The organism is Deinococcus grandis, assembly GCF_001485435.1.
In the GTDB taxonomy this organism is placed as follows: domain Bacteria; phylum Deinococcota; class Deinococci; order Deinococcales; family Deinococcaceae; genus Deinococcus; species Deinococcus grandis.
This window is the reverse complement of sequence record NZ_BCMS01000001.1, coordinates 1,530,096-1,585,511: the sequence shown is the minus strand read 5'-3', so window position 1 is coordinate 1,585,511 and position 55,416 is coordinate 1,530,096. Positions and strand designations below refer to the sequence as shown.

Sequence of the window (55,416 nt, the reverse complement as noted above, 5' to 3'; positions counted from 1 at the left end):
TCGTGGGGCTGCCGCAGGGGCAGCTGCTCGACTGGGGGAACGCGCAGGGCGGGAACCTGGGGTACACGCTGGTGTTCGGGATCGCGGCGGCGTTCTTCCTGCTGGGCGTGATCCTGGTGCGGAACGTGCCGGACACGCGGAAAGCTGCGGCCTGACCGGGAACAGCAGCGGCCCCCACCCTCTGCGGAAGGTGGGGGCCGTTGTTTGCCGGGTTCAGCCGACGTCGGTGATGATCGGGGAGCGGAAATTCCGGTCGTCGGTGTACACCCAGCGGCGGCGGCTGAGCAGCGCGACGATCAGACTGATCAGCGCGACGACGCCCATGCGGCCCATGAAGGTCCAGTACTGCCCCTCGAACGCGCCGAACATCGCGTGGCGCAGCGCGTTGATGACGTCCGTGACGGGGATGACGTTGTGCAGCGTCTGGAAGAACGGGTTGCTGAGTTCCACCGGGTAGCTGCCGCCGCTCGCGGCGAGCTGCACGATCAGCAGCACCAGGGCCAGGATGCGCCCGGCGGGGCCGATCAGGAGGTTCAGGGCCAGGATGACCAGCAGGAACGTCACGCTGCCCGCCAGGGTGGTCAGGATGACCTGTCCGGGGGTAGCGAACTGCACGCCCATCAGGCGCACGCCGATCACGACGATGATCGCCTGCCCCAGCACGATCAGCAGCGGCTGCGTGAGCTTGCGGGCCACGCGGGCGGCCTGCCGGGTCTGGCGGCCACTTTCAGGCAGCAGCAGGTACGGGAAGATGAAGGTGGTCATGGTGGCGCCCACCCACAGGGCCAGCGCGATGAAGTACGGCGCGAAGGCGTTGCCGTTGTTGGGGACGTCCGCGAAGTTGGTGGTGCGGACCTGCACACTCTCGGCGAGGCCGGTGGGGTCGCCGCCCAGTTGCTCGATGCTGGCGGGGACCTTGTCGTGCAGTTCGTTCAGCCCGTCGGTGAGTTTCTGCGCGCCGTCCAGCAGGTCCCCGGTGCCGTTCTTGAGGGTGCGGGTGCCGCTTTCGAGGCTGCTGGCGCCGTCGGCGAGCTGGCGGGCGCTGCTGGCGAGGGTCTTGCCGCCACTGTTCAGGCTGTTGAGGTCCTTCTGAGCGGGGAGTTTCGTGGTGATCTGCCCCAGCGCGCCCTTGATCTTCTCGTTGCCGTCCGCGAGTTTGTTCACGCCCGCCTGGAAGTCTTTCGCCCCACTCGCGAGGGTCTGGGCACCTTGCGCGGCCTTGCGGGTGTTGTCCGCGAGGCTCCTGGCGCCGCTCTGAAGGCTCTGCGCGCCGCTCTGGACCTGCTTGCTGCCCTGCGCGAGCTGCTGCGCGCCGGTCACGGCCTTCTGCGCCCCGGCCTGGGCGCTGGCGGCGCCCTGCGCGAGTTTCTGCGCGCCGCTCTGCACCTGCGCGGCGCCGTCCTGCAGGCTCTTGCTGCCGCTGGTCAGGCCCGACTGTAACTTGTCGGCACCCGCCTGAAGCTGGTTCGCGCCGGTCTGGAGGTCTCCCAGGCCGCTGACGAGGCCCGGCAGCTGCGTGGCGAGCTGCTGCGCGCCGCTGCTGGCGGTCTGCGCAGCCGTCTGCGCCTGCCCCAGGCCGCCCGCGAGTTGCGTGGCGCCGCTCTGGAGGTTGGTCGCGCCGGTGGCGGCGGGCGTGCCTTTCAGGGCGGTGCTCAGCTGCCCGGCGCCGCCCGCGAGGGTCTGCGCGCCGGTCTGCAGCTGCCCGAGGCTGCTGCTCAGTTTCGGCAGTCCGGCGGCGAGTTGCCCGGCGCCGTCGGCGGCCTTCTGCGCTCCGCCTTTTGCTTGACCGAGGCCCGCGCCGAGCTTCTGGGCTCCGGCCTGGAGTTGCACGGCGCCGTCCACGGCGGGTTTCAGACCGCTGGCGACGCCGCTGCGCAGCTGGGCGGCCCCGCCGCTGAGCTGCTGTGCTCCCTTGTTCAGGTCGCCCAGGCCACCGGCCAGTTGCGGCAGTTGCGTGGCGAGCTGGGCGTTGCCGCCCGCGACCTGGGTGGCCCCGGCGTTCAGTTTCGCGGCGCCCGCGGCGAGCTGGTCGCCCCCGGCGGCGAGTTTGGTCAGGCCGCCGCTCAGGCTGGTCGCTCCGGCGGTGAGTTTCGCGGCGCCGTCGCGCAGGGGTTGCAGTTGCTGCCTGCCGGGGGCGGCCTGTTCCAGCTGGCGCAGGCCGCTGCCCAGCTGGGTGACGCCGCCGGTCAGGCGGGTGACGCCGCCGCTGAGGGTCCCGGCGCCGTCGGCCAGTTTGTCGGCGCCGCCTGCGAGTTTGCCCGCGCCGGTCTGGAGGTCGCCCGCACCATTGTTCAGTTTTCGGGTGCCGTCGGTGAGCGTCTGGGCGCCGTCGGCGAGTGTGCGGGTGGCGTCGCGGATGTCCGCGAAGCCGTCCTGCACGTCTTTCAGGCTGGTCTGCACGACGTCCCAGCGGTTCTCGCCGAGTGTGGCGTTCAGGTTGGTGGCGATGGTGTCGGCCACGCGGTCGGCGACGGTGCTGGCGTAGTAGTTCAGGCCCGGCGCGCGGTACAGCTGGAGCAGGCCGTGCTGGGCGCTGCTGCCCGCCACGGCCTTCTGGCTGAAGTCGGCGGGGATGGTCAGGGCGAAGTAGACCTCGCCGTCGCGGACGGCCTGCTGGGCGGCGGCCACGCTGGGGTAGCTGCGGAAGTTCACCGGGGGGTCGTCCCGGAGTTCCTTGACGAGGTCCTGGCCGACGTTGATCTTCTCGCCGCGGGAGACGGTGCCCCGGTCGAGGTTCACGAGGGCGGCGGGCAGCTGGTTCAGGTTCCCGGCGGGATCCCAGACGCTCATGAGGTACACGGCGACGTAGGTGATGGGGATGAACAGGAAGGCCGCGGCGGCGGCCCACATGATCGGGTAGCGCCACAGGCCGCGTTCGGCCGGGGTGAGGGCGCGGTAGCTGTCGTGCAGGGAGGGGCGGGGGGGTGGGGGCTGGGTCATGGGCACCTCGGTGAGAATTCCGGCTTCTGACGTTCCGTCAACTGGTTGTAGTGTGCGCCGCAATCTACACTCTGTCAAGTGACAAATTGTCAGCAACCTGCTAGACTGGGGGCATGAGTGCCCCCGCCTCCCCCACGCCCCGGCGACGCCTGCCCTCCGCCGACCGGCGCCAGCAGATCCTGGGCGGCAGCGAGCGCCTGTTCACCACCCAGGGGTTCGAGGCGGTCAGCATGGGCGACATCGCCGCGCACCTGAACATCTCCCGCCCCACCGTGTACGCCTACTTCACCTCGACCGCCGACATCCTGGGCGAACTGCTCGACCTGCGCCTGACCGAATTCGAGGAGCGGCTGGCGCCCCTGCTGCGCGACCTGAACGCCCAGCCCCGCCCGTTCGCCACGATCCTCTCGCAGCTCATCGAGGAGCGGCCACTGCTGACCCTTCTCCAGAGCGGCAGCGGCCCGGCCTTCACCGAACGCCGACTGGCGGTCTTCCACGACCTCGAAACGCGACTCCAGCATCACGTCACCCCCCCGGGAGGCCGCGGTCGCACCCCGTACCTGCTGACCTGCCTGACCCTGCTGCTGCAGGCGACCGCCACGCACGCCATCACCGCGAACCTCGGCCCGGCGCAGGTCGCGGCGCTCGCCGACACCCTGGACCGCTTCGTGCAGGCCGGACTTCAGGGTACGGCGCCCGGGCAAACATGAAGACCGAGCGTGAAGAAGTGCTCTACCCGGGTGTGACACTCCTGTGAGTCCCGGCGGCGTACCATGACGTCACCAGCGCACAAGTGAATACGCGGGCCGAGTGAAGTCCGCAGCGCGAGAGGCCGGACTCAGCAGAGCGCGGCCTCTCTTCCCGTGGTCCCGCCGCGCGGCCCACCGGCTTCCCGCCCGCGCGCTTCTGTCGCCGGGCTCGCCGTCGCGGACGAGGCGCAGCCTCTATCCTGGGCGCATGACGACCAGCATGCATGGCCGCCGCGTCCTGATCACCGGGGCGACCGGCGGGATCGGCCTGATCACCGCCCGCGAACTCGTGACGCGCGGCGCGCACGTGACCATCGTGGGCCGCAACCCGGACAAGACCGCGCAGGTCGCCCGCGACATCGGCGCGCAGGCGACGCTGCTCGCGGACCTGAGCGAACTGGCCCAGGTCCGCCGGGCCGCGCAGGAGTTCACGGCGCGCGGGGAAGGCCTGGACGTCCTGATCAACAACGCCGGGGCGTTCTTCACCACGCGGCAGGAGACCCGCGAGGGCACCGAGCAGACCTGGGCGCTGAACCACCTCTCGCCGTTCCTGCTGACCCGCGAGCTGCTGCCGCTGCTGCGCGCCGGAAACGCCCCCAGGGTCGTGACGGTCGCGTCCGCCGCGCACATCACGGGCCGCGTCCGCCTGGACGACCCGGAATTCCGCCGGGGCTACGGCGGGTGGGCGGCGTACGCGCAGAGCAAGCTGGCGAACATCCTGTTCGCGCGGGAACTCGCGCGGCGCGAGCCGGGCATCCAGAGCAACAGCCTGCACCCCGGCATGGTCGCCACGGGCTTCGCGCACAACAACGGCGGGTGGGTCAGCCGCGCGTACCGCCTCGTGGACCGCTTCGCGATCACGCCCGAGCAGGGCGCGCAGACGACCATCCACCTCGCGGCGGACCCGGTGAACGTGACCGGCCGGTACTTCAGCGACTCGCGCGAGACCACGCCCGCCCCGCAGGCGCAGGACGACGGGACGGCCCTGCGCCTGTGGGAGCTGAGCGAGGCGACGGTGAACGCGCACCTGAACTGATCCGCAGCCCGTCTTTTTGCACCGGGTTCAGTTTTGCGGGGGCCGCGCCTCCGACCCCACTACGCTGAACACCTGATGACCACACTAGCCTTCCTTGGCCTGGGCGCCATGGGCGACCCGATGGCCGCGCACCTCGCCACGCACGCCCGCGCGCACGGGCACCGCGCCCTGGTCTGGAACCGCACCGCCGCGAAAGCCGGGGCGCACGCCGCCGCGCACGGCACGCACCCCGCCACGCTGGCGGAAGCCGCCACGGCCGACGTGATCTTCACGTGCCTGCCCACCAGCGCCGAGGTGGACGAGGTCATGAACCAGATGCGCCCCCACCTGCGCCCCGGCGCGACCTGGGTGGACTGCACCAGCGGCCACCCGGACGCCGCCACCCGGCAGGCCGCCGAACTGGCCGCGCAGGGCGTCACGTTCCTGGACGCCCCGGTCAGCGGCGGCACGGCCGGCGCGCGGCAGGGCCGCCTGACCGTCATGGTCGGCGGGGACGCCGCCGCGCTGGACGCCGCGCGGCCCCACCTGGCCTTCGCGGGCAAGGTCGTGCACGTCGGCGGGACCGGCTCGGGCTTCGCCGTGAAGGCCGTGAACAACGCCCTGCTGGGCGTGACCCTCTGGGCGACCGGCGAGGGCCTGGCCGTGCTGGGGCGCGCCGGGGTGAACCTGGGCGCCGCGCTGGACGTCATCAACGCCAGCAGCGGCCGCAGCAACGCCAGCGAGAACCTCATCCCGCAGCGCGTCCTGACCCGCGAATTCCCCGCCACGTTCGCGCTGGGCCTGCTCGCCAAGGACGCCGGGATCGCCGTGGACCTCACACAGGGCGTGCAGGGCAGCGCCCCGGTCATCGCGCAGGTCGCCGCACTCCTGCGCGCCGCGCAGCACGCCGTCGGCCCCGCCGAGGACCACACCGCCGCCCTGAAACTGATCGAGGCGATGAACGCCCAGGAGATCCGATGACCACCACCCCCCGCTTCGGCGTCGTCACCGACGGCGGCCTCGACGTCTACCCCACCCTGCATGGCGAGGTGCCGGTCGCGCCGTTCGCCGTGAACTTCGGCAGCACCACCTACCGCATGACCGAGATCACCCGCGAGGACCTGTACCGGCAGCTCCAGACCAACCCCACCCACCCCACCAGCGCCCAGCCCACCCCGCAGGACTGGATGACCGCCATGCAGGCCCCCGGCACGCCCGAGGTGCTGGCCGTGACCACCAGCGCCGCCCTGAGCGGCAGCCACAACTCCGCCGATCAGGCCCGGCAGCTCCTGGAGGGTGGGCCGCAGGTGACGCTGCACGACAGCGGCACGCTGAGCGCCGCCCTGGCCTTCCAGGTCCACGCCGCCGTCACCGCCGCGCAGCGCGGCCTGAGCGTCGCCGAGGCCCGCGAGTGGCTGCGCGCCGTACACGCCGAGACGGAACTGTACTTCACCATCGAGACGCTGGAGTACCTGCGCCGCGGCGGCCGGATAGGGCGCGTGCAGGCGGCCGTGGGCGGCCTGCTGAACCTCAAACCCGTCGTGACCGTGGACAAGGCCGCCGGGACGTACACGAACGCCGCGCGGGCCCGTTCGTACCGCGGCGCGATCCAGGCGCTGACCGAACAGGTCACCCGCCGCTTCGGCGAGGGCACCCCGCTGCGCGTGGGCCTGCTGTTCGGCGATCACCCCGAGGACGCCGACACGGCCCTGACGCAGCTCGCGGCGCGCCACCCCATCGTGTGGTCCGACCGGACCGGCGTGAACCCGGTCCTGAGTGTCCACGTCGGCCCGCGCGCCCTGGGCCTGGCCGCCGCGCCCGGCGCGTGGCCCTGGGACCGCTGACCGCCCGGCGTCGAGGACGCGGGGCAGCGCCCGCCGGGAATCGAGTCCTGGCGGGCGCTGCCCCGCGCTGCGAAACAGGATGACCGTGACCTGCTTCCGACACGAGTGAGTCCCGTTCTCCCCTCTCCCTGCATGGGACTCGCATTTGTGTGGGTCGCGACGGCAGGGTGAGGGGTCCCCCCGCGTCATCCGGCCGCGCCGGTGCGCGTTCAGGCGTGGCAGACCTGGACGGTGAACACGGTGGGTTCCAGTGCCGGGCCGCTGCGCACCCGGGCGTCCGGGCCTGGGGCCTGCGGGCCGCTCCAGACGTTCAGGGTGGCGTCCACGCACGCGGCCCCGGCGTGGTCGGCCAGGGGACTGCGGGGCGTCACGAGGACCGGGGTGCTGCCGGGGTCCAGGGCGGCCGTCTGGCGCGGGTTGCTGCGGGTGACCTCGCTGCCGCGCCCGTCCAGCAGGCGCAGCGTGCCGGTGGCGACGGCCGGGCCGGGCAGGGTGGACTGGAAGGTCGCGCGGGCCTGGACCTCCGCCCCGTCACGCACGAGCTGCACGGTGACCGTGACCTGCCCGGCGATCTCGCCGCCGGGTGTGCGGGCGTCGCGGGTGACGGTGCGGGTGGCCAGCACGCTCCCGGGGGCGGGGGCAGCGGCGGCCGGGCCACTGGACGCCGTCTGATTTGACGGTGCCGGACTGGGCGTGGCGGACCCGGCGGTGGCCAGCACGCTCAGGGCGACGGCGGCCAGTCCGGCGCAGAGCAGCGCGGTCCGGCGGGCGGGCCGTGGGCGGTCCGGGCCGCTCATCAGTCGCCCGCCTGCGGCAGGGGCTCGCGGGTGGGGGCGGCGCCGGGCAGGCGCAGGCCCACGCGGGGCAGTTTGTTCCACTGGACGTTCCGGCGGCGCAGGAACGTCACGCAGGTCATGACGACGACCAGAGACACGAAGGGCCGCAGGAATAGCCGCTGGGTGGGGGTGATCAGCAGGGGCCGCAGGGACTGGCGGCCCAGCAGCAGGGCGGCGGCGGCCACGGCGACGTCCGCGCCGACGTTCAGCAGCAGGGGCAGCAGCGCGTCGTTCATGTGCTGCGTCAGCAGGGCCAGCGCGGCGAGGTCGAAGATGGGTCCTGCGCCACCCAGGGTCAGGCCGTAGACGAGCACGTACGGCAGCGTCAGCCAGCCCAGGCGGCCGCCCCTGGGGTTCATGATCAGGTGGCGGTACTTGCCCATGACCTGGAAGGTGCCGTACATCCAGCGCATCCGCTGGCGCCACAGGCTGCGTAGATCCACGGGCGGTTCGGTGTAGCTCAGGGCGCCGGGTTCGAAGCGCACCTCGTAGCCTTCGGCGGCGATGGCGACGGTCAGGTCCATGTCCTCGGTGATGGTGTCGTGGCTGTAGCGCAGGCGGCGGATCAGGTCGCTGCGGAACGCCCCGGCGGCGCCGGGCACGACACTGACGGCGCCGAGCATGTCCTGCGCGCGTTTTTCCATCTGCTGGCCGACGCTGTACTCCAGGTTCTGCATCTGCGTCAGGGACGTGACCGGCCCGGCGACGCGCACGTCCCCGGCGACCGCGCCCACGCGTGGGTCGTGGAAGTGCCGGGCCAGGGCGGCCAGCGTGCCGGGGGCCAGTGCGGAGTCGGCGTCCACGCTGACCGCGACCGGGTAGGTCAGGTGGTCCGCGGCGAGGTTCAGGGCGCTGGCCTTGCCGCCGTTGGGTTTGCGCAGCACCGTGACGCGCGGGTCGGTGCGGGCGAAGTCCTCGGCGATGGCGGCGGTGGCGTCGGTCGAGCCGTCGTCCACGACGAGCACCTGCAATGCCGGGCCCTGCTGGGCGAGCACGGAGCGCAGGGTGTCGGCGATGCCGACCTCCTCGTTGTACGCGGCGATCATGACGCTCACGCCGGGCAGCGGGGCGCCCTGGGCGCGGGCGCGTCGGCGGGCGGCGGTGCGGGCGTGCGCGAAGGCCAGCGTGACCGTCAGGACGGCCTTGAGGAGCAGCAGGGTGACGATGATCAGCAGCACCCAGCCCAGCAGTGTGGACGGCAAAGCGACAGGAATAGACATGGTGAGGCCTCCCTCGGGGCGGTCTCACCACTGGCTCCACTCGTCTCATGAGGTGACCGATTCGAAGACGAGTATCGTTGCCTCCCGGCATTGTGTGGGGTGGGTCGGGGTCCGGGGACCCTCGGCCATACCCTACGCACCACACGTTAATCGCCCGTTACTGACGGGCCATGAACATCACCTTTGGGGCACGCTGGGCCAGCGTTAAGCGGACCTACAGGCAGAGGGGGCCCGGACGGGGGCATCGGTGCAGCCCGTCCAGAACGCTGCCATCATGCGCGGTGCATGCCTGCCGTCACCCCAACCGCCTGCCGTCCGGCCAGACGCACACCGTTCCGCCCACGCGCCCTTCATGAGTGGATTCTGATCGCGGCCCTGACCGGCCTGCCGTCCGCGCACGCCGCGCCCCTCCCCTCCTGCGGGGTGTTCGGGCTGACGGTGGACAGCCCCGCCGTGCTGGACACCCTGGAACGCAAACTGGGGTGCCGCTTCGGCGCGGTCCGCTGGTTCCAGGACTGGAACACACCGTTCAACCAGGCCTACGCCCGCACCCTGAGTGCTCAGGGCCGCGAACTGGAACTGTCCTGGCAGCCCCGCGTGCGCGCCGCGTCCGGCGTGCGGGGCGTGCCGTACCGCGACATTGCCGCCGGACGGCACGACGCGTACCTGCGGCAGTTCGCGCGCGACATCCGGCGGGGCGGCGTGACGGTCCGCTTGACCTTCGCCCCGGAGATGAACGGCAACTGGGGCGCGTACCAGCTGACCCGCAGCAACACCCCCGCGGATTTCGTGCGGGCGTGGCGGCGGATCGTGAACGTGTTCCGCGCCGAGAAGGCCCCGGTGCGCTGGGTGTGGACACCGAACATCCTGTACCCCGACATGCCCAGCTCGTACCGGGCGCTGTACCCGGGCGGCGAGTGGGTGCACGAGGTCGGCCTGGACGGCTACAACTGGGGCACCACCAACCCCTGGAACCGCTGGCTGAGTTTCCGCGACACCTTCGCCGCGTCGTACCGGCAGCTGAAGCTCGTGGCGGGCGACAAACCCGTGCAGCTGGGCGAACTGGCCAGCGTGGAGCAGGGCGGCAGCAAGGCCGCGTGGATCCGGGACATGTGCGCGGCCCTGCCGGGCTTCGGGCAGATCCGCCGGGCGTTCTGGTTCCACCTGAAAGACGGCCGCGTGGACTGGCGCATCACGACCAGCGAGGCGTCCCTGGACGCGTTCCGCCGCTGCGTCTGCACGCGCCGCTGAAGAGCCCCGCACCAACCCGGCGGCGTACCCCCGGATGGGTGGAATGCCGTCCTGTCCAGCCAGGAGCGGCATTCATGTAAGAGGTTTGAAGGAGACTTCAGGAGACACTCACAGCGCAGTCGAGCATCCCGATGCTCAGGGCAAACCCGCCGCGAGGCGGGGACGCAAAGCCACGGAACCCACAGGGTCAGCCGGGCCACCAGAGGGAGACGCCACATGACCATCCACCGAACCGCCGCCGCCGCCCTGCTGGGCCTGTGGCTCACCGCGTGCAACGACCTGTCCACCCCGCAGGCCACCGGAACCACCCTGCGCCCCGCCGCCGCCACCTGGACCGAGACCTTCGACACGCTGGACAGCGCCCGCTGGATCCGCTCCAGCTGGCCCGGCTTCTGGCAGGCGCCCGGACTGACCGGCGGGTTCGACCCGGCGCTCGCCAGCGTGAAGGGCGGCCACCTGCTGCTCACCCTGAACGTGCAGGCCTGCGCGACCGGCCTGTGCGCCCGCGCCGCCGAGATCCAGAGCGCACAGACCTTCGGCTTCGGGCGGTACACCTACCGCTTCCGCGCCGCCAGCACCAGCGCCAACCCCTCCCGCAGCGGCAAGGTCCAGAGCGGGAACATCAGCGGCGCGTTCAGCTTCGTGAACGAGAGCGCCACCGAGATCGACCTGGAAATCGAAGGCAACCGCCCCAGAACCCTGAACGCGGCCGTGTGGAACACCGTGAACAACAAGAGTTACAGCGTGCTGCCCACCGGCGTCACCTTCGGGCAGAGCTTCCAGACCCTGACGTACGAGTGGCGCCCCGACCGCGTCACGTACTTCCTGAACGGCACGAAAGTCTGGGAGACCACGCAGAACGTCCCGCAGCAGGCCGCACACATCATGCTGAACGTGTGGCCCACCGACAGCGCCGCGTGGGGCGGCACCGCCACGACCGGCACCGTGCACATGCTGGTGGACGAAATCAGCTTCGAGGCGTTCTAATACGGGATTGAATTGACTTGCTTGCACCGTGATCGCGTTCCGTTGTCCCCTCTCCCCCTGTGGGAGAGGGAGGGAGGCGCGAAGCGACGGAAGGGTGAGGGGGCCACCGGGCGACTCCGAATGATGTGGAATCACTTGAATCCGGTATGACCTGCCCGCGCCAGGAGGGGTCCAGTGAGCGAACCGATCTGACTGGTGCCACATGCGGCATGCATGTTCGACCCCGATCTGACCTGTGGCTGCCCGGAGGCCTCGCCAGCGCCCTCCTATCCAGTCGGGTCAGGCCGGGAAGGGCAGCGTGCCGGCCGCCGCGAGGTTCCCGCCGAGCCAGCGCAGCGCGGCGCGGCGTGCTTCGGCCTGGAAGCCGTAGGTGAGCAGTGCGGGGGCGTTCACGTCCAGCGCGGCGTAGGGGTTGTACAGCGCGAGGTGCAGGTCCGGGCGGACCCCTCGCAGCGCGGCGTGCCGGTGGCGGGAGGTGGTGGCGAGGATCACCGGGAGGCCGTGGGCGCGCAGGGCGGCCCAGTCGAGTTCGGCCGGGTCGTCGAAGGCGTGCAGGTGCACGTCGTATACGCCGCGCAGGTCGTCGGCGAGGGTCTGGGCGTCCACGCTGGCCTCGCTGACGTTCTCGCGGGGAACTTTCGCCTGCGCGACCAGCAGGACGCGTGAACCGGAGGGCGGGGCGACCGGGTCGCGGTACGCGCTCAGGCCGCGCGCCCAGGCGCCCTCCAGCAGCGCCGCGTCCGCCTGCGGGTCCAGGGTGTCGTCGGCCTGCGCGGGGTAGCGGGCGGCCAGGGTCTCCAGTCGGCGCACGCTGGCCTGCATCTGCGCGGCGTCCAGCGTGCCGCGGTCGAGGGCGGCCTGGATGGCGTCCAGGGTCGCCTCCTGCGCCTCGCGGCGGCCGAGGGCCATGACCAGGTCCGCGCCTGCCAGGAGGGCCATCACCCCGGCCTCGCCGCGCCCGTAGTGGTCGTCAATGGCCTTCATGCCCATGGAGTCCGTGACGATCACCCCGTCATAGGCCCACGCCTCGCGCAGCAGGCCGGTCAGGACCGCGCGGGACAGCGTGGCGGGCCGCGCGGGGTCCAGCGCCGGGTAGATGATGTGCGCGGTCATCATGGCGGGCGTGACGGGCAGCAGGTCGCGGAACGGGGCGAACTCCCCGGCCTCCAGGTCGTTCCTGGGTTTGTCCACGCGGGGCAGCGCGAGGTGGCTGTCCAGGCTGGTGTCCCCGTGTCCGGGGAAGTGCTTCACGCACGCGGCGACGCCGGCCCGGTCGTGCCCTGCCAGTGCGGCGCGGCCCATGCGGGTGACCAGCTCCACGTTGGCGCCGAAGGCCCGCTCGCCGATCACGGGGTTGGCGGGGTTCACGTTCACGTCCAGCACGGGCGCGAAGTTCCAGTTGATGCCCACGCGCCGCAGCTGCCGCGCCAGGGCGGCATTCACGTCCGCCGTCAGCACCTCGTCGCCCGCGGCGCCCAGACTCATGGCAGCTGGCGCGAACGGCCAGAAGGTGGGGCGCAGGATCGCGCCGCCCTCGTGGTCCAGGGCGATCAGGGCGTGCTCGCCCATCACGGCGCGCAGGTCCGCGCACAGGGCCGCCAGTTGCGCCTCGGACTCCACGTTCTTGCGGAACAGGCACACGCTGCGGATGCCGTGACGGCGCAGGTACGCGGCGGTGTCGTCGTCCAGGGTGGGGCCGGGGATGTCCACCATCACCAGCGCGCCGCCGGACAGGGGGCCGTTCGGGGTTGGGCTCACGCCGCCCAGCCTACGCCAGCGCCTGCCCGGACGCGCGCGGAGGTGGCGCGCACCAGTTCGCCGCGCCGGTCCGCTACCCTGGGCGGCGTGAATGACGTGCTATCGCGCCTGCGGGGCGCCCTGATCGTGAGTGTGCAGGCGGACGACGGCAGCCCCATGCGGGACACGGGCATCATCGCGGCCATGAGCCGCGCGGCGCTGCTGGGCGGCGCCCGGGGTCTGCGGCTGCGCAGTCCGGAGGACATCCGGGCGGTGCGGGCCCTGACGGACGTGCCGCTGATCGGGCTGACGAAGCAGGCGCAGCCGGGCTCGCCGGTGTACATCACCGCGACGCCGCAGGAGGTGCGCGCGGTGGCCCAGGCGGGGGCAGACGTCGTGGCCTTCGACGGCACGGACCTGCCCCGCCCCTTCCCGGTGGCGGACCTGCTCGCCGAGGCGCACGCCTGCGGGGCGCTGGCAATGGCGGACGTGAGCACGCTGGCGGAGGCGCAGGCGGCGTACGCGGCAGGCGCGGACATCGTGGGCACCACCATGAGCGGGTACACACCCCACAGCCCGCAGCAGACCGGGCCGGACTTCACGCTGATGCGCGCCCTGTCCGGGGCGGGGCTACCGTTCATCGCGGAGGGACGACTGAACACGCCGGAACTGGCCGCGCAGGCGCTGGCGACCGGCGCGCACGCGGTGGTGGTGGGCAGCGCGATCACCCGCCCGGATCACGTGACGCGCTGGTTCGCGCAGGCACTCGGGGTGGCGGGCGACCGGTCAAGCTGACGACCCGGTGATACGGGTTCCGTTTGTTTCGTTGACAACCCGGGACAGCACCGGGTTGTCAACTCCACGCCCGGAACCCGTTTCGCTCCCACTCGCTCCGCTCGGATTGAACGGCTTTACAAGCCATTCAATCGGAGTCCGTATGAGAGGGGCACGCTCAGGTTCTCAGACGGGCCGGGCGGAAAACCGCTACATTCGGCGCACATCCTTCTCAAGTTCCCCCGCCGGAGTCCACCCAGCGCCGCCCGGCGCGCCGCACCCCAGGAGTTCAAGCATGAAATACCGCGCCCTCACCACCCTGATCACCGCCGCGATGCTCGGCGGGGCCGCCCACGCGCAGAAGACCCAGCTGGAATTCTGGACGATCAGCCTCGCGCCGCTGTTCAACGACGAGATGAACCGCCTGGTCGCGCAGTTCGAGAAGGAAAACCCCACCGTGGAACTCAAGTGGGTGGACGTGCCCGCCACCGCCATGGAGCAGAAACTGCTCGCGTCCGTGGCCGCAGGTCGCCCGCCGGCCGCCGTGAACCTCAGCAGCGACATGACCGTGAAACTGGTCCAGCAGGGCGCCATCGAGCAGCTCGACCTGAGCGCCGCGCAGAAGAAACTGTACTTCGCCAGCCCCCTGAACACCTTCACGTACGACGGGAAGGTCATGGGCGTGCCGTGGTACTGGTCGCCGAAGGTCGTGGCGTACAACACCGAGATCTTCCGCAAGGCCGGCCTGGACCCTGCCAACCCGCCCCGCACCATCCAGACGCTGATCGCCGCCGCGAAACAGATCAAGGACAAGACCGGCATGTACGGCTTCATGCCGAACATCAACGGGATCAACATGCTGTACATGTTCCAGGAGGCGGGGCTGCCCATCCTGGACAAGAGCGGCAGCAAGGCCGTGTTCAACAGCGCCGAGCACGTCAAGCTGCTGCAGACGTACGTGGACCTGTACAAGAAGGGCTACATCCCCGAGGACACCATGCGCCGCGGGTTCACGGCCGCCACCGAGCTGTACTCGGCCGGGAAGCTGGGCATGCTGATCACGGGTCCGCAGTTCATCCTGCGCGTGCAGAACGACAACAAGGCGATCTTCGATCAGACGCGCGTGGCGCCGTACCCGATCAACATCGCCGGGAACGTCATCCACACCGGCCTGATGGGCTTCATGGTGCCCAAGGGCGTGCGTGACAAGGCGCTGGCGCAGAAGCTCGCGCTGTTCCTGACGAACGACGTGAACCAGCTGCAGTTCAGCAAGGTCACGAAGACGACGTTCCCCAGCACCGTGAAGGCCAGCGGCGACAAGTTCTTCAAGCAGGGCGGCGCGGACGCCGTCAGCCAGGGCCGCCTCGTGGCGTCCACGGAACTCAAGCGCGCCAAGGACCTGACGCTGGTGTACCCGGACGCCAGCAAGCTGAACAAGGTGTTCAAGGACAACGTCGAGGCGGCGATGGCCGGACAGAAGAGCGCCAAGCAGGCGCTGGACGACATCGTGAAGGCCTGGAACGCCAGCCTGTAATCGAGGTGCAGGGAGCGGGAGGCGGCGCGCGGACTGGTGGCGCCCGCCTCCTTGCCCTTTCGGAGGACACATGAAGCAGCGAATGCTGGGCCTGGGGGCCCTGATGATCAGCCTGAGCCTGGGCGCGGCGGCGACGCCCGTGACCCTCACCCCGGCGGCGGAGGCGCGCGTGCAGACGCCCTTCGCGGCGCTCGTCCCGCAGCCGAAGGCGGCGACCTTCCCGAACGGCACGCTGCCCCTGGGCGGGCTGGGCGTGCGCGTGGTGGGGACGGCGCCGGAGCTGGGCTGGGCCGCGCGGGACCTGCGCGCCGAGTGGAAGACGCGGCTGGGCCTCACGCTGGCCGACGCCCCGACGGGCGGGAAGGGCATCGTGATCGGCACGCTGGCCGACGCCGATCTGGCCGCCCGCGCGAAGGCGGCGGGCCTGACGCCGGGCGGAGCGGAAGCCTACGCGCTGTGGGTGGATGACGGGGGCGCGTTCGTGGTGGGCGCGGACGCGCGCGGCGCGTACCTGGGCGCGCAGACCCTGCGGCAGCTCCTGACGCCCGCCGGGCTGCGCTACGCCCGCATCACCGACGCGTCTGCCCTGCGCCAGCGCGTGGCGATGATCTACCTCGACCAGTACAGCAGGGGCGTGAACGACGCCCTGATCCCCATGCTGGCCGCCCTGAAGTTCAACGCGGTGCTCGTCATGAGCAACTACGTGCAGTGGGACACGGCGAAGGCGGGGGGCTTCGCGCACCCCGGCGGGGCCAGCAAGGCCGAGGCGCGGCGCGTGGCGGACCTGGCCCGCAGCTACGGCCTGGAGGTCATCCCGCTGATCGAGACGCTGTCGCACGCCGGCTGGATGTTCTACGGCGGGAAGAACCTCGACCTGCGGCAGGACCCGGACAGCCAGAATCCCTGGGCGTACGACACGCTGAACCCCGCCACGTACGACCGCGTGATCCTCCCGATCCTGAAGGAGGCCGTGGAGGTCTTCGGGCCGAAGGTCGTTCACCTGGGGCACGACGAGGTGCGTAACCGCGACCGCTTCCCCGCCCGCGAGAACGGCAGGGCCCTGGGGTTCGAGACGCTGTTCGTGAACGATGTCGTGAAGCTGCACGGGTACCTGAAGGGGCTGGGCGTGGACAGCATGATCTGGCACGACACTGCCTTCGCGGACGCCGTGATCGGCACGCTGCCCGCCCGCCTGCCGAAAGATCTTCAGGTGGCCTACTGGAACTACGCGCCGGGGAACAGCTTCTCCATGCTGGGCACCATCCAGAAGCTGGGCTTCCCGACCTTCGGGGCCAGCTGGTCCGACCCGGGCAACGCCGAAGGGCACGCACAGGCCGCCGCGAGTCTCGGCGCGCAGGGCATGATCCAGACCCGCTGGACCGGGTACTTCGGGAACCCCAGCATCTGGGACGGGAACGCCGACCAGGGCACGCCGTTCGTCCGGGCCGCCAGTGCGTTCTGGAATCCGGCCGCGCCGCCCGTGAAGGACGCGGAACTCCGCTACCGCGACCTCTACCAGCCCACCCCGTACCGTGCGGAAGCGGGCGCGACGGTGGACCTCTCCCCTGTCGTGACGCGCGCCCTGGCGGACGACGACGGCAGCGGCTGGATCGGCAAGGGCCGGGACATCGACCTGCGCAACCTGCGGCCCGGCGTGCAGCGCTTAGGCGCGTACCTGTTCGACGTGCGGGGCGCCGTGATGCTGCGCGGCAGCCGCGCCAGCGTCAAGGCCCTGCCCGAGCGCGCCACGGTGGACCTGAACCGCAAGGCCCGCGCCATCGCGTTCCTGCACGCCACCGGCTGGCCCGCCGCCACGAACCGCGAGAAGGTCGGCCAGTACGAGATCGAGTACGCCGACGGCAGCCGGATCACGCAGCCGCTGGAGTACGGGCGGCACATCCGCGCCTGGACCGACACCGCGCCCACCAGCATGATCCCCGCCCCCGGCTGGAACGGCGTGACCGGCGAGGGCCTGAACGTCGCCGTGCCCGTCCTCGAATGGGTGAATCCCAAACCCGATCAGGCTATCCGCTCCGTCACGCTGGTCAGCGCGAGCGGCAACGCCAACCCCGCCCTGCTGGGCCTGACGGTCCTGGGCGACTGACGCTCACCCGTGACGCCCGCGGCCACCGGCCTCACCGGCAGTGATCGCGGGCGCCCTCCTCTGTCAGGGCAGGATGACGTGGCGATCGCTGGATTTCACGCGCGCGCGGTCCTTCCCGCCGTAGGTGTGGCAGCGGGTGAGGACGCTGAACGTCCACGACCCGTCGGGCAGGCGGAAGCGGATGCTGACGTCCACGTCGTCCCGCTGGGCGGTGACGTACCCGTCGACCTGCGTCGCGTCCTGGAATCCGGCGGCCAGGACGGCGTCCCGGATGGCGGCCAGCTGGTCTGCCCGGTCGCCCGGGGGTGAGGTCATGACGCCGCCGCCGCTGTAGCGGGATCCGATGCCGCCCGGGCAGGTGAACCAGCGGGCGTCGGCCTTCAGGTCGGCGCCCTGGACGGCGCGGGCGCTGGCGGTCATGGCGTCGCGCAGGGCGATGTCGGCGGCTGCCTGGGTGATGTCGGCAGAGCGGTCGTCGCGGCCCAGCGAGCAGGCGCCCAGCAGGGTGGCGAGGGTCAGAGCGGCGAGCGTCATGGCGGCCAGGGGCAACGGGCGAGGTCGGGGGACGGTGGTGGAGTTCACGGGGGGCACCTCCTGGTCACGCTGGATTGCCCGAGTGTAGGGCGGGCAGGGCGTGAGGGCGGTGAGGGCCGGGACAAGGCCAAAGGCAACACCCCCTCCGGTCAGGGAGGGGGCGCGGCGCGTTCCGGAGTTTACTTGCGGAAGCTGGGGTTCAGGACTTTCTTGCGCAGGCGGATGCTCTGGGGGGTCAGTTCGACGAGTTCGTCCTCGCTGATGTACTCCAGGGCGTCTTCCAGGCTCATGCGCTTGGGGGGGATCAGGGTCAGGGCCTCGTCGGCGCCGCTGGAGCGGACGTTCGTGAGCTTCTTGTTCTTGCAGACGTTCACGTTCATGTCCTGCTCGCGGGCGTTCTCGCCGACGATCATGCCGACGTACACGTCCTGACCGGCGTCGATGAAGAAGCTGCCGCGGTCCTGGAGTTTCCAGATGGAGTACGCGAACGCGACGCCGTCTTCCATGCTGACCAGCGAGCCGTTCTGGCGGGTCTTGAGTTCACCGGCCCACGGGGCGTACCCGTCGAAGATGTGGCTCATGATGCCTTCGCCCTGGGTCATGCTCAGGAACTGGGTGCGGAAGCCGAACAGGGCGCGGCTGGGGATCTTGAATTCCACGCGGGTGCGGGTGCCCTGGGGTTCCATGTTGACCATCTGGCCCTTGCGGGCGCCGAGGACGCCGATGACGGTGCTGGAGTGGTTCTCGGGCACGTCGATCACGAGGTGCTCGATGGGTTCGTGCTTCTCGCCGTCGATCTCGCGGATGATGACCTGGGGCGCGCCGACCTGCACTTCGTAGCCTTCGCGGCGCATGGTTTCCAGGAGGATCGAGAGGTGCAGTTCGCCGCGGCCGCTGACCTTGAACTCGTCGGGGCGGATTTCCTCGACCTTCAGGGACACGTTGGTCATCACTTCGCGCTTGAGGCGGTCGTTGATGTGGCGGCTGGTGACGTACTTGCCTTCCTTGCCGGCAAACGGGCTGGTGTTCGGCTGGAAGATCATGCTCACGGTGGGTTCGTCCACGGTGATGATGGGCAGCGCCTCGGGGTCGGCGAGGTCGGCGACGGTCTCGCCGATCTGCGCGTCCTCGATGCCCGCCAGGGCGACGATGTCACCGGCGCCGACCTGGTCGATCTCGATGCGGCGCAGGCCCATGTGGGTGAAGGGCTGCACGACCCTCGTCTTGGTCATGGTGCCGTCTTTGTGCATCAGCTGGACGAACTCGCCCTTCTTGACGACGCCGCGGTTGACGCGGCCCAGCACGATCCGGCCCAGGTACTCGTTGTAGTCGAGGTTCGTGACGAGCATCTGGAAGGGGGCTTCCAGGTCGACCTTGGGCGCGGGGATGTGCTCGAGGACCATGTCGAACAGTTCGTGCATGTCCTCTTTGGGCTCGTTCAGGTCCTTGAATGCCTTGCCTTCGCGGGCGATGGCGTACAGGATCGGGAAGTCCAGCTGGTCGTCGTTCGCGCCGAGTTCGGCCATCAGGTCGAAGGTGAGGTTCACGACCTCTTCGGGGCGGGCGTCGTTGCGGTCAATCTTGTTGATGACCACGATGGGCTTGAGGCCCAGTTCGATGGCCTTGCGCAGCACGAAGCGGGTCTGGGGCATGGGGCCTTCGGCGGCGTCCACGAGCACCAGGCAGCCGTCGACCATGCCGAGGACGCGCTCGACTTCCCCGCCGAAGTCGGCGTGGCCGGGGGTGTCGACGATGTTGATCTTCACGCCGTTGTACTCGACGGCGGTGTTTTTCGCGAGGATGGTGATGCCACGTTCGCGTTCGAGGTCGTTGCTGTCCATGGCGCGTTCGGCGATTTCCTCACCGTGGCCGAGTTTCAGGGTCTGCTTGAGCAGGCCGTCGACGAGCGTGGTCTTGCCGTGGTCGACGTGGGCGATGATGGCGATGTTGCGGTATTCCATGTAGTTCAGCTCCCTTGTTGTCGGAGCGGTTGGCCCTCTGCGCCTGTGCGCGCGCCGGCGGCCTTCTGCTCTCGTAGGCATGAAAAAGCCCGCCGCACGTCGCGTGGGCGGGACACCCAAACGTAGATTCTAGCAGATCAGGGGGCGCGCGGGGCGGATGGACCGCCGGGCGGGTCCTGGGGGCTGTCCCTGTCGGGGGTGACGTCGGCGGCCAGCGCAGCCTCGAGGTCCAGTTCGCCCTCTTCCAGCTGCCGTTCGAGTTCGGCCTCCTGCACCTCGGCGCGGGCCCTGCGGACGGCCTCGCGGGCTTCCTCTTCCCGGTCGAGCTGGTCCTCGACGACGCCGCTGATCAGGGCCATGGCGACCGCGTCGGGGATGTCCGGGGCTTCACGCAGGTAGAAGTGCTGGTAGATGGCCTTGATGACGATCAGGAACGGGACGGTCAGGAACGCGCCGACCAGCCCGAACACGCCACCGAACAGCACGACGCCCACGATGACGCTCAGGGGATGCAGGTTCCCGGCGCCGCCGACGAGCAGGGGGCTCAGGGCGAAGCCGCTGACCTGCTGGAACACCAGCACGAACACCGCGACCCACACGGCCTTCTGCGGGTCGTCCGCGAGGGTGAACAGGATCGGCGGGATGGTCGCGACGATGGGGCCGATGGTGGGGACCAGTTCGCCCAGCGCGGCGAGCAGGCCGAACACCAGCCAGTTCTGCACGCCCAGCAGGTAGAAGCCCAGTGCGGTGCAGGAGCCGGTGACGAGCATCACGAGGAGGGTGGCGCGGCCCCACGCGCCGGTCTGCTTGAGGATCTGCGCCAGGGCGTACGTGGCGGCCAGCCGGCGTTTGGGCGGCACGGCGCCCAGCACGCCGTTCACGAGTGGCACGGGGTTCCCGAGGACGTACACGACCATGACCAGGGTGACCAGCCCGGTGAACACGCCGCCCAGGATCAGGCTCAGGACGCTGGGGAGCATCTCGGCCGCGCGGCTGCCCAGTTTGCTCAGCTGCGACTGGGCGCGGTCGAAGATGTCGGCGGGGAGCATGGCGTCCAGCTGTGGGTGGGCGCGCAGCCAGGCGTTCAGTTTCGGCTCGATGCGGCTGAGGTTGACGCTGCTGCCGCCGATGCTGCCGAGCTGCGCGGCGATGGGCGGCACGGCCAGGAACAGGGCCACGCCGATCACCGCGACGACCAGCAGGACGGTCAGGGTGCCGGCGGCGGCGCGCGGCATCCAGCGTTCCAGCCGCCGCGCGACCGGGTTCAGGGCCGTGGCGACGATGATGGCGAGTGTGATCGCCAGCAGGCTGGGGGCGACCTGACTGAAGAAGCTGAGGCTCAGCAGGATGGCGATCACGCCCACTGCGACGGGAAGCAGATTCGCCACGAAGATACCGGCGGGCGGGCGGGGTGGGCGGGTCACGGCCCGCTCCGGGCCGCGTGGCATGTGCAGTTCATGAGAATGCCAGTGTAGGGCGATGGCCTGCGGCGCGTCAGCCGCGTCTCACCGGAGGCGCTTGAGCGTCCCTTTACTCTCCGCGTCCCCCCACGGGCCCACTGCGTAGCGTGCAGTTCATGAGTGACTTCCTGCATGTCCTGAGCACCCCGCAGGGCTGGGTCGCGATATTGAGCCTCACGCTGCTGGAACTCGTGCTGGGCATCGACAACATCGTGTTCATCACGCTGCTCGCCTCGCGGTTGCCGCAGGCGCAGCAGGCGCTGGCCCGCACGGTCGGACTGGGGCTGGCCGTCGTGACGCGGGTGGCGCTGCTGGCGGGCATCGCGTGGCTCACGCGCCTGCAGGCGCCCCTGTTCAGCCTGCTGGGGCAGGACTTCAGTGTCCGCGATCTGATCCTGATCGGCGGCGGGCTGTTCCTGATGGTCAAGAGCGTCCGGGAGCTGTCCCGCATGGCGGCCGATCCGCTGGGCAGCGGCGAGGCGCAGGTGGGGCAGGTGTCGCTGCTGAGCGTGATCCTGCAGATTCCGCTGATCGACATCGTGTTCAGCCTGGACAGCGTGATCACGGCCATCGGCGTGAGCGGCGACGTGCCGGTCATGATCACGGCGGTGGTGATCGCCATGATCGTCATGGTGGCCGCCAGCGGCCCGATCAGCCGCTACCTGGACACCCACCCGCCGCTGAAGCTGCTCGCGGCGGCGTTCCTGCTGCTGGTCGGCACGAATCTGGTCGCGGAGGCCTTCGAGGTGGGCGTCCCCAGCGCGTACCTGTACTTCACGATGCTGTTCGCCGGGGTGGTGATGCTGTTCACAGTCCGCGCGGCCCGCACGGTCCGCTCGCAGGCCGTGGACCGCGCCGTGCAGGAAGCGCTCCTGGCGCGCAAGGACGAGGCGGCGACTGCAGAGCCCCGCCAGGACCGCTGACCGGTGCGCCGGGTCTTTCAAAGAGGTGCAGGCCCTTCACGACCTGTGCTCCGGGATTCCGGTGAGCCCACATCGCTCATAACCGCTCAGTGGCCCCCTCACCGCTGCTCAGCAGGGCAGCCGTGCGAGTCCCACGAGGGCAGAGGGTAGCGCGGGCACCTGAGCAGCACAGAGGGTTCCACGTTCACCCCGGGGCCGACAGCACGCCCCGGGGCTTCACGGCCAACCGCTCTCAGTCCTCGCCGGGCGTGTCGTCGTGGTGGGCGGTCACGTTGATGGTCGGGTGGCGTTTCTCGAACTTCACGGTCAGCACTCCGCCGCTCAGGCTGGCCTGACCGGACTGGGGCACGACCGGTTCGGGGAAGGTGAAGGTGCGGCGGAAGGTGCCGCTGGGCCGCTCGGCGTGCAGCAGGCGGGTCACCTCGGGCCGCTGTCCGGCGACGGTGACGGTGTCTCCCTCCTCGAGGAGTTCCAGTGAATCGGGTTGCACGCCGGGGACGTCCAGGTGCAGTTCCAGGTGGGTGTCGCCGTCGCACCAGTCGGCGGCGGGGGTCCACGGGCCGACGCCCGCGAGGGACTCGACCTCCTCGCGCAGCGTCATGAGGTGGTGCAGGCGCGCCAGCACGGGTTCGTTCATGCGGCCCAGGCTAGCACCGAGCGGCGCGGCCACACTGTGCATTCCCGCCCGCGCGGCTATCATCGGGCGCGTGCAAGGCCCGCAGACCGTTCCGATCCTGACCGCCCCGACCGCCGCCGGGAAGTCCGCCCTGGCGCTGGAGGCGGCGCTGGCGTGCGGCGCGGAGATCGTCAGCGCAGACGCGTTCACGGTGTACCGGGGTCTGGATATCGGCACGGCGAAGCCCGGCGCGCAGGATCTGGCGCGCGTGCCGCATCACCTGATCGACGTGGCGGACGTGACCGGGACGTTCGACGTGGCGCGTTTCGTGACGCTGGCCGAGGCGGCCATCCGGGACGTGCTGGCTCGCGGGCGGACGCCGCTGGTGGTGGGTGGCACCGGCTTCTACCTGCAGGGCCTGATGCAGGGGCTGCCGCTGACCCCGCCCAGCGACCCGCACGTGCGCGCGCAGGTCGAGGCGGACCTGGCGTCGCGGGGCCTGGACGCACTGCTGGCCGACATCGCCGCGACGGACCCGGCCGAGGCGGCCCGCATGGAACGCAACCCGCGCCGGGTGGTGCGGGCCGTGGAGGTGCACCGCCGGACTGGGCGGTACCCGGGGTCGTTCGGGCGCAGCGAGCCCGCCTTCCGGTACGCGCCGCTGGCCTTCACGCGCCCCCCGGCAGAACTGGAGGCCCGCATGCACGCCCGCGTGCTGGAGATGTTCGCGCGTGGCTGGGCGCCGGAGGCCGCGTGGCTGGCCGCGCAGGTGGACCCGGACGCACTGCCCAGGCCGACGGTGTGGCAGGCCCTCGGGTACCGCGAGGCGCTGGCGGTCGCACGCGGGACCCTGGGCGCAGAGGACGCCGCGGCGCAGGTGACGCTCGCCACGCGGCAGTACGCCCGGCGGCAGCTGACGTTCGTGCGGACGCAGCTGCGCGCCCCTGTATTAAGTGCCGGTGAAGTCGATGCGGCCCTGCGGGAGGCTCTGGGCCGCTAGGGTGACGCCTCCGCAGGTCATGCTGGCGGGCTGTGCAGCCCACCCCGGCGAGCGCAGCCGGTCCGGTATTGTGACAGTCACCCGCAGCGTCCGCCCACGTCCACCGCCATCACTGGAGGGAGCACACATGAAACCACGCGTTCTGGGAATGATCCTCGCGGGCGGGCAGGGCAGCCGCCTGGCCCCGCTGACGCAGAAGCGCAGCAAACCGGCCGTGCCGTTCGGCAGCAAGTACCGCATCATCGACTTCGCGATCAACAACTTCATCAACAGCGGCGTGTTCTCCATCTACGTGCTCACGCAGTACAAGGCGCAGAGCCTCACCGAGCACATCCAGCGCGGCTGGCGGTTCGGGACGTTCCTCAGCGACTACTTCATCACGCTGGTCCCGGCGCAGATGTACCGCATCGAGGAACTCGGGCCCGTGTGGTACCGCGGGACCGCCGACGCGGTGTACCAGAACATGCACCTCATCGACAACTACGAGGCCGACTACGTCGCGATCTTCAGCGGCGACCACATCTACAAGATGAACGTCGAGCACATGCTGCAAAAGCACATCGAGACCCGCGCGGACGTCACCATCGCCGCGTACCCCATGCCGCAGGCGCAGGCGCACCAGTTCGGCGTGATGCACGTCGATCAGAACTGGCGCGTCACGGACTTCCTGGAGAAACCCAAGAACCCGCCCAGCATCCCCGGGCAGGAGGGCGTGAGCCTGACCAGCATGGGGAACTACATCTTCTCGCGCCGCGCGCTGGAGGAACTGCTGGAGACGAACATGGGCGGCGGCGAGGCCGGGTTCGACTTCGGCGGGGACGTCATTCCCCGCGCCCTGAGCGACGGGTACAACGTCATGGCGTACGACTTCCACCGCAACCCCATCCCCGGTCAGGCCGGTCCGAACACCTACTGGCGGGACGTCGGCACGCTCGACGCGTACTTCGACGCCAGCATGGACCTCGTGAGCGTCAACCCGGAGTTCGACATCTACAACCCGCAGTGGCCGCTGCGGACCAGCAGCGAGTTCTCCCCACCCGCGAAGTTCGTGCACGAGAGTGACGGCCGCAAGGGGCAGGCGTTCAACACGATCATGGCGGGGGGCGCGATCATCAGCGGCGGCACCGTCCGCGACAGCCTGCTGGGGCGCGGCGTGCGCACCCACTCGTACTCGCTGGTCGAGAGCTGCGTGCTGTTCGACGACGTCGAGGTCGGCCGTCACGCGCACATCCGCAACTGCATCGTGGACAAGAACGTGATCATCCCGCCCGGCACGAAGATCGGCCTGGACCCCGAGGAGGACCGCGCGCGGGGCTTCAGCCTCACCGACAACGGCGTGGTCGTCGTCCCGAAAGGCTTCACGTTCTGACCTGACGGCACGGATATGCAGGGGCGCCGCCATGCTGCCGGCGCCCCTGTTTCAGCTGCCGGACCGTCCCCGCCCGGCGAGAGCCCACCGGGACAGACGGCTGTCAGGCTGGTCACGCTACACTCCGCCGCGTGTCCCCTCGCCCGTCTGTCCGACTTGCCCGCGTGGCTGCCCTGGGCGCCCTGCTCGGTCCCGCCGGGGCCGTCACCCTGAGTGTGCGCGACGCGCCGCTGCTGCCCGGCCCGCCCGCCCTGACCGAGGCCCGCTGGGACGCCGCCGGGGGCGCGCACCTGTGCCTGGGCGAGCGGCTGGTGCACCTGGGGGCCGCCGACCTGAGCAGCGTGGCGAGCACCTGGCTGGGCGGGCCCTGCCGCGCCGTGAGCGTCACGCCGGACGCCACGCTGGCCGCCGCGCTCGTCGGGGACCGCGTGGTTCTCGTGAACGTGGCGCAGCGGCGCGTGACCGGCACCCTGACCGTCACCGGCCTGAGCGGCGCGGGATTCGGGTCGGGCGGTGAGCTGCTCGTGGGGTCCGGGGCGGGTCTGGAACGGGTCAACCCGGCGGACCTGTCGCGGCAGGTGCTCGACCCGGCGCCCGTGGCGGCGCTGACGGTCGCGGCGGACGGCAGTCGCGCGCTGGTCGTGCGGGGCAGCCGCGCGCAACTGCTCGACACGCGCACCCTGCGGGTCCTGAGCGGCACGAGCTGCGACGACACCTGCGCGCCGGGCCGCGCGGTGTTCAGCGCCGACGGGCGCAGCGTGACCGTACCGCTGGCGCGCACGCTGATCGCGCTGCGAGACGGCCTGCCCGCGACGACCGTGCTGCGCGCCAGCGACCCCGAGACGACCGGGGCGTACAGCGGCCTGCCGCTGCGGAACAACACGGTGCTCATCCTGCGGGACGGGGAGACGCAGGTGCGGGACGTGCAGACCGGACACCGGGAACGCCGCGTGGACCAGAGCGGCCTGGGCGCCACGCCCGCCAGCCTCTCGCCGCGTGAACAGGTGCTGAGTGTCAGTAGCGGCCCCGGTGGCGCGGCCCTGAGCGCCGGGACGCCCGACCAGCCGACCGCGCGGACCCTGCTGCGCCTGCCCGGCGCGGTGCGGGCCGGGGCGGTCCTCGCGGACGGTTCGGTGGCGACCGTGGGCCGCGACGACACGCTGCGGGCCGGACCGCGCGCCACGCCCGCGCTGGACGTGCAGGGCGTGGGGCGCTTCACGTTCGCCCTGACGGGCAGCGGCGCGGCGGAACTGCGCGGCGGGACGCTCGTGCCGCTGGCCGGGCAGCGGGGCGCGACCGCCCTGAGCGTGAACCACTGGGGCAACCACGTGGCCAGCTGGAACGCGCAGGGCCTGAGCGTCACCGCGCAGAAGACCGGGAGGGTCATCTTCAGCGCGCCGGTCGCGGGTCTGTCCCGCGTGACCGTCTCGCCGGACGCCACGCGCGCCTACCTGTTCCCCGCGCGGGGCGAGGCGCGCGTCATGCTGCTCGCCAACCGCAAGACCTTCGCGTTGCCGGTCACGCCGGGCGCCGCGTACCGCGACGTGCAGATCAGCGGGAAGGGCGTGTTCGCATACCTGCGGGCCGACGGCCGCACCGACCTGTACGCGCCGGGGCAGCGGCAGCCGCTGGCGACCCTGCCCGGCGGCGCGCCCGCGCGCTTCAGCCCGGACAGCACGCTGCTGGCCGCCGCGACGCCCACGCCGTCCGGGTGGGTGGTGGCGCTGCATGATCCGGCCAGCGGGCGGGAATTGACCCGCAGCGTCCCGCTGGACGGCGCGCCTGCGTTCGTGGCGTGGGGGGCGGACAGCCGCACCCTGCTGGTCGGCGCGGGACCGCTGAGCGGGCTGGGCAGCGTGCTCACGTTCACTGTGACGCCCTGACCGGCAGCTCAGCCTCTGCCTTCACCGTGACCCGCCGGGAGTGGAGGCGGGGGCCGCGCCGCCCTGGATGAGAGGGTGCTCAGGGCACCTGAACCTTCCGGGCGTGGCAGCCGGTACACTTGGGCCGTTTATGGAGTCACTCCGCGCACTTGCTGCACAGCTGGGGATCGCCGACCTGACCGGGCGGGGATTCCTGAGCGTTCTGATCACCTTCGTCAGCGCCGGGGTGTTCACCTGGTTCTTCATTCCGCGCCTGCGGGACTTCGCCATTCAGGTCGGGTGGGCCGACCAGCCCAACGAACGCCGCCTGAACAAGGAACCCCTGCCCAACGCCGGGGGGCTGGCCATCTACGCCGGGTTCATCGTGAGCATCATCCTGGCGTGGGCGCTGCGGCCCATCGCGGTGGACATCGTCAACATTCAGGTGCTGGCGATCCTGCTCGGGGCGTCCATGCTGGTGCTGGTCGGCTTCATCGACGACCAGTACGGCCTGTCCCCCGTCACGCGGCTGCTGGTGCAGACCCTCGCGGCGATCCTGCTGCTCGTCAACGACCTGCGCATCGACCTGAACAGCATTCCCTTCATTCCGGCGCTGCCGGACATGATCAACCAGCCGCTCAGTACGGTCGTCACGATCCTGTGGGTGGTGGCCCTGACGAACGCCGTGAACCTCCTGGACGGCGTGGACGGCGTGGTGGGCGGCGTGGCGTTCGTGGCGAGTTTCGTGCTGCTCGCCACCGCCGCGCAGTTCCCGGACCGCGCCGCGGCCGTCGTGCTGCTCGCCGGGCTGTCCGGCGCGGCGCTGGGGTACCTGCGGCACAACTTCAACCCCAGCCGCATCATCATGGGCGACGCGGGCAGCACCCTCTTCGGGTACACGCTGGCCGCCGTGAGTCTGCTGGGCACCCTGAAGTTCAGCGCGGGCGCCAGCCTGATCGTGCCGCTGATCGTGCTGGCGCTGCCGCTGCTGGACACCACGCAGGTCGTGATCGGGCGGCTGGCGCGCGGCATCCGCAACCCGCTGCGGCACCCGGACAAGACCCACATCCACCACCGGGTGCTGGCGCGGACCAGCAGCGCGCGGCGCACCGCCGTGATCCTGTGGCTGGTGGCGCTGGCGTGCGGCACGGTCGGTATGAGCCTGCAGGGCCTGCGCTTCCAAGCGATTGTCGGCACGATCGTGAGCGCCGCGCTGTGCCTGATCTTCGTCGCGTACCGCCGCGTGCGCGCCCGCAACCTTGAACTCGCCCAGACCGGGCAGGGAGACGACGAATGAAGAACATTGTGCTCGCCTTCGGGACCCGTCCCGAGGCCACCAAGATGGCGCCCGTCTACCGGGCCGTGGAGGCCCAAGCGGGCCTGAAAGCGCTGATCCTCTCGACCGGGCAGCAGCGGCAGATGCTCGACGGGGCGCTGAACGTGTTCGGCCTGACCCCCGACCGGGACCTGAACGTCATGACCGACCGGCAGACCCTCGCGGACCTGACGGCGCGGATCGTGCCGCAGGCCGGGCGGACCCTGCGCGAGATGGGCGCGGACATGGTTCTCGTGCACGGGGACACCAGCACGAGTTTATGCGTGGCCCTGAGTGCCTTCTACGAGGGCATCCCGGTCGGGCACGTCGAGGCGGGCCTGCGCAGCGGCAGCCTCCGTGAACCCTTCCCCGAGGAAGCCAACCGCCGCCTGACCGGCGTGCTCAGCACCCTGGACTTCGCGCCCACCCCGGGCAGCAAGGCGAACCTGCTGCGCGAGGGCAAGGCCCCTGACGGCATCGTCGTGACCGGGCAGACCGCCGTGGACGCCGTGCGTGAGGTGGCGGGCCGCGTCCCGCTGCGCGCCGCGTGGCAGGCCCGCGTGGACGCCGGGCAGCCGCTCGTGACGGTCACCATGCACCGCCGCGAGAACCAGCCCATGATGCGCGAGATGGCCCAGGCCCTCGCCCGCGTGGCGCAGGCGCACCCGGACCATCACTTCATCTACCCGGTGCACCTGTCGCCCGCCGTGCAGGAGGCGGTGCGCCCGGCACTGGAGGGCCTGGCGAACTTCGAACTGACCGATCCGCTGGATTACAGCGACATGGCGCCCCTGATGGCCGCGTCCCGCCTGCTGGCCACCGACAGTGGCGGCCTGCAGGAGGAAGGCGCGGCGCTGGGCGTGCCCGTGGCGGTACTGCGCAATGTCACCGAGCGGCCCGAGGGGGTCGAGGCGGGCGTCCTGCGGCTCGCGGGGAACGACCCGGCGCAGCTGGAAGCCACCCTGCTGGACCTGCTGGGCAGTGACCCCACCCTCGCCGCGATGCGCGCCGCCCGCAACCCCTACGGGGACGGTCAGGCCGCGCAGCGGATCGCGCAGGCCATCGCGTGGCACTTCGGCCTCGCGGAGCGCCCGGCCGACTGGACCTGACCCGCCCGCAACGTCACAGACAGAGGGGGGCCGCGCACCGTGCAGCGCGGCCCCCCTCTTCGCTTCGACTGTCTCACAGCGGTCGTCAGGTGTACCAAGGGATTCGCAGCGCACCTGAAACGAGCGGACTCATACGGATTCCGTTTGTTTCGTTAACAGATCGGAAAATCACCGATCTGCCAACTCCACGCCCGGAACCCGTTTGTCTCCTACTCGCTCCGCTCGGGTTGAAAGTTTTTGCAAACCTTTCAACCGGAGTCCTTATCACAGAGCTGCGGAGCAGAGCGAGAAGCCGTCACCACCCAATGGTGTGGCGTTGAAGGGCCAACCGCACGCCCCTCAACGCCACGTTCAACCGCTGTCAGCGCGAGACGAGGTTGATCAGCAGGGCCAGCAGCATGAAGAAGCCCCCGAGGACGCTGGTGATCCGCACCAGACCGCCCTCCACGCCGCGCCCGCCGAGCAGCGAGCCGCCGGAGGCCATGCTGGCCGACAGGCCCGCCTGCTTGGGCACCTGCAGCAGCACGAAGAAGATCATGCCCACGCAGACGAGGGCGAACAGCACGATGAACAGGGTCAGAATCATGGGAACCTCAGGGAACGCGGCGCGCCGGCCGGTCGGTGATCAGGACTGGGAGAAGCGGGTGGGGCCAGGCGGGACCGGGCCGTTCGCGCAGCATTCTAGCGCAGCGGCGTCCCGCCGGGCACCCCCGGGTCCCGCGGCGGGGGCCAACCGCCCGGTCATGGACTGGCGCAGGTCGCGCCGGGCGCACGCGTGTTACCCTCGGGCGCGATGACCTTCGCGCAGGCTGTGACCGACCGCACCCGAGCCCTCCAGACCCGCCTGTGCGTGGGTCTGGACCCCCGCCTGGACGCCTACCGGGACGCCGCGCACCTGCGCGAACACACCCTGGACGTGCTGGAGGCGACCGCGCCGTACGCCGCGTGCGTGAAGCCGCAGCTGGCGTTCTACGAGGCGCTGGGCCTGGACGGACTGCGCATCCTGGAGGAGGTGTGCGCGGCGGCCCGCACGCTGGGCCTCCCGGTGCTGCTGGACGCCAAACGTGGCGACATCGGCAGCACGGCGCAGGCGTACGCGCAGGGCTGGCTGACCGGTCGGCACGCGGGCGCGGCGCTGACCGTGAACCCGTTCCTGGGCTTCGAGACCCTCACGCCGTTCGTGGACACCGCCCGCGCGAACGGCGGCGCGGTGTTCGTCCTCGTGAAGACCAGCAACCCCGGTCAGGCGGACCTGCAAGGGGGCGGCATCAGCGAACGCGTCGCGGACGAGATCAACCGCCTGAACGCCCAGGAAGACGCCGAGTACGCCAGCGTCGGCGCGGTCGTGGGTGCCACGCACCCCGGCGACCTGGCCGCGTTCCGCGCCCGCATGCCCCGCGCGCTGCTGCTCCTGCCCGGTCTGGGCGCGCAGGGCGCGACCGCCGCGCAACTCGCGCCCGCCTTCGACCCCGGCGGGACCGGCGCGCTCGCCAGTGCCAGCCGGGGCGTGCAGTACGCCAGCGACCTGGACATCCGCGCCAGCGTGGACGCCGCGCGGGACTTCCGGAACGCACTGAACAGCGTGTTGAGTTGACAGTCGACAGGTGATGGTTGAGAGAGGGAAAACTCCATCGACCATCAACTTTCAACCATCAACCGAGCGCAGCGAGCAGCCGTTCGATATCGTCCAGCGTCGTGTAGTGCGCGATGCTGGCCCGCACGACGCCCTGCGGGTACAGGCCCAGGTCCTTGAGGGGCTGCGCGGCGTAGAAGTGCCCGGCGGCCACGTCCACCCCGGCGGCGGTCAGGCGCAGCGCGGTCTGCTCGGGGGTCTCCCCGGCCACGCGGAACGCGACGGTGCCCACGCGACCCTGCGTGCCCTGCGGGCCGTACACGGTCACGAGGTCATGCGCGAGCAGGCCCCCCACCAGCCGGGCCATGACCGGCGCCTCCAGCTCGTGAATGCGCCCAGAGGCGGCCTCCAGCGCCGCGCGAGTCAGCTCGGGGTGCCCGCCCAGGTCCCGCAGGTAGTCCAGGGTGCCCAGCCACCCGGCCAGCAGCTCGAACTGCGGCGTGCCATGCTCGATCCCGGTGATGTCGCCCTGCGGCACGAACTCCAGCTTCGGCCAGGGCAGCGTGGCGCGCAGCTCGGGGCGCAGCCACATGGCGCCCAGGTGCGGCGCCCAGACCTTGTACGGGCTGAACGTCACGAAATCCGCACCCCAGCCCTGCACGTCCGGGAAGGCGTGCGGCGCGGCGTGCACGGCGTCCACGATGCTCCACGCGCCCGCCGCGCGCACCTGCGCCGTGATCGCCGGAATGTCCGACGTGACGCCCAGCGCATTGCTGGCCGCCGTGACCGCCACCAGCCGCGTCCTGGGGGACAGCAGCGCCGCCAGATCGTCCGGGTGCAGCGTCATGTCCGGCTGGCGGGCGTGCCACACCCGCACGGTCACGCCCTGCCGCTCCAGTTCCCGCCAGGGGCTGGCGTTGCTCTCGTGCTCCAGCCCGCTCAGGATCACCTCGTCGCCCTCACCCCACAGACGGGCGAACGCCGCCGCGAGCCGGAAGGTCAGCGCGGTGGCGCTCTGGGCCAGGGCCACGTCCTCCGGCTGCGCGTTCATGAACAGCGCCGTCGCCTCACGCGCCCGGACCTTCAGGGCCAGGATCTCCGCCCCGGGCCGGTGCCCCGGCATGGCATTCGTCGCGCCGTAGCGAGTCAGGTGCTCCGTCACCGCCTGAATCGCGCGGTTGGGAATCAGGCCCCCGGCGGCATTGTCGAGGTACGCGCGACCCGACTGGAGTTGCGGAAACTGGGCACGCAGGTCAGCCTGCGACGGCACGGCAACAGTGGTCATGCGCCGAGTGTAGGCCGGGAAGGGATGCGGAGCACGAGAAGCGGGACGCGGTTCGGAACCGTAGGACGTGATCCTCTCCTCAGCAGAAAAACGGCGTGAGGAGCTTCAACCCCACTCCGGACAGCCCTAGCGCACCGCCCAGCGTCAGCCAGAACTGCCGTTCAGGACGGCGGATGGCGGCCATGCTGACGGCCCCCACCGCCAGGGCGAGACACAGACCGGCCCGAACCTCAAACCTCCGGATCACAACGGCGCATGCAGCCGCATCCTCGAACCAGAACACGGAGATCAGGAGGACGAAGGTCAGCAGGCCGAGCGCGAGGGCATGCACAGGACGGAGCGTCACGCCCGGCATCCTCGCATGTCCACGTCCCTCATCGTCCCTCGGGTACGCCTCCACGTCCCATCTGCCCAGATTTCACGCTCGTTTGATCGTCCTTTGGTGTGATGCGGGCCTCATGGGTGTCGCCTATCCTGCTGTCATGTTGCGGTTTCCGTCTGTTCCGCCGGAGGGCGCGTGAGTTTCGTGCGGAAGCCCCGGCCGTACTCGTCGGGTCTGCCGTCCGCTCCGCGTGCGCCGCGCGTGCCGAAGGAGAAGGCAAGTCGTCCACAGCGTCCGCGTGGGCCGCGTTCGTCGTGGGCGGGCGCGGTGACGGCCCTGGCGGGGCTGGGCGCCCTGCTGGTGCTGGTGGTGGGCCTGTCGGGCCTGTGGAACGCCGTGGCGCGGGACTGGCAGTTCCGGTCGGCGGCGGCGGGCGTGCTGGACGTGGTGCGCTGAGTGACGCGGCAGTTCAGAAAGACGGTGCTGGGCTGGTGGAACCGCTGGCCGCGTTCGCCGTTCGTGCGGCGGCCCGAACCGTGGACGTTGCGGCGGGCGCTGCGGGCGGCGGCGGCGGGCGTGGGCCTGCTGACGCTGGGCCTGCTGGGGCTGGGCGTGGCGGGCGCGTTGAGTACCGGGGCGCTGGGTCGGGTGTGGAACCTGCGGTCGGAACTGCTGCCCATCGAGGTGCAGGACCGGCGGGGCGCGCCACTGGGCGTGATCGATCACTGCCGTGAGGGGAACGCGGTGAACGCGGTGCCGTGCCGGGAGTCGCTGAGCGTGCCGCTGACGGGTGTCAGTGAGGCGTTCCTGCTGGCGTACGTGGCGAAGGAGGACGTGCGCTTCTTCTCGCATTCGGGCGTGGATCTGGGGCGCCTGCCGCGCTCGGTGCTCAGTGGTGCGGGCGGCAGCACGATCACGATGCAGCTGCTGAAGAACAGCGTGCTGGCCGGGCATTTCGATTACGACACGGACCGGCGCGGCCCGCTGCTGACAGTGGCGCGCAAGGCGACGGAGTTCGTGCTGGCGCCGCTGGTGACGTGGCGGTACGGGCGGCGGGAGGTGCTGGCCATGAGCGTGAACAGCCTCCCGTGGATCGGGATCGGGCAGCGCAAGGGCGTGTACGACGCGTCGCGGGCGGTGTTCGGGGTGGAACCGGCGGATCTGTCGCTGGCGCAGAGTGCGTTCCTGGTGGGGTTGCTGCCCGCGCCGGGGCGGTATCTGGTGCAGGAGGACACGCCGCCGGAGACGGCCACGGCGCGTTTCCGCTGGATGCGCTCGCAGCAGCTGGTGACGCTGAACATCCTGCGGTCGCACGGGCTGGTGTCGGACGGGGCGTACGCGCAGGCAGTGGCGACGCCGGTGCAGCCGAGGTTGTGGCGGGTGGAGTACGCGGGGGCGGGTGCGGACCTGCGGGTGGTGTCGGCGGCCCGCAACCCGGATTACGCGCAGGAGCCGGAGCCGGTGTGGGCCATGCAGGAGCTCGTGCGGCGCGAGCTGCGGCGGGCGGGCGTGGACCCGAAGCGGGTGGGGCGAGTGGTGCTGACCATCGACGCACAGGCGCAGGCGGCCCTGACGCAGCGGGTGCAGGGTGAGGGCGCGACCGGCCCCCGCGCCGCGGGTGTCGCCGAGGGTGCGGCGGTCGTGGATGTGCGGGGCGGGGGGATCGTGGCGCTGGCGAGCAGCACGGGCGGCAGCCTGAGCAGCGATCCGGGGCGGCAGTGGGCGGCGTCGGCACTGCGGCCGGTGGCGAGTACCGTGAAGCCTCTGCTGTACGCGCTGGCGTTCGGGGACGGCGTGACGCAGCTGAGTGCCTTCCGGGACGAGGCGACGGGGTACGCGGGTCAGGCGATCCTGAACAACTCGGGCGGGTTCCTGAACCGCGCGGTGACGGTGCGCGAGGCGAACGCCCGCAGCCTGAACACCGTCGCGGTGCAGGTGGGCACGCCCCGCGAGAAGGCGCTGCGGCGCACGCTGGACGCGCTGGGGTACCGGGCGGACGCGGGGAACACGTCGAGCGTGTCGCTGGGCACGTACCGCGCCGCGCCGCTGGACGTCGCCGCCGCGTACGCGTCGTTCGCGAATGGTGGGACGCGCTGCGAGCCGCACCTGCTGGCCGAGGTGTATGACCGCGCCGGGCGGCCCCTGTCCCTGCCGCGCCCGGACTGCGCGCCGCTGTGGGACGAGGTGGTCGCCTACGAGACGTTCGACCTGCTGACCGGCGCGGTGTCGTCGAACGCGGGGCACGTGAAGTTCCTGCGGCCCACCGCGTGGCAGCGCCTGTCCGGCCGGGCCATGCCGCTGGGCGCGAAGTCCGGCACGACCGACGACGTGAACGACACGTGGTGCGCCGCCGTGACGCCGCAGTACGCGATGGCCGTGTGGATCGGCGACCCGGACGGGCGGCAGAGTGTGCCCGTGAACCTCTACCGCGATCAGGCGGCCTGCCGTGAGGTCGGGCTGCTGCGCGACCTGCCGCACGACCGCACGAGCGTCCCGGTGCCGCCGGGCATCACGACCGTGGGTGGGGTGGCGGTGCCGCTGCCGGGCCTGAACCCCCGCAACCCTTCGCCGCCCGCGCCCTGACCCCCTCTTCCCCCCTTCCAGACTTCCGAGGTGACCATGCCCTTCCCAATGATCGTTCCCGCACTCCTGTCCACGCTGCTGCCCGCGCCGATGAGCGCCTCGACCCTGCTGGGGCTGTCCACGCCGCCGCTGCACCTGACGGTCGCGGTGGACATGACCGGCAGCAGCAAGAACCCGGCGTTCAGGTACGCGGATCAGGCGCGGCTGCTCTCGCAGAGCGTCCTGCTGAACCAGCTGCGCTCCGGGGACACCGTCACGCTGCTGCGCATCTGCGACGGCGTGCAGACTGTCGCGGACTTCAGGTTCCAGTCGAAGAACGGCGCGCGCCTCCCGAAGGCGGACATCCTGCGCTACACGGCGGCCCTCACGAAGCCCTGCACCGGGCGGGGCAGCGCGATCACGGCGGGTGTGCAGCAGGCCGTGAAGCGGGCCGCTCAGTCGAAGGGCGTGGGGGACGTGACGGTGCTGTTCACGGACGGCGCGCTGCTGGACGACCCGAAACGCGCGTCGCTGGGCGCGGCGGTGAAGGGCTTCCTGGGCGCGAAGGACACCCGGCTGCTGTTCGTCGCGGGCCTGAGCCCCGAGGCGGGCGCGGGCGGCGTGTCCGTCCGGGACTCGTTCGTGAAGGCGCTGGGCGGCAGTTCCGCCGACAAGCGGGTGCTGCTGGCGGGCGCGTACGACCTGTCGAACGTGTACCCGACCTTCGCGGCGCAGGTGAAGGCGGCCCGGCGATGAGCGAGCGTACGCCGGACAGCCCGGTGGACACCGAGGTGCGCCCCCTGTCGCGCGTGACCCTCAGCGGGCCGGACCTGAGCACCGTGAACCTCGAATTCGAGGACGGCGCGCGGGAGCGGCGCGGGGACACGCAGCAGGTGATCGTGCCGCCCTTCCCCGAGGAGCCGCCCGTCGAGGCGGAAGTGGCGCCTGTCATTCCCCCCGCCGAAGAGCCGTTCGACCCGGCGCGCTACGAGGCGGCCCTGCCCGTCCCCGATCCGCTGGCGGCCGAGGCGTTCATGCCGGTGCTGACGCCCGCGCACTTCGGGGAACTGCTGGGCGACCTGAGCGGGGAACTGCAGCTCGTGCGGGACGAGGCGGCGCGGGCGGCGCTGACGTCACGCTCGCGGCTGCTGCGGCTGAACGTGGAGCAGTACCGCGTGAACTTCGAGCTGGCCCGCACGACCCTGAACCGCGTGCTGGCCGAGACGGGCGTGGGCGTGCGGACGTCCTGGGCGCGGCAGCAGGAGCACCTGAACTTCATGAACGCGGCGAGCAGCGGCGTGGAACGCGCGTACGAGCAGGCGACCGAGGCGATCGAGCAGGCCCGCGCGGCGCGCTTCGAGGCGCTGGCGCAGGCGGGCGTGCGGCCCGACACGGTCACCGCCGAGGATTTCTACACGCAGCAGGCGCTCTCTCAGCTGGCGGCCGAGGGGCACGCGGTGCGCCCGCCCGAGCAGAAGAGCGGCAGCAAGCGGGTGTTCAATGCGTTCGCGGTGTTCAGCAAGTTCTTCGTGGGCCTGATCAGCGGCGTGAGCATCAACCTGCTGTTCAACCCGGAGTCGCGGTTGTACCTGACGCTGATCGCGCTGACGGCGGGCGTGATGTTCAGCGTGCTGCTGCTGTGGCTGGTGGATGAACTGTCGTACCGCGCGAAGCTGGCGGCCAGCACGCCGGGCATGAGCCGCCCCGCGAATTACGTGTGGGGGATCGTGGCGGTGACGCTGCTGTACCTGGTCGTGGAGGGGTTCCTGAACTGGGACGGCATCCTGCGGACCACGCAGGAGATCGCCGCGAACGCCGCGCAGCAGGGCCAGCTGACGGACCTGAGTGCCGCGCCGGACGGGCCGGTCACGCCGGAGCACTGGTCGCTGCTGGTGTTCACGCTGGCGCTGGTGGGCATGGCGGCGGGCGCCGCGCTGATTCAGGGCCGCGAGCGGGCGCGCGGGGTGCTGGAGCGCGAGCGGCTCACGGCGCGCGTCTCGGCGTTGAAGGCGGGCGGGACGTGGCACGAGGTGGCCCGCGCGACCGATCTGGTCACGTACCTGGAGGCGGCGCGCGACCGGCTGGCCCCGCCGCGTGACGTGACGAGTCCGGATCACGCGCGCCTGAACGAGCGGGTGCTGAGTCACTGGGAGTCCGAGCGGGACGGTCAGGTGCAGGCGGTGACGGGGGCGCTGGTGCGCGAGGCGCGGGCGCTGCACGAGACGCTGGAGGAGTTCGCGGCGCAGGTGCAGGCGGCGCGCTTCCCGCAGCGCCGGGCCGGGTGGCGCGGTCTGCTGGGCTGAACGGCAGCGGCAGCAGGGAGAGGTGGGGGGCGACTCCCACCTCTCCCCTTTTTGTGACTAGAGTCTCAATTAATAGTTCAATGTTAAGTAATATGGAGGCATGAAGACCTTCTCACCCGCTCCCGGCACCAGCCCTGTCCAGGGTCTGCACCACGTCACTGTCATGGCCAGCGACCCGCAGCGCAACCTGGATTTCTACACCCAGGTGCTGGGCCAGCGGCTGGTGAAGGTCACCGTGAACTTCGACGACCCCGGCACGTACCACTTCTACTACGGCGACCAGACCGGGCAGCCCGGCACGATCATGACCCACTTCCCCTGGCCCGGCGCGGGGCGCGGCGAGCGCGGCAACGGCGAGGTCGTCGCCACCGCGTACAGCGCCCCCGCCGACTCGCTGGCCTACTGGCAGGAGCGGCTGGCCGCGCACGCCCTGACCGTCACCGGGGGCACCCGCTTCGGGCAGCCGGTCCTGACCTTCGAGGACCCGGACGGCACCTGGGTGGAACTGGTGTTCGAGGACGGACAGGCCGTGCAGCCCTGGCCCGCCTCCCCGGTGGACGCCGCGCATGAACTGCGGGGCTTCCACTCGGTGACCGCCTGGGTGCGCGACACGGACGCCGTGCGGCAGCTGCTGGTGGGCCAGCTGGGCTTCACGGAGGTCGGCAGCGAACCCGACCCAGAGGGCACCCGGACCCGCTTCCGGGGCAGTGGCGACGGCGTGGGCCTGTTCGTGGACGCCGTGGAACGCCCCGGCCAGCCGCGCGGGCACTTCGGGGCGGGCAGCATCCACCACGTGGCGCTGCGCACCCGCGACGACGCCGAGCAGGAGGCGTACATGACCAGCCTGACCGGCGCCGGGTACCGCCCCACGCCCGTGCAGGACCGCCAGTACTTCCACTCGATCTACTTCCGCGAACCGAATGGCGTGCTGTTCGAGATCGCCACCGACGCCCCCGGCTTCCCCGACGACGAACCCGTGGCGGAACTGGGCAGGCACCTCAAGCTCCCCGCGTGGTTCGAACCGCAGCGGGCGCAGATCGAGGCGCACGTGCCGCGCATCGTCAGCCGCGAGTACGGCGTGACCATCGGCCAACGCGACCTCGGAGCCTCTGAACCCGAGGCCACACCCGAGGACGAGGGCACGGGCGTGCAGGTCTTCACCGCGGGCCGCCCCCTGGACGACGCGCGCGTGGCGATGGTCCTGCTGCACGGGCGGGGCGGTACGGCGAGCGACATCCTCTCGCTGGAACGCGACTTCAACCTGAGTGCGTTCACTTATCTCGCCCCGCAGGCCGAGGGGAACACCTGGTATCCCCTGTCGTTCCTCGCACCAGTCGAGCAGAACCAGCCGCACCTGGACCGCGCGCTGGGCACCGTGGACGCCGTCATGGGCGAACTGGCCGCGCGCGGCTTTCCCGCCGAGCGGGTCGTGCTGGGCGGCTTCAGCCAGGGCGCGTGCCTCGCGCTGGAGTACGCCAGCCGCACCGAACGTAAACCCGGCGCGGTGGTCGCCTTCAGCGGCGGCCTGATCACCCTGGACCAGGGCAGCGCCTTCCCCGGCACGCCCGTGTTCATGGGCGTCGACCCGCGCGACGGGCACATCCCCCTCTCGCGCTTCGAGGAAACGGCCGCGCAGCTCCGCGCCCGCGGCGCCAGCGTGGACGCCCGCGTCATCCCCGGCCTGGGCCACACCATCAACGCGGACGAACTGAACGCCGCGCGGGCCATCATGCAGGAGATCGCTGGCGCGATGAGTTGATGGTTGAAAGGTGATGGTCGATGGAGAACATCCCTTCTCTATCAACCATCAACCTTCGACTTTCTACCTGAGGAGCGCAGCGACGAACACCGGCATGGCGTCCGGACCCTCGAAGCCGGGGGTCAGGGCGCGCAGGGTGAACAGGGCGCGGTTGCCCTGGACGTCCACCCGCTCCAGCGTGTAGCGGGTGGCGCAGGCGCGCGCGGCGGGGAGGGTGCGGTCACGCCAGATCTCCTGGCCATTCACCAGGAGGCGGAACCCGGCGGAGCGTTCACCGGGCGGGAGCATCTCCGGGTATAGGCACCGGGCGGGGAGGCGGAGGACCTCCAGCCGGACGGGTACAGGTCGGGTCCAGAGGCGCACAGGGGTCACTTCGACCTGCCCGGCACGCACGCCGTCCGACCAGCGGGGGTACGGGACCGGGTAGGCCCGCTGGGAGCGCGGCGTCGAGAGGGGGCGTGCGGTGAACGGAGCGACGGCAGTGCGGGTGGCGGGCGTGGTCAGCAGGGCGTTCAGGACGCCGACCGGTCCGGCGTCGGCGGTGCGGGTCGCCTGATGGAGGATGCGGCCACTGCGGGTGTCCAGCACGGTTACCTGCGCGTGTCCGAAGCCGCTGCCGTCACGTTCGCCGGTCACGACGGTCATCACCTGCGTGCCGTCGGCGCTGAAGCGCACCTGGGTGAGGGGCAGGCGGTCGTTCGCCCCGGCCAGACTGGTCAGGCCGAAGGCCAGCAGAAGCGGGAGGAGTCGGCGCATATCTGCACCGTACTCCTCCCGCACCCGCGGCGTGAAGGGGGTTATTCCTTGACGCCCCCGGCGACCGCGCCGCCGACGAAGAAGTTCTGGAAGCCGTAGAACAGCGCCACGATCGGCAGGGCGCCCAGCGTGGCGGCGGCCGCGAACACGCCCCACTTGGTGCTGAACTGGCCGCTGGTGAACGAGCGGAGCATCACGCCGACCGTCCAGTGCTCCACGCCGGTCATCAGGATGCTGGCCAGGATGAACTCGGCGTACGTGCCGATGAACTGGTTCAGGAAGATGAACACCAGCATCCCGCGCGACAGGGGCAGCACGACGCGCGTGAAGGTCTGCCAGCGGGTCGCGCCGTCCACCATCGCCGCTTCTTCCAGCGACTCGGGGAGGCTCTCGACGTACCCCTTGAAGATCCAGGTGTTGAAGGCGATCGCGCCGCCGGAGTACGCCAGGATCAGCCCGGCGAAGGTGTTGCCCAGGCCCAGGTCGGTCAGGAGTTTGAACACGGCAACCAAGGCCAGGAACACCGGGAACATCTGGATGAAGATGAAGAACAGCAGCATCTGGAAGCGGCCCGGGAAACGCAGGCGCGCCATGGCGTACCCGGCCGTGGTGGACAGCAGGATCGCCAGCACGCCGGTCAGGCCGGACACGAGCAGGGTGTTGCGCACGGAGAGCAGGAACTTGCTCTCGTTGCTGCCGCCCGTGAACTGCGCCGGGCCCATGAAGATCACGAGGACGGCCAGTGCGGCGACCAGAACGCGCAGGCCCCAGGCGCGCACGTTCGCCAGGGCGTCGGTGTCACGCCCGACCTTGCTGACGATCAGGGAGATCAGTGTGGCGGCCAGTGCGGCCCCGCCGATCACGGCGAGCAGCAGCTGCCACGCGGGGATGGTGACACCCTCGAACAGCTTGGCGAAATTCTCCAGGTTCAGCTGCTTCAGGTCGGGCAGCAGGCCGGTCTTGTAGAAGATGTTCGGGTTCCCGAAGTCCGGGAAGGCGAACAGGCTGTTGCGCGGGTCGAACGCGGCGATCAGCACGTAGAACAGCGGGTAGATGGCGATCAGCACGACCAGGATCAGGAACAGGTGGGTCAGCTGGTCGCCCAGCACCGCCGCGTAGCTGATGCGGCGGCCCGTGCGCGCCATGCCGATCCGCTGTCCCAGCAGGCTGGTCAGGGCCAGCACGCCGCTGGCGGCCAGCAGGAACAGCAGGAAGCGCACCCAGCCCCGGTCGACGTAGTAGATCGAGAAGCTCTTCTGTTTGTCCTTGAGGCTGTCGACCAGCGCGGCGCCCAGCCAGCCGATCAATGCCAGGACGACGACCCCGATGATCCAGGGCAGCGCCTTGCGCAGGGCGGAGGGTTCGCGGTGAACGTACCCGCCGGGCGGGAGGTTGTTGGGGGCGGTGGTCATTTGCGGGCCTCCTCGAACACGCCGGCAGCCTTGAAGTTCACGATGCTGATCGCCAGGGTCAGGAAGAAGATGATCAGCGCGATGGCGCTGGCCAGCGCGAAGTTCTGCCCTCCGGCGGACACGAACGCGGTGTTGTACCCCCACGAGAGCAGGATGTCGGTGCTCTGCGCGGTGCTTTCACGGCCTTCCTGGGCGGGACCGCCCGCCGTAAGCAGATAGATGATGCCGAAGTTGTTGAAGTTGAACGCGAAGCCCGAGAGCAGGATCGGCGTGAACGAGTTGCGCAGCAGCGGCAGGGTGATGCCCGTGATCTGCTGCCAGCGGCTGGCGCCGTCGATCTCGGCGGCCTCGTACAGGTCGTCGTTGATGGTGCTCAGGGCGCTGATGGTGGCGGTCATCATGTACGGGAAGCCCAGCCACAGGTTCACGAGCAGGATGCTGATCTTCGCCCACAGCGGGTCGTTCAGCCAGGGAATCGCGACGATGCCCAGCAGGCCCAGGGTCTTGTTCACGATGCCGAACTGCTGGTTGAACAGCGCGACCCACATCTGCACGCTGATCACGGTGGGAATCGCCCAGGGCAGGAACAGCAGCGTGCGGTACACGTTGCGGCCCTTGAGGCGCTTGTTGTACAGCAGGATGCCCAGGATCAGGCCCGCGAGGGAGTTCAGGACGATGGTGCTGAACGCGAAGATGACCGTCCACAGGAACACGGGCCACAGGGCGCGGCTGGCCTTCCCGAAGATCTCCTGGAAGTTCGCGAGGCCCACGTAGCTGATCTTGTTGATGCGGGTGGCCTGCGCGACCTCCACGTTCTGCGGGGCGGGCGCGGTCAGGGTGAAGGTGTTGCCCTGCGCGGACGCGACCTTCACGCGGTACGGGACGCTGGCGTCCTCGTCGTACAGGACCATGGTGGCCCCGGCGCAGGTGTCGTTGCGGCAGGTCAGGTAGTCCCTGGCGCTGCCTTCCAGTCCGCTCAGGGTGACGGTGCGGCGATCGGCGCTGAGCGTGGCGGGCTGGCGGGCGGCGCTGTCGGGGTTGCCGCTGTTCTGCCCGCTGTAGTTCGTGAAGGCGTAGTTCACGGTCAGCACGACCGGCAGCACCGTGAAGGCCAGGATGAACACCAGGGCGGGCAGCAGGTAGAACCAGTTCGTGATCCACGGGAACGCGCGGTGGGTCAGGGGGGCCAGCACGAGCAGGGACAGCAGCGTGAACACCAGCAGCAGGTACGCGGGCGCGCCGGGGACGACCTGGGCGGTCAGGGTGGCCAGCAGCCAGCCGATCAGGACGGACGCGCCCATCAGGGCGGCCAGGATCAGCAGGGCCAGCAGGATGCCGCGCGTGCCCTGTGGTGGGACGGTCGTGCGGGCGCGGGGTGGGGACAGGGTGGTCATCTCGTGGGGGCCTCCGTGCAGGGGCAGCCCTGGCCGTCCGGGCCGGGGGCGCTGTGGTCATCAGGTTCGCAGTAGGGTAGCGCCGGGGCGGCGGGTGTGCCGAGGGCACTCGTCGAGACAGTCGCCGGGCGCGCGTTCCAGGCGCGTTCCAGTCTGGCGACAGCGTGAACGCGGAGGGCAGCGAGCCGAGTCTGGCGCGCTGTCCCTCCGCGTCCTGCGTGGTCCGGGTGGAGCGACGTTGTGGTCATGCTCGCCCCACCTCCGGACCTGGGTTACTTGATGCTGCTGTTGATTTCCTGCACGGCCTTGTCGAGGATCTGGCCGTAGTTCTGGTTGGGCTTCTGGACGCTCTGCGCGATGGCGTTGCTCCAGGGGCCCCACACGGCGCCCATCTGGGGCACGTTGGGCATGGGGGTGCCCATGCTGATGGTCTTGCCGAAGCCCTGCACGACGGGGTCGGCCTTCAGTTTGGTGCGAGCGCTGAGGCTGGCGGGGATGCGGCCGCCGGCCTTGTTGAACGCGACCTGCGCGTCAGAGGAGCTGATCTGCTTGGCGAACTGGGCGGCGACCGCCTTGTTCTTGCTGTAGCTGTTCAGCATGGTGCCCTGCACGCCCACGAAGGGGCTCCACTTGCCGCTGGCGCCGGGAGGGGTCGGGAAGGGGATGATGCCGTAGTTGATGTTGGCTTTCTTGATGTCGCCCATGTCCCAGGGACCGGTGAGGAACATGCCGAGGCGGCCCTGCACGAAGGCGCTCTTGGCGGCGTCGCCGTTCACGCCTTCGGGCACGAGGTTGTACTTGTAGCGCAGGTCGTTCAGGAACGCGCTGGCCTTGTCGGCGCCGGCGTTGGCGAGGCCCACGTCCTTGACGTTCAGGGTGCCGCCGTTGTTCTTGAAGACGTAGCCGCCGTACGCGCTGACGATGCCGTACTGCATGTAGGCGTTGCTGAGGTCAGCGAGGTACCCGAACTTGCCGCTGCCGGTGTTCTTCTGCGCGGCGGCCAGGAAGGCGTTCCAGCTGGTGGGGGCGCTGGGGACCAGGGCCTTGTTGTACACGACGGCGACCGCTTCGGCGAACATGGGGATGCCGAACAGCTTGCCCTGGTAGGTCATGGCGTTCAGGGCGGTCTTGTCGAGATCGGTGCGGCTGGTGACGAACTTGTCCATGGGCTCGATGACGCCGGCGGCGGCCAGCTGGCCGAGGCGGTCGTGCGGCTGGGTGGTCAGCAGGTCGGGGCCCTGGCCCTTGGGGGCGCTCTGGATGAACTTGTCGGTCATCTCGCCGAAGGGCACGCTGACGATGTTCACGGTGTTGCCGGTCTTGGCCTTGAAGTTGGCGGCCTGGCTGCGCAGCCACGCCAGTTCGCTGTCGCCGAAGTGGGTCCACACGGTGATGGTGGCGGCGCTGGCCTGGCCGAGCAGCGCGAGAGACAGGATGGTCAGAGCTTTTTTCATAGGTCTCCTTGGATGGCGCGACTGTGAATCGCTTCCATTTCGAGGGATCATCTTTGGTTCCATCGGCCTTCCACGGCAGGGAGGCGCCCGGAGTCGACGCGGCTGAGCGTCCGCGGCACGAGATTCTTCTGGTTGCTCGGGGGACAGTATACGCCCCAACCGGTGTCCTGACAATGGGGTGACAACGACAGTTTCGCCGTCCCAGTCAGGGAGAAATCAGTTTGTTCCCGGGGCGGATGACCCGGGACGGCATTCTGATGCCCACGCGAACGAAAGGTGTACTGGAAGCGGTTCACAGAATCCTAACCGTCACGTCCACCCGTTGAAAATCCCCCGAGGGTGTGGAACCCGTGGAAAGCAGTTAGACAGCCGCGCACCCCGGCTCGTCCACCAGCGCCGGGCGTGCCCACCCGAGCGGCCTCGGCGCATTCGTGCAGGGCCTCCTCCGAATTGCGATGAGGTGAGGACCCGCACAGATGCTGCACCGCCGCCCCTCGTTGCCGTTCTGTCCTGACCGACCGGTCAGGGTGCGGGCGTATACTTCGCCCCATGTCGTCCGCCGCCCCCTCCCCCGCCCAGGCCAACACCGGGCGAACAAAGCTGATCCTGTTCCTGACCATCTTCATCGCCATGCTGGGCCTGAGCGTCCTGTTCCCGATCATCGCGCCGCTGGGCCGCCAGCTCAGCCTGACCGAGACGCAGACCGGCTGGTTCTCCACCGGCTACTCGTTGATGCAGTTCGTCTTCTCGCCCGTCTGGGGGGGCCGCAGCGAACGCGTGGGCCGTAAACCCGTCCTGCTGATGGGCCTCGTGGGCTTCTCGATCAGCTTCGGGCTGTTCGGCGTGCTCGCCCAGGCGGGTCTGAACGGCGCGCTGGGCGGCACCCTGCTGTTCACGCTGCTTGTCGCCTCGCGCGTGATCGGCGGGATGCTCTCCAGCGCCACGCTGCCCACCGCGCAGGCCATGATGGCCGACCTGAGCAGCAAGGAGGACCGCGCCGCCAGCCTGGGCCTGATCGGCGCGGCGTTCGGGCTGGGCGTCGTGTTCGGCCCCGCCATCGGCGCGGCCCTGAGTGGCATCAGCCTGACCGCCCCGGTATTCTTCAGCGCCGCGCTGGGCCTGGTCACCGCACTCGTCGCGTGGCGTACCCTGCCCGAAACGCGCGTCAGCGGCGCGAACGTCGCCGCGAAGGGCAGCCGCCGCGCGCTGCTCTCGCAACCCACCGTGCTCCTGCTGCTGGCCGTCAGCGCACTGTCCACCCTGGCGAGCGTCGGCATGGAACAGACCATCGGCTTCTACGTGCAGGACACCCTCCGCCTGACGCCCGAGGGCGCGGCGCGCACCGTGGGCATCATGCTGACCCTGTTCGGCTTCGTCGCGGCGCTCGTGCAGGGCGGCGCGATCCGCCCCCTGGCGAAGAAACTCCCCACCACGCCCCTGGTATCGGCGGGCCTGCTGATCATGGGCGTGGGCATGCTGCTCGTGCCCGCCGCGCAGGCCTTCTGGCCGATCACGCTGGCCCTGGCGGTCGTGGGCATCGGCAGCGCCATCCTGAGCCCCAGCCTCAGCGCGGGCCTGAGCCTCTCGGCGGGTGAGGACCTCCAGGGCACCGTCGCGGGCCTGAACAGCAGCGCGCTGGCCCTGGGCCGCATGGCGGGCCCGCTCATCAGCACCGGGCTGTACCAGACGGTCAGCCACGCCGCGCCGTACGTCCTGAGCGGTAGCGTCCTGCTGGCCCTGCTGGCCATCATGCTGCTGGTCCGCCCGAAGGTGCAGCCCGCCGCCGCCTGATAAGGACTCCGGTTGAAAGGTTTGCAAAAACTTTCAACCCGAGCGGAGCGAGGAGGAGACAAACGGGTTCCGGGCGTGGAGTTGGCAGATCGGTGATTTTCCGATCTGTTAACGAAACAAACGGAATCCGTATGACGGCCCTGCACCTGCGGCCCCCCTCCCGGACCTGGGGTGGGGGCCGCCTGCCTTGGACGTCCTGCCGGGCCGCGCGTACACTGCCCGGATGACCGACGCACGCCGCCCCCGCACCGCCCGCGACCGACCCAGATCAGTTTTCAACCGGCCCGACACCGACCGGCCCGGCCCGTTCAACCCGGCCCGCGAGGTCGCCGTGCGCGTGCTGCTGCGCGTCATGGACGCCGGAGCGTTCGCCGCGCCCACCCTGGACGCCGCGCTGCAGGAAGCGCGCCTGCCCGCCCGTGACGCGGGACTCGCCACGCACGTCGTGTACGGCGCGCTGCGGCACGCGCCCAGCCTCACGCGGGCGCTCGACGCGCGCCTGACCGGTGAGACCCACCCGAAGACCCGCGCGGTGCTGCTGGCCGGGGCGTTCGAGCGGCTGTTCCTGGGCACCCCGCCCCACGCGGTGGTCAGCGAGTACGTGAACCTCGCGCGCGGCGCGCGACTGGCGCCCCCCGGACTGGTGAACGCCGTGCTGCGCCGCCTGGAAAGCCTGAGCCCCGACGAGGTCATCCCGGACGAGATGCCCGCGTGGCTGGCGGACGTGTACCGCCGCGCGTACGGGCAGCAGGCCCCGGACGTGCTCGCGGACCTGCTGGAGCCGCAGCCGCTGTGGTTGAGCCTGAGCGACGCGGGCGTCCGCGCGCTGGAGGACGAGGGCAGCGTCCTCGAGGGCACCGTGCAGGGCGTGGACCGCGTCGCGCTGGACCGCCCGCTGCGGCAGACCGCTGCGTTCCAGCAGGGGCAGGCGCAGCCGATCAACCCGGCCAGCCTCGCCTGCGTGGACGCGCTGGGGGACGTGCAGGGCGCGCGGGTGCTGGACTTGGCGGGCGGGGCGGGCGTGAAGGCCGCGATGCTCGCCACGCGCGGCGCGCAGGTCACCAGCGTGGACGTCGTGGCCCGCAAGCACGACCTCGCCCGCGCGAACCTGAAGCGCCTGGGCCTGACGGGGCAGTTCATCACGCACGACCTGACCCAGCCGCTGACCACCGAACCCGCGCCTGCCGTGCTGCTGGACGCGCCCTGCACCGGCAGCGGCACGCTGCGCAGCCACCCGGAGATCAAGCTGCGCCTCACGCCGGACGCCGTGCAGGACATGGCCGGGCTTCAGGCGCGGATGCTGCCGAACGCCGCGGCGCTCGTGCAGCCCGGCGGGACGCTGGTGTACTCGGTGTGCTCGGTCACGCCGCAGGAAGGGCCGGAGGTCGTGCAGGCGTTCCTGGACACCCACCCGGAGTTCACGCCGCAGGCCGTTCCGCAGCTGGAGGTCCCGACCGTGCCCGCCGGGCCGGGCGTGCTGACCGTGCCGGTGGACGGGGTGGACGGGTTCTTCATCGCCCGCCTGCAGCGACAGGCCTGAGTGCAGGGTCGGGGTAGGATGGGGCCATGCGCCTCCTACCTGCCCTGACCGTCACCGCCCTGCTCGGCCTGCCCGCGTCGGCTGCGGCGCAGACCCCCGCCAATTGCGCCCTGTCTAACGCCGTGGACAGCGGCAGTTACGCCACGCTGGCCATGGACGGCTGGTCCGAGGCCGACGAGGACAACGTCGCGTTCGAGTGGGCCGAATGCCGCGCCGCCGCACTCAGGCGCAGCCTGACCGGCAACCCGAAGCTCAGCGCCCGCATCGACGGACTGCGGAGGCAGGTGCGGCAACTCCGGGCGCTGGAGGGGGAGTTCGCGGGCATCCGCGCGGGCGGCGGCACCCTGTACGGTCACGCGGTGCCCCGCTCGTTCCCCATGATAGAGGAGCAGCTCGCGGGCCTCGCCACGCTGGCCCGCACCAGTGTGGGCGCACAGACCGGGCAGCGCTACGCGGCCCTGATCGCGCAGGCCCGCAAGGAGCACGCGGCGTACGTCGCCACCCTGCGCGCCTACAGGCCCGGACCGGACGAGACGTACTCCCTGTACAACGCCGCCGAGTGGAAGGCCCTGGTCAGTCAGTACGAGGCGCTGGGCCGCGCCGTCATGGGCACCCTCGGGACGCGAGGCGACGCCGCGACCGCTCTGGGCTACACCCTGCTGAACACCACGCTCTTCCCCGCCGACGACGAATTCTGATACGGATTCCGTTTGTTTCGTTGACAGATCGGAACACCGCCGATCCGTCAACCCCACGTCCGGAACCCGTTTTGCTCCTGCTCGCATCCGCTCGGACCCAGCGGCTTTGTCAGCCATTCAACCGGAGTCCATATGATTCACGGCGTCTGAACGCCGGACAGCCGGTGCAGGTGCGCCCAGGTGTCGCGTTCCAGCGTGAAGCCCCACGCGCCGCCGGGCAGGCGCACCCCGGTCAAAGTCACGGTGGATTGCAGCTGCGTGAAGGTCAGCAGGACCTGACCGTCCCCGCGCAGTGGGGGGCGCACCTGCCAGCCCTGAGCGGCCGCCCCGGCCTGCCAGCGGTCGAGGACAGCGCCCAGGTCGCTGTCGGCCGGGAGGAGCACGTGGGGCGCGCCGCCGGAGGTCCGCCCCGGCCTGCCGTCCAGGGTCAGGCCCGGCCCGGGCTGCTCGTCGGGACTTCCAGGGTGCAGGAGAGGCAGGTCGAGGACGCCCCCGCGCGGCGCACCCGTCCCCAGCCACGCGGTGCCGAGGTCGAACAGGTCGTCCCGCACGTCGAATCCGACCGCCCCCCCCGACAGGCTGGGCAGACCAGCCGCGCGCAGGGCATCCCGCACGGCCTCCAGGCTGCGGAAGGCCGCCTCGGACGCGGTGGGCACCCGCAGCCGGACGTGCCGCGCTCCCGTCAGGTCGCGGTACACGCCCAGCGGGACCACGCCGGGCGGCCAGCGCAGGTCTCGCAGGGGGACGGGCAGGTCGCCCACCCGCCGCGACCACTGCGGGCGCAGCAGGTGCAAGGCCATCCGCGCGCGTGCCCACCAGGGGCCGGGAGACACGGCGTGGCGCGGATACCGGAAGGTCCAGCGGGACATGCCTCACGCTAGCGGACCGGAGGGGCTGCGCGGGGCGCACCTGCGGCCCTGGGCGCTCTACGGATTCCGTCTGTTTCGTTGACAACCCGGAACCGCACCGGGTTGCCAACTCCACGCCCGGAACCCGTTTTTCTCCTCCTCGCATCCGCTCGGGTTGAAAGGTTTTGCAACCCTTTCAACCGGAGTCCGTGTTACAGCAGTGCGCGGATGCGGGCTTCGAGTTCCCGGGCGACGGCGTCCGGCCCGGCGGCCAGCGTGGCGGCGCTCAGGTGCCAGCGGCCGCGCTGTTCTAACTCGCTGGTGAACAGGCTGGCGACGCCCGTGGCGCGGCGGTCCACTTCCAGGATGACGTCCAGGCCGCCTGCCTGCGGGAAGAGCATCAGCTCGATCTCGGCGATGCGGTACTGGCCGTGCGGGGGGCGGAAGCTGATCTCCTGCACGATGCGGCCGTGGTGGTACTCGATCTCGCTGCCGCTCAGCTGGAAGCCCAGGCGCTGCGCGCCCTGGAACAGCACCTCCATCTCGCGGCTGGGCAGGATCTGGAGGTGGTCCTGGTCACCGGGGTCCACGGCGCCCGCGATGTCCATGTCGGTCGCGAGCCACAGTTGCGTGCCGGGCAGCGACAGGGGCGTGCCCGCCTCGACGGGGATGCTGAAGGGGAATTCGCGGCGTTCCCCGGCGCGCAGCTCGAAGGTGGGGATCACCTGGAACTTGCTCAGCTGGTGCGAGACGTAGCTGTCGTCGCTTTTATAGCGGGTGGCGAGGCCGAGGTTCACGCGTTCGATGCGCTGGTCGAGGTTGCCGCCCTGCACGACCAGCACGCCGGTGACGCTGTCGCCGATGCGCACGGCGGGGGTGTGGACCTGGGCGTCGACTCGCGCGCCGCCGACGCCGATGGCGGCCATCATCTTCTTGAGGAATCCCATGGCAGACGGTACGGGGCCAGCCGCGCGCGGGTTCCCGGGCCGGGTCAGCCGCTGGTCTTGCGGGGGGCCCGGCGCGCGGGGCTGGGGGCAGCCGGTTCGTCCAGCTGGGCGGTCAGGGCCGGGGCGCTTCCGGCGGCCATCATGGCGGCTCCGATGATCCCGGCCTCGTTCAGCAGCTGCGCGGGCACGACGCGGGTGCGTTCGGCCTTGAGGTGCTCGCGCCACTTGTCGGCCTTCTTGCTGACGCCGCCGCCGATGATGAACAGTTCCGGGCTGAACAGCAGTTCCAGGTGTTGCAGGTAGGTGCTGGCGCGCTTGCTCCACTGTTTCCAGTTCAGGTCGTCGCGTTCGCGGGCGCGGTCGGACGCCCAGGTCTCGGCGTGCTTGTCGCGCAGCCACAGGTGGCCCAGTTCGGTGTTGGGCACCAGCACGCCGTCATGCACCAGGGCGCTGCCGATCCCGGTGCCGAAGGTCAGCACGAGGACGCTGCCCGTCTCGCCCTGCCCGGCGCCGAAGCGGGCCTCGGCGAGTCCGGCGGCGTCGGCGTCGTTGATCAGGTGAACCTCGTGCCCGGTGGCGTCGGTGAACAGCGCGTCGGCGTTCAGGCCGACCCAGTCCGGGTGGACGTTCGCCGCCGAGAGGGTGTGGCCGCGCTGCACGATGCCGGGGAAGGTCACGCCGACCGCCCCGGGGAGGCCGAAGTGCTCGACGAGCTGCGCCACGACCCGTTTGACGTCCTCCGGGGCGGCACCTTCGGGGGTGGGGATGCGGTGCCGTTCGGCGGTGAGCTTGCCGGTGCGGGTGTCCACGGGCGCGCCCTTGATGCCGCTCCCGCCGATGTCGATGCCCAGGATCACACTCATGCGCCTCAGCGTACCGCACGCGCGGAAGCCGGTCAGGGGGGTGTCATTCGGGGCTCCCCGCCCTGACTGCTTGGCGGCCCAGGGCCAGAGGCAGTCAACCCCGTTGGACGGGGTGCAATTTTGTACCGAAAGCGCTATACCCTGGGGAATCATGGATTCAACCTCGCTGCGCGAACGCCAGAAGGAGCGCCGCCGCGCCCGCATCTACAACGTCGCCATTGAACTGTTCAAACGCGGCGGGTTCCAGACGACCACCGCGACCGACATCGCCAAGGCCAGCAACGTCTCGCGCGGCACGTTCTTCAATTACTACCCGTACAAGGAAGCGGTGCTGCTCGACTACGGCAGCGAGGTCATGAACCGCCTGCGCGACCACGCCGAGGCCCGCCTGCACGACGGCACGCCCCCCCTGACGGTGCTGTACGAGGTCTGGGACCGCCTCGCGGACGAGAACACCCGCGAACGCGACCTGTTCCCGCCCCTGGCGTACGAGGTCATGAACCCCAACCCCGAGCGGGCCCGCACCGCGTACCAGGCGCTGCCGCTGAGCAAGGTCATCGAGCTGATCCTGCGGCCCATGCATCAGGCGGGCATGATGCGCACCGACCTGTCCCTGCAGCGCATCAGCAACCTGATCGCCGACACGTACCTGATGGTCGCGCTGCGCTGGAGTGCGTACGGCACCGAGCGGCCCCTGCAGGAGGAGATGCGCCTGGCGCTGAACCTGCTCCTGGAAGGCGCCGTGAAACGCGACGCGCGCTGAGGCCTGTGCCTGAACGGGTACTCCGTCACGCCGGGCTTCCCGTCAGGGTCTACACTGCGCTGATGACTCGCTCCCCCCTGCGGCCGGTGCGGGCATGACGCACCCGGAACTGCGGGTGGGGTCGGCCCGCACCACCTTCCCGTTCAGTCGCGGCCTGCTGGTCGAGTCCCTGGTGAATGCCGGGGCCAGCGCGCCGGTGGCGTCCGCCGTGTCCCGCCGCGTGGAGCAGCAGCTGCGGCTGGCGCGGCGCACCGTGGTCAGCCCGGCGGAACTCAAGGCCCTGATGGTCGAGGTGGCCCGCGACGTGGCCGGGGACGAGATCGCGCAGGCGGCGCAGGCGCAGACGCCCGCCTTCCAGGACATCTTCGTGACCGCCAAGAAGGGCGACCTGCCGTTCAGCCGGGGGGTGCTGGCCCGCACGCTGGAGGACGCGGGCCTGTCCGGCAAGGACGCCTACGCGACCGCCAGCGTCGTGGACGTGCGGCTGCGCCAGCAGGGCGTGACCAGCCTGAGCGCCGAGGAGATCGACAACCGCACCGAGGCCGCGCTGGCCGAACGCTACGGCGAGCACCTGCGCCTGACCTACCGCTACCTGCGGCACAACCGCGGGAAGCTGGGCGTGCTGGGCGAGGGCAGCAGCGTGCCCAGCCCGTTCAGCAAGGGCATCCTGGTGCAGAGCATGCTCGCGGCGGGCGTCACGCCGGACGTGGCGCGCAAGGTGGCCCGCGTGACCCAGCGGGACCTGCGGGGCCGTGACGACCGCGTGATTCCCCGGCACGAGATCCGCCAGAAGGTCGAGGCGCTGCTGCGTGACGAGGTCGGCCCGGACGTCAGCGCGCGGTACCGCCTGCTGCGCGTGATCCGCCGTCCGCCGCGCCCGGTGATCGTGCTGCTGGGCGGCGTGAGCGGCACTGGCAAGAGCTTCCTGGCCGCCGAGATCGCCTACCGCCTGGGCATCGCGCGGGTGGTGAGCACCGATTCCATCCGGGAGGTCATGCGCGCCATGGTCTCCCCCGCGCTGCTGCCTACGCTGCACGCCAGCACCTTCAACGCCTGGGAGGCGCTGCTGCCACCCGGCGCGCCCCGCCCCGAGCATCCGGACCGGCCCTCGCTGATCGCGGGTTTCCGGGATCAGGTGCAGCAGGTCAGCGTGGGCCTGAGCGCCGTCGTGCAGCGCAGCGTGCAGGAGGGCAGCAGCTTGGTCCTGGAGGGCGTGCATCTGGTCCCCGGGTACATCCGCGCGGATTCCTACGCGGGCGCGATCGTGGTGCCGCTGCTGGTCACGCTACCCGACGCGGACGAGCACCGCCGCCACTTCGAGAGCCGCGACACGGAAACCGCCGCCAGCCGCCCCCTGCACCGCTACATGGGCTACTTCCGTGAGATCCGCGCCATGCAGGACGAACTCGAGGCGCTGGCCCACCAGTACGAGGTGCCGATGCTGGACGGCCTGACGCTGGACGAGAGCGCCGAGCAGGCGGTGGACATGGTGCTGCGGCGCGTGCTGGTCGCCCTGACGCCCGAGGAACGCCGCGCGCTGCTGGGCGAGGACCACGCGGACTTGACCTTCGGCGGCAGCTGACTCGGTTACGGCATCAGGCGCTGAATCTGCCAGTCCTCGCCGCGGCGGGTGTACGTGAAGCGGTCGTGCATGCGGTTGGCGCGGCCCTGCCAGAACTCCCACTCGTGCACCTGCACGCGGAAGCCACCCCAGAAGGCCGGGCGGGGCACCTCGCTTCCTTCCGGGAAGCGGCCGTGCAGCGCCGCGAAGGTCGCCTCCAGCGCCTCCCGGCCGGGGGTGGGGGCGCTCTGCGGGTCGCTGGCGTGCGCGGCCAGCTGAGATTCGCGCGGGCGGGCGTGGAAGTACGCGTCGCTCTCGGCGTCCGGGACGCGGGTCACCGGGCCGAATGCGCGCACCTGCCGTTCCAGTTCCGGCCAGTGGAACAGCAGTTCCGCCTGCGGGTTGGCGCTCAGGTCGCGGCCCTTGTGCGAGTCGTAGTTGGTGTAGAACGTCAGGCCCGCCGCGGTCGCGCCGCGCAGCAGCACGGTCCGCACGCTGGGCCGCCCCTGCCCGTCGGCGGTGGCGAGACTCAGCGCGTACGGTTCCCGCAGATCCGCGTTGATGGCCTCCTGCAACCACCCCTGGAACTGCGCCAGCGGATCGGGGTTCAGGTCGGCGCGGCGCAGCTCGGCGCGGGTGTAGGACAGGCGCAGTCCGGTCAGGTCGGTCATACGGTCTCCCGGCGCAGCGGCTGGCACTGCGGGCAGTGGTGGGTGCCGCGCTGCGCGACGACGCTCTTCTCGATGGGGGTGCCGCAGCGGGGGCAGGGTTCGCCGCCCTTGCCGTACACGTTGTGCGCGTGCTGGAACAGGCCGGACAGACCGTCGTGCTGGCGGTAGTTACCCTCCCCCTTGCCGAGACTGCTGCCGCCCGCCTCGACAGCGCGGCCCATCACATCGCGGACCGCGTGGTACAGCCGCCCGGCTTCCTCGCGGGTCAGGCGGGTCTGGGTGGGGTGCAGGCCGGCCATCCAGAGGCTCTCGTCGGCGTAGATGTTGCCCACGCCGCTGACCGGTTTCTGCGACAGCAGCCAGGGTTTCACGGCGCCCGCCTGCGCGGCCATCGCGGCGAAGTCCTCCTCCCGGAAGTCGGCCGAGAGGGGTTCGGGGCCCATGGCGGCCAGGGTGGGCATACCCGCGTACTCGCCGGGCCGCACGACTGCCATCTTCCCGAAGCGGCGCGGATCGTCGAAGTACAGGTCGCCCGCGTCGGTGCGCAGGGTCACGCGGGTGTGCTTGCCGCCCTCCAGCCGGAACCCGCCGGTCATGCCCAGGTGCACGATGAATTCCAGATCGTGCGGCGAATCGGTGGCGGCCTCCGCAGCGGCGAGGTGAAGCATCAGGTACTTCCCGCGCCGGGACAGGCCGGTCACGCGGCGTCCGGCGGCGAGGTGCGTGTCGCGGTACTTGTGGGGCGCGTCGTGCTGCACCTCCAGGATCGTGCGGCCCAGCAGCAGCGGCTCGATCTTGCGGCGGGTGGTCTCCACTTCCGGCAGTTCAGGCATACCACCGCAGCATAGGCGCCGCCCGCTCCCCAGACTGCGGCGTTCGTTTCAGGATGCGCCGCCATCTGCCATCCTCAGGGGAAGTACACCTGCTCGACCTTCAGCACGCGGTTGCCGCTCAGCTGCAGCGCGACGACCTTCTCGCTGAACGGCCAGCAGCCCTGCGGGTGGTACCCCTTCCAGGCGGACACGAAGGTCACGAGCGGGACGGTCATCACGCCGCCGGGGCGGTTCAGGCAGGACAGGTCGAAGGTGGTCCTCGCGTCGGTCTTCAGGGTGCGCAGCTTCGGGTTGACGTTGCGCAGGTACATCCCGCTGGGGTTCGCGTCGAAGTACGCCTGGGCGCTGGGGTAGTCGCCCAGCGCGACCACCCGGCGGGCGTCCGCGTCGGTGTCGCCGTACACGTCCACGTAGTCCAGGGTCAGGGTGGCGACGCTGCCCTGCACGGTCACGGCCTTCAGCACGGCGTACTGCGTGGCGGCCAGGGCGGTCGGGGTGAGGGCCAGCAGGGCGGTCAGGACAAGGCGGCGCATACCCGCAGCGTACAGGGTGGGCGGCGCGCTACGCTGCCGAAGATGCCCACCCTGCTGCTGACCGGCTTCGAGCCCTTCCACACGCATCCCGTGAACCCCAGCGCCGTCGCGGCGCAGGCGCTGCACGGCCGCACGCTGGGCGGCTCCGTGATCGAGGGCGCGCTGCTCCCCGTGGAGCCCGCCGCGGCCCGTGAGCGGCTGGACGCCCTGCTGGACGGGCTGACGCCGGACGCGGTCCTCCTGACCGGACTGGCGAGCGGGCGGCCACAGGTGACGCTGGAGCGGGTCGCGGTGAACGTCATGGATTACCGCATCCCGGACAACGCCGGGCGTCAGTACCACGACGTGCCGGTGCTCCCGGACGCCCCGGCGGCGTACCTGAGCACCCTGCCGCTGCGGGCCACGCTG

General features: G+C 70.8%; 49 protein-coding genes and 2 riboswitches (2 of these 51 running past the window's edge). Of the genes, 28 read left to right on the top strand and 21 right to left on the bottom strand.

Annotation, left to right across the window (positions count from 1 at the left end; genetic code table 11):
• Positions 1 to 155, top strand: the end of a protein-coding gene (locus tag DEIGR_RS07825; protein ID WP_058976460.1) for an MFS transporter. Its footprint begins 1,090 nt before the window's first position; only the last 155 of its 1,245 coding nucleotides appear in the window; its start codon lies off the left edge, out of view; the stop codon is at positions 153 to 155.
• A gap of 58 nt (positions 156 to 213) precedes the next feature.
• Here the strand turns inward: DEIGR_RS07825 and DEIGR_RS07820 are convergent, their stop codons facing one another.
• The gene (locus DEIGR_RS07820) at positions 214 to 2,940 is read right to left on the bottom strand and encodes a YhgE/Pip domain-containing protein (protein ID WP_058976459.1); all 2,727 of its coding nucleotides are present in this window, start codon (positions 2,938 to 2,940) and stop codon (positions 214 to 216) included.
• A 113-nt stretch (positions 2,941 to 3,053) separates the two neighbouring features.
• Between DEIGR_RS07820 and DEIGR_RS07815 the strand changes: the two genes are divergently transcribed.
• The 4 genes from DEIGR_RS07815 to DEIGR_RS07800 all read left to right on the top strand — a co-directional run bounded on the left by DEIGR_RS07815 (position 3,054) and on the right by DEIGR_RS07800 (position 6,548).
• The gene (locus tag DEIGR_RS07815; RefSeq protein ID WP_058976458.1) at positions 3,054 to 3,650 is read left to right on the top strand and encodes a TetR/AcrR family transcriptional regulator; all 597 of its coding nucleotides are present in this window, start codon (positions 3,054 to 3,056) and stop codon (positions 3,648 to 3,650) included.
• Between the two features lie 247 nt (positions 3,651 to 3,897).
• Positions 3,898 to 4,725: an SDR family oxidoreductase gene (locus DEIGR_RS07810; protein ID WP_058976457.1), complete on the top strand. Its 828-nt coding sequence runs from the start codon at positions 3,898 to 3,900 to the stop codon at positions 4,723 to 4,725.
• Between the two features lie 75 nt (positions 4,726 to 4,800).
• Positions 4,801 to 5,685 (top strand): NAD(P)-dependent oxidoreductase, encoded by an 885-nt coding sequence (locus tag DEIGR_RS07805; RefSeq protein WP_058976456.1) that lies wholly within the window; start codon positions 4,801 to 4,803, stop codon positions 5,683 to 5,685.
• Positions 5,682 to 6,548, top strand: a complete 867-nt coding sequence (locus tag DEIGR_RS07800; protein WP_058976455.1) for a DegV family protein — start codon at positions 5,682 to 5,684, stop codon at positions 6,546 to 6,548. Before DEIGR_RS07805 ends, DEIGR_RS07800 begins: the two co-directional genes overlap by 4 nt.
• A 209-nt stretch (positions 6,549 to 6,757) precedes the next feature.
• Here DEIGR_RS07800 and DEIGR_RS07795 read toward each other — a convergent pair whose 3' ends face one another.
• A complete protein-coding gene (locus DEIGR_RS07795; protein ID WP_058976454.1) occupies positions 6,758 to 7,345 on the bottom strand; it encodes a hypothetical protein in 588 nt (195 codons plus the stop codon).
• Positions 7,345 to 8,604, bottom strand: coding sequence for a glycosyltransferase (locus tag DEIGR_RS07790; protein WP_236704692.1), 1,260 nt, complete (start codon positions 8,602 to 8,604; stop codon positions 7,345 to 7,347). The genes DEIGR_RS07795 and DEIGR_RS07790 overlap by 1 nt, the downstream gene beginning before the upstream one ends.
• Positions 8,605 to 8,611: 7 nt before the next feature.
• A riboswitch (cyclic di-GMP riboswitch) is annotated at positions 8,612 to 8,698 on the bottom strand.
• Between the two features lie 191 nt (positions 8,699 to 8,889).
• Between DEIGR_RS07790 and DEIGR_RS07785 the strand changes: the two genes are divergently transcribed.
• Entirely contained in the window at positions 8,890 to 9,855 is a 966-nt protein-coding gene (locus DEIGR_RS07785) for a glycoside hydrolase family 26 protein (protein WP_153013675.1), read from the top strand.
• A gap of 129 nt (positions 9,856 to 9,984) precedes the next feature.
• Positions 9,985 to 10,059, top strand: a riboswitch (cyclic di-GMP riboswitch).
• Positions 10,060 to 10,071: 12 nt separating this feature from the next.
• A complete protein-coding gene (locus DEIGR_RS07780) occupies positions 10,072 to 10,842 on the top strand; it encodes a glycoside hydrolase family 16 protein (protein WP_058976453.1) in 771 nt (256 codons plus the stop codon).
• Positions 10,843 to 11,121: 279 nt separating this feature from the next.
• Here the strand turns inward: DEIGR_RS07780 and DEIGR_RS07775 are convergent, their stop codons facing one another.
• A complete protein-coding gene (locus DEIGR_RS07775) occupies positions 11,122 to 12,600 on the bottom strand; it encodes a glycoside hydrolase family 3 N-terminal domain-containing protein (RefSeq protein ID WP_322787157.1) in 1,479 nt (492 codons plus the stop codon).
• Between the two features lie 87 nt (positions 12,601 to 12,687).
• Between DEIGR_RS07775 and DEIGR_RS07770 the strand changes: the two genes are divergently transcribed.
• The 3 genes from DEIGR_RS07770 (at position 12,688) to DEIGR_RS07760 (ending at position 16,991) form a co-directional block, all read left to right on the top strand.
• Positions 12,688 to 13,374, top strand: coding sequence for an N-acetylmannosamine-6-phosphate 2-epimerase (locus DEIGR_RS07770; protein WP_058976452.1), 687 nt, complete (start codon positions 12,688 to 12,690; stop codon positions 13,372 to 13,374).
• Positions 13,375 to 13,648: 274 nt separating this feature from the next.
• Complete coding sequence (locus tag DEIGR_RS07765; protein ID WP_058976451.1) at positions 13,649 to 14,887, top strand: ABC transporter substrate-binding protein; 1,239 nt, start codon at positions 13,649 to 13,651, stop codon at positions 14,885 to 14,887.
• A 70-nt stretch (positions 14,888 to 14,957) separates the two neighbouring features.
• The gene (locus tag DEIGR_RS07760; protein WP_058976450.1) at positions 14,958 to 16,991 is read left to right on the top strand and encodes a beta-N-acetylhexosaminidase; all 2,034 of its coding nucleotides are present in this window, start codon (positions 14,958 to 14,960) and stop codon (positions 16,989 to 16,991) included.
• 63 nt (positions 16,992 to 17,054) lie between these two features.
• Here the strand turns inward: DEIGR_RS07760 and DEIGR_RS07755 are convergent, their stop codons facing one another.
• From DEIGR_RS07755 to DEIGR_RS07745, 3 genes are all read right to left on the bottom strand, one after another.
• Positions 17,055 to 17,573 carry a hypothetical protein gene (locus tag DEIGR_RS07755; RefSeq protein ID WP_153013674.1) on the bottom strand — a complete coding sequence of 173 codons (519 nt, stop codon included), beginning with the start codon at positions 17,571 to 17,573 and terminating at the stop codon, positions 17,055 to 17,057.
• A gap of 131 nt (positions 17,574 to 17,704) precedes the next feature.
• Positions 17,705 to 19,486 (bottom strand): translational GTPase TypA, encoded by a 1,782-nt coding sequence (gene typA / locus DEIGR_RS07750; protein ID WP_058976448.1) that lies wholly within the window; start codon positions 19,484 to 19,486, stop codon positions 17,705 to 17,707.
• 137 nt (positions 19,487 to 19,623) lie between these two features.
• Positions 19,624 to 20,910 carry an AI-2E family transporter gene (locus DEIGR_RS07745; protein WP_236704691.1) on the bottom strand — a complete coding sequence of 429 codons (1,287 nt, stop codon included), beginning with the start codon at positions 20,908 to 20,910 and terminating at the stop codon, positions 19,624 to 19,626.
• Positions 20,911 to 21,062: 152 nt separating this feature from the next.
• Here DEIGR_RS07745 and DEIGR_RS07740 point away from each other — a divergent pair, with 152 nt between their 5' ends.
• Complete coding sequence (locus DEIGR_RS07740; protein ID WP_058978599.1) at positions 21,063 to 21,869, top strand: TerC family protein; 807 nt, start codon at positions 21,063 to 21,065, stop codon at positions 21,867 to 21,869.
• 232 nt (positions 21,870 to 22,101) lie between these two features.
• On the opposite strand, the gene DEIGR_RS07735 is transcribed toward DEIGR_RS07740, so the two are convergent.
• Positions 22,102 to 22,506, bottom strand: a complete 405-nt coding sequence (locus tag DEIGR_RS07735; RefSeq protein ID WP_058976447.1) for an Hsp20/alpha crystallin family protein — start codon at positions 22,504 to 22,506, stop codon at positions 22,102 to 22,104.
• Between the two features lie 70 nt (positions 22,507 to 22,576).
• On the opposite strand from DEIGR_RS07735, the gene miaA reads away from it, so the two are divergent.
• The 5 genes from miaA (at position 22,577) to wecB (ending at position 29,140) form a co-directional block, all read left to right on the top strand.
• Positions 22,577 to 23,485 carry a tRNA (adenosine(37)-N6)-dimethylallyltransferase MiaA gene (miaA, locus tag DEIGR_RS07730; RefSeq protein WP_058976446.1) on the top strand — a complete coding sequence of 303 codons (909 nt, stop codon included), beginning with the start codon at positions 22,577 to 22,579 and terminating at the stop codon, positions 23,483 to 23,485.
• A 127-nt stretch (positions 23,486 to 23,612) separates the two neighbouring features.
• Positions 23,613 to 24,854, top strand: a complete 1,242-nt coding sequence (glgC, locus tag DEIGR_RS07725) for a glucose-1-phosphate adenylyltransferase (protein ID WP_058976445.1) — start codon at positions 23,613 to 23,615, stop codon at positions 24,852 to 24,854.
• A 131-nt stretch (positions 24,855 to 24,985) separates the two neighbouring features.
• Positions 24,986 to 26,737, top strand: a complete 1,752-nt coding sequence (locus DEIGR_RS07720; protein ID WP_153013673.1) for a WD40 repeat domain-containing protein — start codon at positions 24,986 to 24,988, stop codon at positions 26,735 to 26,737.
• A 130-nt stretch (positions 26,738 to 26,867) separates the two neighbouring features.
• Positions 26,868 to 28,013: an MraY family glycosyltransferase gene (locus tag DEIGR_RS07715; protein WP_058976443.1), complete on the top strand. Its 1,146-nt coding sequence runs from the start codon at positions 26,868 to 26,870 to the stop codon at positions 28,011 to 28,013.
• Positions 28,010 to 29,140: a non-hydrolyzing UDP-N-acetylglucosamine 2-epimerase gene (gene wecB, locus DEIGR_RS07710; protein WP_058976442.1), complete on the top strand. Its 1,131-nt coding sequence runs from the start codon at positions 28,010 to 28,012 to the stop codon at positions 29,138 to 29,140. The genes DEIGR_RS07715 and wecB overlap by 4 nt, the downstream gene beginning before the upstream one ends.
• Positions 29,141 to 29,501: 361 nt before the next feature.
• Here the strand turns inward: wecB and secG are convergent, their stop codons facing one another.
• Positions 29,502 to 29,726, bottom strand: coding sequence for a preprotein translocase subunit SecG (gene secG, locus DEIGR_RS07705; protein WP_058976441.1), 225 nt, complete (start codon positions 29,724 to 29,726; stop codon positions 29,502 to 29,504).
• 207 nt (positions 29,727 to 29,933) lie between these two features.
• Here secG and pyrF point away from each other — a divergent pair, with 207 nt between their 5' ends.
• The gene (gene pyrF, locus DEIGR_RS07700; RefSeq protein WP_058976440.1) at positions 29,934 to 30,734 is read left to right on the top strand and encodes an orotidine-5'-phosphate decarboxylase; all 801 of its coding nucleotides are present in this window, start codon (positions 29,934 to 29,936) and stop codon (positions 30,732 to 30,734) included.
• Positions 30,735 to 30,792: 58 nt separating this feature from the next.
• Here the strand turns inward: pyrF and DEIGR_RS07695 are convergent, their stop codons facing one another.
• Together DEIGR_RS07695 and DEIGR_RS07690 are read right to left on the bottom strand one after the other, a co-directional pair.
• On the bottom strand, positions 30,793 to 31,998 hold the full coding sequence (locus tag DEIGR_RS07695; RefSeq protein ID WP_058976439.1) for a cysteine desulfurase-like protein: 1,206 nt from the start codon (positions 31,996 to 31,998) through the stop codon (positions 30,793 to 30,795).
• Positions 31,999 to 32,077: 79 nt separating this feature from the next.
• Entirely contained in the window at positions 32,078 to 32,329 is a 252-nt protein-coding gene (locus tag DEIGR_RS07690) for a hypothetical protein (RefSeq protein WP_058976438.1), read from the bottom strand.
• Between the two features lie 186 nt (positions 32,330 to 32,515).
• On the opposite strand from DEIGR_RS07690, the gene DEIGR_RS07685 reads away from it, so the two are divergent.
• From DEIGR_RS07685 to DEIGR_RS07665, 5 genes are all read left to right on the top strand, one after another.
• Complete coding sequence (locus DEIGR_RS07685; protein WP_058976437.1) at positions 32,516 to 32,776, top strand: hypothetical protein; 261 nt, start codon at positions 32,516 to 32,518, stop codon at positions 32,774 to 32,776.
• Positions 32,777 to 34,903 (top strand): transglycosylase domain-containing protein, encoded by a 2,127-nt coding sequence (locus DEIGR_RS07680; protein ID WP_236704690.1) that lies wholly within the window; start codon positions 32,777 to 32,779, stop codon positions 34,901 to 34,903.
• Positions 34,904 to 34,939: 36 nt separating this feature from the next.
• Complete coding sequence (locus DEIGR_RS07675) at positions 34,940 to 35,638, top strand: vWA domain-containing protein (RefSeq protein ID WP_058978597.1); 699 nt, start codon at positions 34,940 to 34,942, stop codon at positions 35,636 to 35,638.
• Positions 35,635 to 37,185 carry a hypothetical protein gene (locus DEIGR_RS07670; protein ID WP_236704689.1) on the top strand — a complete coding sequence of 517 codons (1,551 nt, stop codon included), beginning with the start codon at positions 35,635 to 35,637 and terminating at the stop codon, positions 37,183 to 37,185. Before DEIGR_RS07675 ends, DEIGR_RS07670 begins: the two co-directional genes overlap by 4 nt.
• Before the next feature lie 100 nt (positions 37,186 to 37,285).
• On the top strand, positions 37,286 to 38,944 hold the full coding sequence (locus DEIGR_RS07665) for a VOC family protein (protein WP_058976436.1): 1,659 nt from the start codon (positions 37,286 to 37,288) through the stop codon (positions 38,942 to 38,944).
• 63 nt (positions 38,945 to 39,007) lie between these two features.
• Here the strand turns inward: DEIGR_RS07665 and DEIGR_RS07660 are convergent, their stop codons facing one another.
• The 4 genes from DEIGR_RS07660 to DEIGR_RS07645 all read right to left on the bottom strand — a co-directional run bounded on the left by DEIGR_RS07660 (position 39,008) and on the right by DEIGR_RS07645 (position 43,960).
• A complete protein-coding gene (locus DEIGR_RS07660) occupies positions 39,008 to 39,700 on the bottom strand; it encodes a DUF2259 domain-containing protein (RefSeq protein WP_058976435.1) in 693 nt (230 codons plus the stop codon).
• Positions 39,701 to 39,741: 41 nt separating this feature from the next.
• A complete protein-coding gene (locus tag DEIGR_RS07655) occupies positions 39,742 to 41,112 on the bottom strand; it encodes a sugar ABC transporter permease (protein WP_058976434.1) in 1,371 nt (456 codons plus the stop codon).
• Positions 41,109 to 42,506, bottom strand: coding sequence for an ABC transporter permease subunit (locus DEIGR_RS07650; RefSeq protein ID WP_058976433.1), 1,398 nt, complete (start codon positions 42,504 to 42,506; stop codon positions 41,109 to 41,111). The genes DEIGR_RS07655 and DEIGR_RS07650 overlap by 4 nt, the downstream gene beginning before the upstream one ends.
• Before the next feature lie 272 nt (positions 42,507 to 42,778).
• Positions 42,779 to 43,960 (bottom strand): sugar ABC transporter substrate-binding protein, encoded by a 1,182-nt coding sequence (locus DEIGR_RS07645; RefSeq protein ID WP_058976432.1) that lies wholly within the window; start codon positions 43,958 to 43,960, stop codon positions 42,779 to 42,781.
• Positions 43,961 to 44,509: 549 nt separating this feature from the next.
• On the opposite strand from DEIGR_RS07645, the gene DEIGR_RS07640 reads away from it, so the two are divergent.
• From DEIGR_RS07640 to DEIGR_RS07630, 3 genes are all read left to right on the top strand, one after another.
• Entirely contained in the window at positions 44,510 to 45,751 is a 1,242-nt protein-coding gene (locus DEIGR_RS07640) for an MFS transporter (protein WP_058976431.1), read from the top strand.
• Between the two features lie 352 nt (positions 45,752 to 46,103).
• Positions 46,104 to 47,291 carry an RsmB/NOP family class I SAM-dependent RNA methyltransferase gene (locus DEIGR_RS07635; RefSeq protein WP_236704786.1) on the top strand — a complete coding sequence of 396 codons (1,188 nt, stop codon included), beginning with the start codon at positions 46,104 to 46,106 and terminating at the stop codon, positions 47,289 to 47,291.
• A gap of 26 nt (positions 47,292 to 47,317) precedes the next feature.
• On the top strand, positions 47,318 to 47,989 hold the full coding sequence (locus DEIGR_RS07630; RefSeq protein WP_058976430.1) for a hypothetical protein: 672 nt from the start codon (positions 47,318 to 47,320) through the stop codon (positions 47,987 to 47,989).
• A gap of 137 nt (positions 47,990 to 48,126) precedes the next feature.
• On the opposite strand, the gene DEIGR_RS07625 is transcribed toward DEIGR_RS07630, so the two are convergent.
• From DEIGR_RS07625 to ppgK, 3 genes are all read right to left on the bottom strand, one after another.
• On the bottom strand, positions 48,127 to 48,858 hold the full coding sequence (locus DEIGR_RS07625; RefSeq protein ID WP_153013671.1) for a hypothetical protein: 732 nt from the start codon (positions 48,856 to 48,858) through the stop codon (positions 48,127 to 48,129).
• 191 nt (positions 48,859 to 49,049) lie between these two features.
• Entirely contained in the window at positions 49,050 to 49,784 is a 735-nt protein-coding gene (locus tag DEIGR_RS07620) for a sporulation protein (protein ID WP_058976428.1), read from the bottom strand.
• A gap of 44 nt (positions 49,785 to 49,828) precedes the next feature.
• Positions 49,829 to 50,647 (bottom strand): polyphosphate--glucose phosphotransferase, encoded by an 819-nt coding sequence (gene ppgK, locus DEIGR_RS07615; protein WP_058976427.1) that lies wholly within the window; start codon positions 50,645 to 50,647, stop codon positions 49,829 to 49,831.
• A 151-nt stretch (positions 50,648 to 50,798) separates the two neighbouring features.
• On the opposite strand from ppgK, the gene DEIGR_RS07610 reads away from it, so the two are divergent.
• Positions 50,799 to 51,410, top strand: coding sequence for a TetR/AcrR family transcriptional regulator (locus DEIGR_RS07610; protein WP_058976426.1), 612 nt, complete (start codon positions 50,799 to 50,801; stop codon positions 51,408 to 51,410).
• 94 nt (positions 51,411 to 51,504) lie between these two features.
• Entirely contained in the window at positions 51,505 to 52,992 is a 1,488-nt protein-coding gene (locus DEIGR_RS07605; protein WP_058976425.1) for an ATP cone domain-containing protein, read from the top strand.
• A 5-nt stretch (positions 52,993 to 52,997) separates the two neighbouring features.
• Here the strand turns inward: DEIGR_RS07605 and pdxH are convergent, their stop codons facing one another.
• The 3 genes from pdxH to DEIGR_RS07590 form a co-directional block, all read right to left on the bottom strand.
• Positions 52,998 to 53,642 carry a pyridoxamine 5'-phosphate oxidase gene (gene pdxH, locus DEIGR_RS07600; RefSeq protein ID WP_058976424.1) on the bottom strand — a complete coding sequence of 215 codons (645 nt, stop codon included), beginning with the start codon at positions 53,640 to 53,642 and terminating at the stop codon, positions 52,998 to 53,000.
• Positions 53,639 to 54,475: a DNA-formamidopyrimidine glycosylase gene (locus DEIGR_RS07595; protein ID WP_058976423.1), complete on the bottom strand. Its 837-nt coding sequence runs from the start codon at positions 54,473 to 54,475 to the stop codon at positions 53,639 to 53,641. Before DEIGR_RS07595 ends, pdxH begins: the two co-directional genes overlap by 4 nt.
• A gap of 74 nt (positions 54,476 to 54,549) precedes the next feature.
• Complete coding sequence (locus DEIGR_RS07590) at positions 54,550 to 55,008, bottom strand: hypothetical protein (RefSeq protein ID WP_058976422.1); 459 nt, start codon at positions 55,006 to 55,008, stop codon at positions 54,550 to 54,552.
• 42 nt (positions 55,009 to 55,050) lie between these two features.
• On the opposite strand from DEIGR_RS07590, the gene DEIGR_RS07585 reads away from it, so the two are divergent.
• A protein-coding gene (locus tag DEIGR_RS07585; protein WP_058976421.1) for a pyroglutamyl-peptidase I crosses the window boundary here: on the top strand, positions 55,051 to 55,416 show its 5' portion. Its footprint extends 249 nt past the window's final position; only the first 366 of its 615 coding nucleotides appear in the window; it begins with the start codon at positions 55,051 to 55,053; the stop codon falls past the right edge of the window.

What these genes read in the sequence shown, in the direction of transcription:
- DEIGR_RS07820 (WP_058976459.1), bottom strand. Translation starts at nt 2,940, where the DNA reads ATGACCCAGCCCCCACCCCCCCGCCCCTCCCTGCACGACAGCTACCGC.
- DEIGR_RS07815 (WP_058976458.1), top strand. Translation starts at nt 3,054, where the DNA reads ATGAGTGCCCCCGCCTCCCCCACGCCCCGGCGACGCCTGCCCTCCGCC.
- DEIGR_RS07810 (WP_058976457.1), top strand. Translation starts at nt 3,898, where the DNA reads ATGACGACCAGCATGCATGGCCGCCGCGTCCTGATCACCGGGGCGACC.
- DEIGR_RS07805 (WP_058976456.1), top strand. Translation starts at nt 4,801, where the DNA reads ATGACCACACTAGCCTTCCTTGGCCTGGGCGCCATGGGCGACCCGATG.
- DEIGR_RS07800 (WP_058976455.1), top strand. Translation starts at nt 5,682, where the DNA reads ATGACCACCACCCCCCGCTTCGGCGTCGTCACCGACGGCGGCCTCGAC.
- DEIGR_RS07795 (WP_058976454.1), bottom strand. Translation starts at nt 7,345, where the DNA reads ATGAGCGGCCCGGACCGCCCACGGCCCGCCCGCCGGACCGCGCTGCTC.
- DEIGR_RS07790 (WP_236704692.1), bottom strand. Translation starts at nt 8,604, where the DNA reads ATGTCTATTCCTGTCGCTTTGCCGTCCACACTGCTGGGCTGGGTGCTG.
- DEIGR_RS07785 (WP_153013675.1), top strand. Translation starts at nt 8,890, where the DNA reads ATGCCTGCCGTCACCCCAACCGCCTGCCGTCCGGCCAGACGCACACCG.
- DEIGR_RS07780 (WP_058976453.1), top strand. Translation starts at nt 10,072, where the DNA reads ATGACCATCCACCGAACCGCCGCCGCCGCCCTGCTGGGCCTGTGGCTC.
- DEIGR_RS07765 (WP_058976451.1), top strand. Translation starts at nt 13,649, where the DNA reads ATGAAATACCGCGCCCTCACCACCCTGATCACCGCCGCGATGCTCGGC.
- DEIGR_RS07760 (WP_058976450.1), top strand. Translation starts at nt 14,958, where the DNA reads ATGAAGCAGCGAATGCTGGGCCTGGGGGCCCTGATGATCAGCCTGAGC.
- typA (WP_058976448.1), bottom strand. Translation starts at nt 19,486, where the DNA reads ATGGAATACCGCAACATCGCCATCATCGCCCACGTCGACCACGGCAAG.
- DEIGR_RS07740 (WP_058978599.1), top strand. Translation starts at nt 21,063, where the DNA reads ATGAGTGACTTCCTGCATGTCCTGAGCACCCCGCAGGGCTGGGTCGCG.
- DEIGR_RS07735 (WP_058976447.1), bottom strand. Translation starts at nt 22,506, where the DNA reads ATGAACGAACCCGTGCTGGCGCGCCTGCACCACCTCATGACGCTGCGC.
- glgC (WP_058976445.1), top strand. Translation starts at nt 23,613, where the DNA reads ATGAAACCACGCGTTCTGGGAATGATCCTCGCGGGCGGGCAGGGCAGC.
- DEIGR_RS07715 (WP_058976443.1), top strand. Translation starts at nt 26,868, where the DNA reads ATGGAGTCACTCCGCGCACTTGCTGCACAGCTGGGGATCGCCGACCTG.
- wecB (WP_058976442.1), top strand. Translation starts at nt 28,010, where the DNA reads ATGAAGAACATTGTGCTCGCCTTCGGGACCCGTCCCGAGGCCACCAAG.
- secG (WP_058976441.1), bottom strand. Translation starts at nt 29,726, where the DNA reads ATGATTCTGACCCTGTTCATCGTGCTGTTCGCCCTCGTCTGCGTGGGC.
- pyrF (WP_058976440.1), top strand. Translation starts at nt 29,934, where the DNA reads ATGACCTTCGCGCAGGCTGTGACCGACCGCACCCGAGCCCTCCAGACC.
- DEIGR_RS07695 (WP_058976439.1), bottom strand. Translation starts at nt 31,998, where the DNA reads ATGACCACTGTTGCCGTGCCGTCGCAGGCTGACCTGCGTGCCCAGTTT.
- DEIGR_RS07675 (WP_058978597.1), top strand. Translation starts at nt 34,940, where the DNA reads ATGCCCTTCCCAATGATCGTTCCCGCACTCCTGTCCACGCTGCTGCCC.
- DEIGR_RS07670 (WP_236704689.1), top strand. Translation starts at nt 35,635, where the DNA reads ATGAGCGAGCGTACGCCGGACAGCCCGGTGGACACCGAGGTGCGCCCC.
- DEIGR_RS07665 (WP_058976436.1), top strand. Translation starts at nt 37,286, where the DNA reads ATGAAGACCTTCTCACCCGCTCCCGGCACCAGCCCTGTCCAGGGTCTG.
- DEIGR_RS07660 (WP_058976435.1), bottom strand. Translation starts at nt 39,700, where the DNA reads ATGCGCCGACTCCTCCCGCTTCTGCTGGCCTTCGGCCTGACCAGTCTG.
- DEIGR_RS07655 (WP_058976434.1), bottom strand. Translation starts at nt 41,112, where the DNA reads ATGACCACCGCCCCCAACAACCTCCCGCCCGGCGGGTACGTTCACCGC.
- DEIGR_RS07650 (WP_058976433.1), bottom strand. Translation starts at nt 42,506, where the DNA reads ATGACCACCCTGTCCCCACCCCGCGCCCGCACGACCGTCCCACCACAG.
- DEIGR_RS07645 (WP_058976432.1), bottom strand. Translation starts at nt 43,960, where the DNA reads ATGAAAAAAGCTCTGACCATCCTGTCTCTCGCGCTGCTCGGCCAGGCC.
- DEIGR_RS07640 (WP_058976431.1), top strand. Translation starts at nt 44,510, where the DNA reads ATGTCGTCCGCCGCCCCCTCCCCCGCCCAGGCCAACACCGGGCGAACA.
- DEIGR_RS07635 (WP_236704786.1), top strand. Translation starts at nt 46,104, where the DNA reads ATGGACGCCGGAGCGTTCGCCGCGCCCACCCTGGACGCCGCGCTGCAG.
- DEIGR_RS07630 (WP_058976430.1), top strand. Translation starts at nt 47,318, where the DNA reads ATGCGCCTCCTACCTGCCCTGACCGTCACCGCCCTGCTCGGCCTGCCC.
- DEIGR_RS07625 (WP_153013671.1), bottom strand. Translation starts at nt 48,858, where the DNA reads ATGTCCCGCTGGACCTTCCGGTATCCGCGCCACGCCGTGTCTCCCGGC.
- DEIGR_RS07620 (WP_058976428.1), bottom strand. Translation starts at nt 49,784, where the DNA reads ATGGGATTCCTCAAGAAGATGATGGCCGCCATCGGCGTCGGCGGCGCG.
- ppgK (WP_058976427.1), bottom strand. Translation starts at nt 50,647, where the DNA reads ATGAGTGTGATCCTGGGCATCGACATCGGCGGGAGCGGCATCAAGGGC.
- DEIGR_RS07610 (WP_058976426.1), top strand. Translation starts at nt 50,799, where the DNA reads ATGGATTCAACCTCGCTGCGCGAACGCCAGAAGGAGCGCCGCCGCGCC.
- DEIGR_RS07605 (WP_058976425.1), top strand. Translation starts at nt 51,505, where the DNA reads ATGACGCACCCGGAACTGCGGGTGGGGTCGGCCCGCACCACCTTCCCG.
- pdxH (WP_058976424.1), bottom strand. Translation starts at nt 53,642, where the DNA reads ATGACCGACCTGACCGGACTGCGCCTGTCCTACACCCGCGCCGAGCTG.
- DEIGR_RS07595 (WP_058976423.1), bottom strand. Translation starts at nt 54,475, where the DNA reads ATGCCTGAACTGCCGGAAGTGGAGACCACCCGCCGCAAGATCGAGCCG.
- DEIGR_RS07590 (WP_058976422.1), bottom strand. Translation starts at nt 55,008, where the DNA reads ATGCGCCGCCTTGTCCTGACCGCCCTGCTGGCCCTCACCCCGACCGCC.